Source organism: Kamptonema formosum PCC 10802 (assembly GCF_000332335.1).
Taxonomy (GTDB): domain Bacteria; phylum Cyanobacteriota; class Cyanobacteriia; order Cyanobacteriales; family Oscillatoriaceae; genus Oscillatoria.
On the sequence record NZ_KB235948.1, the window covers coordinates 4,149,997 to 4,205,987 of the forward strand.

Consider the following 55,991-nt stretch of genomic DNA (forward strand, 5'->3'; position numbering starts at 1 on the left):
TTATCTCGAAAGCTCCCCTCCCCGTTAACGGGGAGGGGTTGGGGGTGGGGTCAGACCCCCTATCAATTCGCCAACAGTCTCTTGAAATCGCGGCTATACAAACGAAGTTCGCCTCCCTTGGACTTAAGAGAAGAGCTAGAATCTTAAAACCCTTGCCTTGCGGGTTTTGTCTGTATAGCTGCGGTTTCAACCGCCCAGAGACTACGGGACACAGCTTAAGTTGACAGCGATGCCCCCGTGCCCGCCCCTACTGCGTCTCTCACATTCTCAACTATAAGTGTTTGGCAAATAGGGTGTAGCCCCGGATGGTGTGAGCGTAGCGCCGGCTGAGATGGCTTGAGGCGCTCTTGTCGCGCATCAGGGCGTGAATCGCTTGGGAATAGCCGAGTTTGCGGGCGATTTCGTGACAGCGATCCACCAGCATATTGCCCAAGCCCGCGTAGGTGCGCTGGGGCAAGACTGCAACAGTTTTTATAATAACACTATTGACAATTTCTCCTCGATGTGCTGCGAGAGAGTCGGGGATGGCGAACAAAAAGCCGGCGGGTTCGCCGCTGTGTTCGGCTATCAATATTAACTCCGGTTGCAGATAGGGGAGGAGGGGGCGATACTGGTTGAGAAATTCACCAAAGCTGACGGGAGTGTAGAGCAAATTGTGGCGAAAGCTGATGGTGGCTACGGTGTAAATCCGGTGCAGCTCTTCGTCAAGGCGCTGCAAATCTACGGGGCGGATTTGGATGCCGGCAGCCTGCAGGCGCTGGCTGACTCGCTCCAGGCGGGGATCGGTGTGGCTGAGGTCTGTATTGAGAGCGGAACTGTAGTGCGCTAGGGGTGTGAATCCCGCCTTGAGAAAGTGTTCTGTCCAATCGTCGGGATTGTCGGGTTCTAGGAAAAAAACGGGGTGTTTGCCGCGTTCGGTGAGCAGCCGGTAGCGCCGCCATGTGCTGCCATCTATTGGGGCAACTGCTAGAGTGCAGCCGCGACCGGCAAGTTCCTGGTTTGCGTGTTCGAGGAGACAGGCGGCGGCGTCGGCGTCTGCAACGGCGTAGTGTCCAATTAAACCGAGCTGGAAGTTCTGATAGGCTGGGGTTTGCCGCCACCACAAGGAGCAGCGCCCTGCGATATGGCTGCGATCTCGAACCAGCAGCCAGTGTGCGTCTGGGCTGTGGCTGGCGATGACTGCGGGGTCAAGGGGTGGGAGGTGGGAGAGGTATTTTTGCTGGAGATTGGGGAGTTCTGTTTTTAGGGGGTTGCTGATCAGAATGAGTTGCTGCACGGTGGCGGATTTTGGATTTTGGATTTTCTCTCGTTCCCAGGCTCTGCCTGGGAACGCGCCTGAAGGAGGCTCTGCCTCCTTTCTCAAATAAGCATATTAAAAGCGTAACAGCTTATTAGATGATTTCTTCTAGAATAAAGGCGCTGTAGAAGAAGGCTTTATCTTGCCGGTAGAGGTGGCTGGATAGCTCTGTGAGGGGTCGCAGCCGGTTTGCCATTGATTCGGGGCGGAGGCGCTCTGCTAGGAGGTTCCAGTAGGCGATCCGGCTTCCGGGGCGACCGGCTCTTATCAGTTGCTCTAGAACGCGGTGATAGTTTTGGGGGGACATGTACTCGAATACGTTGCTTAAATTATAGCGGTCTAGGGTGGGGATGGGGGAAGTTTCTAGGAAATCTTCTAGGGGGGTGCAGTGCCACTCTAAGCGGTCTAGGTTGGCGCGGATTGGCTGGAAATTTTCGGGGCGGAGCGCGCAGGGGAGGGCGGTTATGTGCTGGCCGGTGGCAATCCACTGCAAGTAGGGATTTTCGGCGGGATTTAGGTCGGTTAAGGCGTAGCGGGTGCGCTCTAAAAGATGTTCGGCTACGCCGGCTTTGACGTATTGGAAAAAACTGGGGTCGCGCCCGAAGCGCCCCAGGACGAAGCGGGAAAAGAAGAGGCGGAACAGGAGTTGCCACTGCCAGTTATTCCAGTGCTGGGTGTAGAAGGTTTGGCGATCTTCTGGGGTGAGGCTTTTTTTGAGGGTGTGGGCGATTTTATCGCTGCTGTGAGTGAGGGGCAAAATGTACCGGCGGAATAGGGTGAGATAGCGCTCGAATTTGCCGGCGCTGCCGGTGCCGGTGGCGATGGCGTTTGGGCGCTCGTCCCAAAATTGGCGGGAAGCTGCTGAGAGGTGGTTGCGACAGCGCCGGTACAAGTTAATTCTAGCAGCGGGTGCTGCCGGCACTGAACCGATCAGTTCCAGCAGTTCGGGGTGGCTGAGTTGGCGATAGGCGGCGACGCGCAGTTCTAAGCAGGCAATCTGGGCGGGGTTTAAGTCTACTGCTATCACTTTTTTTGGCGACCGGCTCAGCATTGCCAGGGTGTTGTCCCCAGCGGAGGCGACAGACAGGCAAATGTGCGCCGGCTGGATGTCGAGGGCGCTCAGCAGGATGTCTGCGTCTTCCCAGCACTGGGCGTAGCGGATTTGGGAAAAATCAGCCACCTGGGCGATTTCTGCGGGCATTATTCATCTCCGATTTTGCCCTAAATTCTATCGCGACTTACGCACAACTGTGAGAGAAACCGGGTTTCTTTTGCAGGAGCGAGGGCTGAAAGTCAAGACGGCTGGTTGAGAAACCCGGTTTCTGCGGAAGTTCTATTTATACTCCTGACTGGGAATTTTGCACACTCTGCCGGTGCTTCCATCCATTTCTACCCAGTCACCGTCTTTTAACCACTGGGTGACGCCGGGAAGTGATACAATTGCCGGCAGTCCCAGTTCGCGGGCGACTATCGCAGCGTGCGACAGCAAGCTGCCTCGCTCGACGAGCAAGCCGGCAGCGGCGGGAAACAGCAAAATCCAGCCGGGATCTGTGCGCTGAGCGACGAGAATTGTGCCCGGTTTCAGGGGTGCGCCACCGGCTCCTACAATTTGCTTGGGATCGGATATCGCTCGCACGCAACCGCGCACGACTCCCGGCGAGCAGCCAATTCCCTGGAAGGAGGAATTGGAAACGGCAGATTGTTGTTGGGTTGTTTTCTGAAAGGAATTTCCCTGACAGACGACTCCGAAGGTTTCAAAGCGATCTGCCGGCGGCGGCATTTGCCGGTAGCGGGCAAATTCGGCTTGGCGCACGGCTGCCAATCCTTTCAAATCGGTGGTGGTTGCTGTGCCTTCGATAAATCCCAGAATTTCCCCGACTTCTAAGTAGAAGATATCCCGGGGTTCGCCCAGCACGTCGAGGGCGTAGAAGCGGCGTCCTATCTCGACAAATACCCGCCGCGCCCGACCGAAAACGCGGGTGCGCTCAAATCGGAGATTTTCCCGGTCGCGCACTCGCTCCCGCGCGTTTTTCAGCACCCAGTTAAATACCAGCCGGCGCAGGGGGCGATTTTTTAGCGCTCTTTTCACTCGCTGTTCTGCGGCTTTCCTCAGGGAGATCGGGGGCAAACTTTGCCCTGTCTCGCTGATGGGATTGGGCGCTCTGCAAGCCAGGGCTAATTGCCCCACCGCCCGCAATAAGGGCAGGGGGTCATCGTAAAGTGTGGGGCTTTCTAATTTGAGTTCTTCCAGACAGCGATCGCCAAATTTATGGAGATACTCTCGGTATTGGGACTGGAATTGCGGTTCGCCTTCCATGCTTCGCACAATTTCATTTAAGGAACCGCCACAAAGGGTGCTGACAAAATCAGGATTTTGTGCTATGGAATTCGCCATGTCGCGCATGCGCTGAGCCGGCTCGGCGCTGATGATGCCGCCTTCGCCGCTAATCAGGTCATTTTGCAGGGTTTGCTCGCCATCGCCGCACCATTTTTCTGTGAGGCGTCGCAAGACGCCGTAGAAAATCATGGTGAAAAAATCGTTAATTAAAGGAGCGTCCCAGCGGGTGAGCAGCTGGCGCTCTATGTTGCGGTAGTGAGCCGCAAGTTCGTCGGGGCGGAGGTCTTCTAAATTGAGTTCTAAATTGAATTGTGGCGGGTTTAAGGCGGCGTCTAACCGCTGGTAAAACTGTCGGGTGCGGCGGGGGATCTGGAAGTAATTTGTGACTAAACCGGCAGCGGTTGCCAGCAGTCGCCAACTGTCTTGCAGCCGGTCTTGCCAAGTGGCGCTTTGCAGTTCGGCGACAGCGCTTTCTGGCAAGGATTCCCGCACTCCCATCATCTGCTCCATGAAGTGCCGGTTGACGGTGAAACCGGGGAGCAGTGCCAAAGTCCGATACCAGCTGAGCAGGTTATAGTAAATTCGTCCCTGAATTAGCCCGATCATGCGGCTGAATGTGTCGCTGTGGCGAGCGATTGCCGGTTGGGGAACGCCCATGAAGCGGCAAAATTGCCGGTAGACTTCTTCATAAGCTTTGCGGGCGAAGGAAAAGGTTAAAGGGGTGGTGACGCCGCTGTAACTTTCGGCAATATTGCTGTTATCCCACAGGTTGAAAACGCCATCTGGATCGGGGATGTGCGCCAGTGCGGTAATCGGGCGGGATTGCAGCAGGTAGAGCTGCCCGTTTTCTATAGCCCACTCAATATCTTGGGGGCGGTGAAAGTGCCGGCTCACCTGACGCGCTAGGGCGGCTATGTCTCTAATTTGCTGGTCGTTAAGAGCGGGTTTTTGGGCGATGTCTGGGGGAACTTCTACGGTGGCAATTCCTGATTCCTGATATGAGTCAAGCCGGTGCAGCCGGCGTTTGTCTGCAATGTGCCGGTGAATAATGCGCCCTTCTCGATCGATATGATAGGTGTCGGCACTCTCTTCACCTGATACGAGGGAGGTGCCCAAACCCCAAACAGCGCTGACTGCTGTTACGCTTCGTTTTCCTGTGACTGGATCGGCGGCGAAGGCAACACCGGCAGCTTCGGGATTGAGCGCGCGCTGGATGAGAACAGCGCTGGGATTTGGCAGTGGGGGCAATCCGCGATCGCGCCGGTAAGTCAAAACGCGATCGCTGAACGCTGACTGCCAAACGGCTGCAATTTTCTCAGCGACGGCATCAGGAAACACTCCCAAAAAGCTGTCGAGCTGTCCGGCAAAAGAGTGCTGCGCACCGTCTTCATCACTGGCAGAAGATCGCACCGCTACGGGTTCGCTATTGGGGCAAAGTTCTGCTAGGGCGGCGCGCAGTTCTCTCTTGACGGATTCGCTGAGCTGGAGGGTTGCCAGCCAGGTTTGAATTTCCGTCGGTTTGGGCTGTAAAATGCCGAGTCTCGTCTCTTCGAGAAGCTGGCGCTGTTCAGGTGTGAGGCTGCTTTCAAAGGCGGCTGGGGAGAGTGCGAATCCGTCTGGAATCAGGACACCGGCTCGTTTCAGCTGGGCGAGGGGTCTGGCTTTGCCGCCGAGGAGAGATTCTGCATGTCTGTCTTGCAATTGTAGGATGTAAGTCATATCCATTTTGTATTTTGGATTTGGGGAGTCTAGAAACCGGGTTTCTGGAAGAAACCCGGTTTCTGGATCAACGGGTGTGGGAAAAACGCAAGAGAAGGGGAAGTATCCCCAGCTGGAGATACAGCAGCAGTGTCCACAGCCCGGAAATTGTATCTATAAGGTTTGCCCATTTGGTCGTGGGGCGCTGCAGGAAAAACCAGGCGAGCGAGACGCCGGCGCTCAGCAGTATGGCGATCAGTCCGGTGACAGCCGGTGCGAAATTGATTTGACCGGCAGCAAAAAAGGCGGCGGTTGCTGTTAAGCCGAGTGCGAGCAGCCACGCTAAAACTGCATGGCGACGCCCCCAGAGAGCGCTGTAGGTTTCTACGCCAATTTCTTCATCTTGGGGGGCGCGGATTTTCCGCCCGATTTCTATGACTGAGCCGTTAAAGAAACTGACTGCCAAAAACCAGGTCAGACCTGCCGGCGGCTGCCCACCGGCACTCAGCCAGTCACAGGCTGTGGCGTAGAAATTAATCACCGGCACAATGACCATGTGGCTGCACATATACATTAAGGGATGGGCTTTCAACCACCCGCGCACAAAGAATTCCTGGGTCATCAAGGCTAAGTAGAACCAGGCTAAACCCAGCAGCAGCGCTAAGGCGGGAGTCAGCCACAGCGCAACAGCTAGCTGAATTGCGGCACCGGCTGCGCCAACCGCACCCAATTCTCGCAAACTGACTAAACCTCTGGGAACTGGACGGTAAGGCCGGTACTGGGCATCGTCCTCGAAATCTTTGAATTCATCGGCGATGCGCAGTTGCAGGAAGAAGAGAAAAAGGCTGAGAAAAGCAACCAGCAGGGAGCCGGAATTTGGCACTGCTGTTTGACCGCGCAACAGGGCGGAATAGCTCACTGCAGAGCTACTGAAAACTGCAATGATCGCGCCATTTTTGAGAACCGGGAAGCGCTCCCGCTGGTAAACCCACCACCGATTCAGCATGATTGCTCTTCTCTCAGTCCGCGCAGGCGGACTTCGTTTGTATAGCCGCGATTTATAATCGCCCGAAAACTAGCAAAACGTGTAAACATTTCCGCCTTCGCCAACCGCATCATGCTATTGCCTCTCACTCACAATTTGCTGGGCTACTTCAATTTCTTCATTAGTCCAACCTTGTGCTGTCAGCCGGCTGGCAATTTGCGTGTCGCTCAGCCCTTTTGCCCGGGCATCTCTTGTGTAGTTTGCCAGCGCTATCTGTTCGGAGGTAAATGATACCGTCATGTTGGCTACGGTGATGGGCACTTCTATTCTTTGCCAGCCGGCAAGCTGGGCAATCAGGGAATAGATTCCTGTGATTGCAAAACCCACAACCCACCAAAGCGGCAGCCAGAGAGCAAGGCTAATGCCGGCAGTACAGATGACTGACGCGAATAGGATTCCCGCCGCCGCACTCACGCCGCCAGAAACCGCAGCCATAGCGATAAATGTGATTGGGAACCCCACCAAAATGTTTGTATAATTTTTCACAGCCGGTTGTCCAGAATAATTTCCCAGTAACGGATGAAAGCAATAATCAAAGCCATGTAGCAGGGGATAGCAAAAGCCACTTCCACCGGCACACCGGTGAGCGGCGTTACAAAACCCGTGAAATTATTGACAGCACTGGGTCCGTAAACCCGGTAGCCACTGACAATTAGCCAGGATTCTACTGGCCAAGCTACAGCGCCGGCGATTGCTATGGCGATGAAAAATCTTTGAATCATCGGGTAGTGGATAAAAAACCGAGTCACCACAATGGCGGTCAGTCCGATCGCCAGAATCCACATGCCGGTGATCAGGATGCTGATGTCGTGGAAAATATACGACCACTGGGGCAGCTTTTCATTCCGCACCATTGGCTCAATCATCACTTCAAATAAAAAGACCCCCAGGAAGGTAATCAGCAAACTGCGCAGCCATTTTCTCCGCGCTAGCGGCTTGAGCGGCGCGATCAGCTCGCCGTCTATTAGGAAACTCCAATACTTATAAAAGGCGATGACCAATCCGCCAAACACCGGCACATAATACAGGATTTCTACCGGCACCCCCAAGATAAAAATCCCTGACACAGCTTGTCTCACTTCTGGCGCGTAGCTGCGGATGCCGGTGTTTACGGCAATCATTTCAAAAGGCACAACCGCCAGCGTCAGCACTCCCAGATAGACGCCAAATTTCTTCCACTCTTTCCACTTTTCCAGAAACTTGTCCACCAATAGCACGACGCTCAAGATTAACGCCGTCCAGCCGAGGGTCAAAATCCAGCTGACATCGTGGTAAACATAAGCCCACCAGCCCATTTTGTGATTATTCCACATGGGAGCGGTGAACAGTTCAAACAGCAGCACTCCCGCCGCCATCACCAGAAATCGCAGCCAGACCTTATCTTTTATTTTTGGCAGGATGAGGAAAGCCGCCGCCACCCCCGCCAAAATAAAAACCTCAAACAACACAATCGGCACGGTTGGCGTTTTATCGAAATTGCAGTGCGCAAGAACTGGACTTAAATAGAGGTGTGAGATCATATTCTCCCTTTCTGGAGCCTACAGGTCTGCGTTTCAGAGTGAGCTTTCTTTAGCCCGCGCAGGCGGGCTTCGTCTGTATAGCCGCGATTTCCAATCGCCAGGAACCTGGCCAACTAGCCAGAGGTCTAACCCCCCGTTAATTCGCCAACAGAGTCTTTCAATCGCCAGGATCTGCAAAAATTGAATGCTCCCATTTCAGACGCTATCACACTTCGCGGTTAATGTCAAGGTTAACGTGTCCCCCTGAAACAGTTTCCTTTTGGCGAAATTCCGAGTCCTTAATTTTGCACCCGCCCCACTTTGCCTGACAGAAGTCCGGCAGAGTCGTCAGCCTTTCCCAGATTTTCCAGAGGGGTTCTTCCAGGATATTGCCAAACTTGGCGTGATTGAAATCGCAGGACATAATATCCCCATAGGGGGATGTGTAGAAGTAGCTCGTGCCGCAAGAGCAGCCCACACTTCGATGGCTGGTGAAGTAAGAGAAGAAGATGACGCCTGGATAATTGGGCTTTTGATTGTACTTCCGGGCTGACTGGATCATGTCTTCCACCCAGTCGCTTCTGTCCACCAAGTCCTGCCTGTTTTTATACCTGCCGGTGGGTAGAGCGTCGAAAACGAGGACTTCGTGAATGCCGGCGTTTTTTGCGAGCTTGACGATTCTGCCCAGCTCTCCATTCTCATACGCTTCCGGAGTCATGGTTGTGGAGATTCCTACAGACATCCCCAGCAATTTCGCTTTCTGGATGCCCCGCATGGCTCTTTCAAACAGACCGGCTTTCTGCCGAAATTCGTCGTGCCTCTCCGGACTGGCTGCGTCTATGCTAATATAGATACTGTCTAACCCGGCTCTCTTTAATTCCGCTGCCCGCCCCTCCAAATCCCAGCCATTGGTAAACAGTACAGTCGTCGAAAAATCCTTGTCAACCGCTCGGATAATCTCTGGCAAGTCCTCCCGCATCAGCGGTTCGCCCCCCACAAAGTTTATCACAGACACTCCCAACTCCTGAGCGTCCCGGATTAATTTTTTGGACTCCTCCAAGGTCAGAGCTTTTCTGCCTCTCTCCTCTACCGCCGTAAAGAAACTGCAGTGCCCGCACGCGGCATTGCAAATATCGTTCACCGCAAAGCTCATCATGTTCGGCAGATTCTTGTTTTGAATCGTCCGGTACAGGGCGCGAGCGATGAAGTTGGCCGCCGGCTTGCTGAACAGCGCTGGAGTGGAGAGCGAATAGACCGGGTATCCATTGCGGAAATGGATAATTTTGCTGTGGTTTAGATAAATTTTATACAGAATATTTACGAAATCCGTGCTGTAGTCAAGCGCCCGGGTAGCCAGAAACCACTTGAGGCGCAGATTATTGATCGCAGAGCGCACGTCAACCATCTATTTGCCCTTCAGCCTAAACTTACTTTTTCCAAAGCTAGACTCACTTTATCACAGCCCCACTCCTGCCTGCCGGTGGCTTCAAAAAAATTAACACTTCTCGGTGTTTAGGCCAGGTTTGTAGTTGGGCTTTAGCCCAAAGGTTCGTAGTTGGGCTTTAGCCGAAAGGTTCGTAGTTGGGCTTTAGCCGAAAGGTTCGTAGTTGGGCTTTAGCCCAAAGGTTCGTAGTTGGGCTTTAGCCCAAAGGTTCGTAGTTGGGCTTTAGCCCAAAGGTTCGTAGTTGGGCTTTAGCCCAAAAGTTCGTAGTTGGGCTTTAGCCCAAAAGTTTGTAGTTGGGCTTTAGCCCAAAAGTTTGTAGTTGGGCTTTAGCCCAAAAGTTTGTAGTTGGGCTTTAGCCCTACAGGGAGCGCGTGAGGTGGGACACAAGGGGGAGCGAACTTATTCCGCGACAGGATGACTGCTATCGCAGTGCCGGTCAGGAGAGATGGACAGCTGCCGGTGCTGTGTGGGGACGCGACATATCGCGTCCCCACAAGGCGGGATTTGCGATTTCCTGGAAGTGCTGACAGAGAGCAATTCAAACCCCAATTTTCACAGGTACTTCTCCTGTAATGCTTCCCATCGGGCTTGGTCGGGGTCAAAGTCAGGGGAAACGGGTTTAGCGTTGGCGAGCCAATCCCTAAAAATATTAATCCTACAGGGGAAGTTTTGAGTTTCAGGCTGTTCGCCTGCCGGTGCCGGTCGGGGGTGACTCGCCTCACCGGCATTTTCAACTTCCTGCAAAACGATCACTTCTACATCTCCAGGAGGTAGCTGGAGCGGTCCTGCAAGAATCAAGTGGCCGTTACTGTCAATTGTTCCTTTCAGTTTGTAGGCTTGCATGATTCAATCCGTCCTTGGGTTATGTGGTGCAAAGATGGGCCGATTTGTAGTTGGGATTTAGCCCAAAAGTTCGGAGTTGGGCTTTAGCCCAAAAGTTCGGAGTTGGGCTTTAGCCCAAAAGTTTGTAGTTGGGCTTTAGCCCTACCGGATCTCTTGCCGGCTGTATCTATTATAGACTATTCCCTGCCAATATAGTCTTGAATTTGCTGCATGTATTCCTGGTAAAGTTCCAGAGCCAGACTCATGGCATGGTAAACGATGCGCATGACTCGCGCATCGCTGCGCCAGAGCGCAACGCATTCAGATATTTGGCAATCGCCTGCAATTTGCGATTTCCAACTGCGCGGTCAAGGGGAGTCATTTTTTAAGCGTTCCAGAGTTTTGCGGATATACACAGGCTGGGAGCGCCGCAGCTTTTCAGTATCGGCATAAATCTTCCAAACTTTGAGCTGAAATTTGACAGCGATTTGGGAGCGGGTTTCTGGGTTGAAGGGATCGGAATTTTGCATCATTCTTCAAGTTTAGGGCACCGGCACTCAGAGTATGGGAGTTCCCTTGCTAGGACGATGGACCTCTCTTGCTCGGACGATGGACCTCTGAGTTCGACTGATGGACCTCCCTTGCTAGGACGATGGACCTCCCTTGCTCGTGGACATCTGCCAGCACCTGCCAGATGTCGCGCAAAAGCGCTATTGCACCGGCTTCCCTAAAATGCCGGCCTTCAGGGAACTCTCCATTTAGGGGCTGGCCCTCTATAAACTCCTCAACCAGATATATAGCACTAGGCACTTAGGGCACGAACGTCCCAATCAGTGAGTGTCTTGCGCCAGAAAAGTCTGGCCAAATCCGCCGCCGCCGAGGTGTCTGACGACTTGACAGCGACCGGCTAGTGTGGATTCTGTCATAGGAGCGAGTATTTATTTTGCAGTGGAGTCCGCACCCTCCATCCATACTAACTCACTGCGCTCTGTGTGCTTGGCGGCAGCGGCGGAAGGCGATTGCCGGCGGGAGTCTTTGGGAGAAACAGGAATTTGTTAAAAAACAATTATGAGTTTTAAAAGTGGGGTGAGTAACAGCCGGCAACTCACCGACTGTAGCCATATTTACTAAAGTGAGAGGCTCCCCGACAGTCAGCGCTTGCCGGTTGAGCCGGCTGGGACTGCATATAGCGGAGAAACCCGGTTTCTTTAAGAAACCGGGTTTCTCACTATATCTGGGACGGGAGCATGTTAATTTCCGTAAATATACTGAATCGCAGGGGCGATCGATGCGGGTTTTTTCTCTCACCTCTCTGCCCCTCTCCCCTCAATCCTGAGTTGGGCAATATGTTTGCCTCCCTTCAGATGTCCCCTTGCGGGACTGCCGGCGGAAGTTCTATAATTTCAGTAATTGTTCTGGCTTACTGTCAACTGAATGCTTGTTTAAAACTCGCCCCAGTCCTTGTTTCCCGCAAAGAGAGCAATTCGTCACCCCCCAAGTCAGGCCGTGCTTGTAACTCCGCCCAGTTGTCGCCCCAGTCGCTTCAGTAAAAACTTGGATGCAAGCCGGTTAACCTAGAGATTATTAAGTGATAGCTCTGAGGTTCAGATCACATTTAATTCTGACGAGAATCACCGAAAGGCGTGACGAAAAACACTGTTAAGTACGAGAGAGTAGTGCAGAATGAAGACAGTTAAGGAAAGCCCTCGATCGAGAAAGACGAGGCATCTGGATAAATCAAAAGGAAATCAGGGAACTCTATAGGCAAGAGAGCTGTCTAATATCTGGGGTTACTTAGAAAGTTAAACCGAGAGACAGCGAAAAACATATACCGATTTTAGATAAAGGGCCGTCACCCATACCACTAAGGAGAATTATTATGTCCCGCCCTACTACCCTAGCGCTCGCGATTGCTTTAGCCCTGGCTGCAGCAGGCTGCACTTCTTCTGTTTCGACTAGATATGTCTCAGAAAAAAGCTTGGGTCAAGAGCGGCTACTTCCGCTTTTAGACGCTTCGGGAAAGAAAGATAAGAATGGCGGCCAATCAGAGGCGCGATCATTATTTTGTCTGCCTTATCCTTTCCCCCCTTGGTGTATATAAAATAAAAGACTGTAAATGACCCGTAAGGGTTGTATTCCTTAAAGCGAGATATTGGAAGTCTTCTCGCTTGATTTCAGTTCAAGGTTGAGGAAATTACTGATAGACAGAGAGCGGGGGGCGGTGTAGCATAGTGATGCGTCACCCCCCCTAATGGTATGAAGCTTCCTGTTTGCCGACTCCTGTGGCTAGCTGCGAATTTAACTCTGTGCTGTCTCATTCCGGTCAACTCGGCGCGAGCGCAAATAGCAGCGGATGGCACCTTACCCACCAGCGTCACCGCCTCGGATAGCGCCAACTTTACTGTCGGGGCAGGCAGTCGCGCCGGAAATAACCTGTTCCACAGCTTTCGGGAATTTTCCGTGCCGGCTGGTGGCTCGGTTTTTTTCAATAACGCCCCAGAGGTGCTCCATATCATCAGCCGCGTCACGGGTGGAAACATCTCCAAGATTGATGGCACCCTGAGAGCCAACGGCACCGCCAACCTGTTTCTGCTCAATCCCAATGGGGTGATATTTGGCCCCAATGCCAGCCTGGACATTGGCGGCTCCTTTTTTGCTTCCAGTGCCAACAGCCTCAAGTTTGCCGATGGCACTGAGTTCAGCGCCACAAACTCCTCTTCGGCTCCGCCCCTGCTGACGGTCAGCGTTCCCACCGGCCTGCAATTCGGTTCCAATCCCGGGCCGGTCGTCAATCGCTCCCAGACCACTGTAGTGAATTCACCCACAGGACAGCCGGTTGGTCTGCAGGTGCAGTCCGAGCGAACCTTAGCTCTGGTGGGGGGTGAAGTGCGTTTAGAGGAGGGCAATCTCACCGCTCCCGGAGGACGGATTGAGTTGGGGAGTGTGGAAAGCAACAGTTCAGTGAACCTGAACTCGAGCAATAGAGGTTTTGCTCTCAGCTATGAGGGGGTGCAAAATTTCCGAGACATTTACCTGTCTGGGGGATCTGCGATTGACGTGACCAATTTCAGCCCTGTCGGAGGCAGTGGAGATGTCCGAGTCCAGGGCAGGCGCGTCACACTCACGGGGGGGTCGCAAATCGCCTCTTTCACCATCGGAGCAGTATCATCTGGCTCTATAGCAATAACGGCTTCAGAGTCAGTAGAACTCATTGGTACTGGGATTAGAAGAAATCCAACATATCTGCCGGTTCGCACCAACTTGACTACCACAACAATTGGTGATGGCAATGCCGGAGACTTGACTGTCAGCACCCGACGACTGATTGTCCGAGATGGTGCCGGAATATTCACTAACTCTCTTTCATTCCCGATGAAGACTCCTCAAGGTCGGGCTGGGAATTTGAGAGTGATGGCCTCGGAATCGGTAGAAATCAGCGGTAGCGTGCCAATCTTGGGAGCGAGTGGATTAAGTGTTGAAACGAGAACTGGTGGAGATGCCGGAACTTTGGAAATTACCACCGGCAGGCTGATTCTCCGAGATGGAGCCGAGGTATCAGCAGCCACCTCCGGTGCCGGTCGGGGAGGAACTGTAACAGTAGTGGCTTCGGAGTCTGTGGAGGTCAGTGGCACCGGCACAGACAGTCCGGGTCAGGTTTTGCCCAGCCGGCTGAAAGCGACCAGTGCCAGCGCGGGCGATGCCGGCAACTTGACACTCACCACCGGCACCCTCACTGTCCGCAATGGCGCTGAAATCACCGTCAGCGGCACGGGAACGGGAGGGGCCGGCAACTTAGACATCCAAGCGAGCCGGCTTCAACTCGACACTGCCGGTCGCCTGAGAGCCGAAACCGCAGCCGGCAGCAGGGGCAGCATTCAGCTAGACACCGGCAGCACACTCCTGCGCCACAACAGTTCTATCACCACAGAAGCCACCGGCACTGCTTCCGGCGGCAACATCACCATCAGCACCGGCACCATAACCGCCCTGGAAAATAGCAAAATCATCGCTAGTGCCATCGGGGGTGCTGGGGGGAACATCCAGATCGACACCCGAGGCATCTTCCGGTCTGCCAACAGTGAAATCACGGCCAGTTCCCAGTTTGGAGTTTCCGGCACCGTCACGATCAGCAACCCAGAAGTAGACCCCAGTGCCGGATTAGTGGAATTGCCCTCTGCAGTGGAAGACCCCACCCAGCAAATCGCTGTTGGATGCGCCGCCGATCGGGGCAACTCACTGACTGTCACCGGACGGGGCGGCTTGCCAGAAGACCCAACGGCCACGATCAGAGGCCAGACCGTTTGGCGAGATTTGCAAGATTTTTCCCAACCGGCACAGAGCCGCCAAAATTCCTCACAGCCGAATCCCCAGTCGCCGGTGCCCCACGGCGTTGCAGCGAAACAGGACTCACTCTCCAAAACCCCCATCTCTCTCTCCCCCTCCCGAAGCGCGGGGAGGGGGTTGGGGGGTGGGGTTCAGAATCCCCGGACTGGGCAACCCCTGCCCAACCCCCAACCCCAACTTGTGGAAGCCACCGGCTGGGCCATCGACGCCCGGGGCAATGTCGAGCTAGTCGCTTCTGTGCCGGCTGCCGGCTCTGCCCCGCACCGGCCACCAGACTGCCACACCGCTCACCAACAGGGCAGGGCTCGCTAAGGGAGACGTTAAAATTTATTTAAAAATTTAAGCAAAACCCCCAGTTCCAGACGCGCCCGGTATTGAGTACAATTGGAAATTATCCCCAACGCCTACTTGCTGGGAGCGAGGCCGGCTCTATGGTCAAGTCCGATGCGAAAATCCACCTACCAACGAGCGACGAACTCCCTTGCTCGGATGACTCTCCTGTGGACAGAGAAGACCAAAATTGGATTCCCAATTTCCTGTTATTCCTGCTGGAATTTATTTGGGGGAATCGCGAGGACGGGTATTTTGAGGCGGATATGGCGATCGATCGCACCACCGTCGTCAGTCCGCTGGTGCCGGCGGTTCCCGACGGGTTCTTAAGTCTGGTCGATAATGTTCCCCCCATCTCTATCAGAGCATTGGTTTCCCACACTTGCGGGGGGGAATACGACACCAAAAAGGAAATTTATGCCAATTTAGAGGTGCTGGATTCCCTGGTGTATAACCCGCAAGATTGGCGGCAGGAGGGGCAGCAACCCTTTGAACTCTACCGGCCTCGGGAGGTGGCAGCTACCAGAAGCAAATTGGAGAGCATTTCTGGATGCCAGAAATCGGTTTGGGAATAGGGCGAGTGCAGTTGCTGGTAGGGGGAGCCGAGCGGGAAGTGCTGTGCTGGTACGACCGGCAGGGCGCTCGGGATAGGACCCCCTCTGAAGCCGCGCAACAAGCTAGGCAACGGCTGGAATTCGCCCAACAGCAACTGGAACGATACCGCATGTTATTTGGGGAGTTACCACAAGAGTAACCAAAAACCACAATGGCAATTATCCGCTGGCTACTGAGAAGCATTCACTCTGGCGTCAGGTTGGGGCGCGCCCAGCGTAAAACCGCGCCAAGGCAACGGGCCAGACTGTCTTTTGTCGGGCTGGCATTGCTGGCCCTGCTTCTCGTGACTGCGGTGCTGCCGGCAGTTGCCCGAGAGCCCGCTCCGCCGCCAGAGGTGGCAGGATCGCCGGTGTCAGCTGCGCCGCAACTGTTGCAGCAGGGAAAACAGCTCTACCAAGGGGGACGGTTTGTTGAAGCCGCCACCGTCTGGCAGCAAGCCGCCATTGAATATGAAGCTGCCGGTGAATGGCTAAACCTCGCCCAAATCCTAAACTATCTGTCACTGGCGTATCAAGACTTGGGCGAGTGGGAGCGAGCGCGCGCCGCCATCGAGAAAAGCCTGAACCTGCTGTCAAATCAGAACCAGCGAGAGGGAAAGAGCGAGGCAATCCGGGCTCAAGCGCTTAACGCTTTTGGCCGGCTGCAACTGGCAACTGGACAGACAGAAGCGGCTTTAGAAACTTGGAAAGCCGCCGAAGCCGCCTACCTGGCAGCGGGGAATCAGACCGGCAGGCTGGGAAGCCAGATTAACCAAGCCCAAGCCTTGCAATACCTGGGCCACTACCGGCAGGCAAAAACGCTCTTAGAGAAACTGCTCGATGAACTGCTCGCTCAGCCGGACACTGCCCTGAAAGCCGACGGATTGCGGAGTTTGGGCACAGTCCTGCAGCGAGTGGGAGATTTGCTGCGCTCGAAAGAAATCTTGGAGCAAAGTTGGGCGATTAGCCAGCGCCTCGGTGCCACTGCCGGCACTGGTGCGGCACTGCTGGGCATCGGCAATATTGCCAGAGACCTAGATCAATATGATGTCGCTCTGGCGTACTACCAGCAGGCGGCAAAAATGGCACAAGACCCCCTGGCTCGGGCGCAAGCGCAGCTCAACCAGCTCAGCCTGCTGGTGGACACCGAAAAGCGGTCATTAGCCAGCGCCCTCGTGCCGCAAATCGAGTCGGACCTGTCTGAACTGCCGCCCTCTCGCGCCTCTGTTGACGCCCGGGTGAATCTGGCAGAAAGCCTGATGAAGCTGTCTGCCGGTGGGGGCGAAGCATTCGGGCCGCGGACCTCTGGGGGCACGCCAGCAGGTGCCGGCCCTCTGGCGTCGCCCTTGCAGGGATTAGGGAACAAACAGCAAACGCCAACAGCCGGGCCCTTGAAAGTCGCCGGACTGCTGGCAACAGCCGTGCGAGAAGCCCGACAGCTGGGCGATCCGCGAGCTGAAGCGTCCGCTCTCAATCAGCTGGCAAAGCTCTACGAACAGACCCAGCAGTGGGAAGAGTCCCAAAACCTGGCGCAACTTTCGCTGCAAATTGCCCAGAAGATTGACGCCACCGATCAGGTGGCTCGCGCCGCGTGGCAGCTGGGCCGCACTCTCAAAGAAAAAGGGGATATCGCTGCGGCAACAGCGGCTTATACTGAAGCAGTGAATGCGCTCGCTAACCTGCGCAGTGACTTAGTAGCGATTAATCGCGAGGTTCAGTTTAACTTCAAAGAAAGTGTGGAGCCGGTGTACCGAGAACTGGTGAGCCTGCTGCTGGGAGCGGGTGCCGGTCAAGCCAACCTCAGGAAAGCTCGCGAGGTGATTGAAGCCCTGCAACTGGCAGAATTGGACAACTTCTTTAAAGACGCTTGCGTGGAAACTCATCCCGTGCGGGTGGAGGGGATTGACGCACAAGCTGCCGTCATCTATCCAATTATTTTGAGCGACCGGCTAGAAGTGATTGTGTCCCTGCCCAATTCACCCAGCCGCCACTACGCCACCCCACTCCCTGGCCCGGAAATCGAAAAAAATATAAAAAAATTATATTCTTCTCTTTATATAGGGTATTCTAGTAATGAGCGATTGCGGCTCTCCCAAAAAGTTTACGACTGGCTGATCCGACCGGCTGAGGCGGATCTCGCCAGTCACGGCATCAAAACCCTGGTGTTTGTCCTGGATGGGGTCTTTCGCTCTTTGCCAATGGCTGCCCTTTACGACGGAAAGCAGTATCTCGTCGAGAAATACAGCGTCGCGATCAGCCCAGGGTTGCAGCTATTCCCACAGGGACTGTCAAGAAATCAGCTAAAAATCTTAGCGGTTGGGCTTGCCGAGGCGCGTCAGGGGTTTTCCGCCTTGCCGGGAGTGGAGGCAGAAGTCAAACAAATTGCTGTCTTAGCAAATTCTAAGGTACTTCTGAACCGGCAGTTCACGCGCGCCAGTTTTAAAGACCAGATAAACGGAACAGAATTTCCAGTCGTTCACCTGGCCACTCACGGTCAATTCAGCTCCAATCCTGAAGAGACATTTTTGCTCACGTGGGATGGCCGGATCGCGGTAAAAGATTTAGACCGCTTGCTGCAAGCGAGAGGGCAAGAAAATCTTAACCCCATTGAACTGCTGGTTTTAAGTGCCTGCCAAACAGCAGCCGGCGACGGGCGAGCCGCACTGGGATTGGCGGGATTCGCACTGCGGTCAGGGGCCAGAAGTACCTTGGCAACCCTGTGGGCGGTCAGCGACAAATCCACGGCGAACTTGATGACTGAGTTTTACCAGAAGTTAACCCAGCCACAGCAGAATATTACCAAAGCCGAAGCGCTCCGTCAAGCTCAACTGGCCCTGCTGAAAAATCCGCAGTACAGCCACCCCTATTTTTGGGCCCCTTTTGTATTAGTGGGAAACTGGCTGTGAGCGCTAAATCATTAACATTTGAATTGCGAGGTTTAATTATGGTAAAATACAGAAGATCCGTTTCTCAAACAGTTTTTTACCTCTCCCTAGCCGGGACGCTGGCCACCGGCACCGGCCTGTGGGAGCCCGCACAGGCGCTCCAGCCGGTGTCAGGGGAGAAATGGCCGGGCGGTTCCCTCACCAGCTTGCAATTCAAGCCGCCGGGAGACGCCGCACCTGGCTCCACCGACGGGGGGGGGACCCGGGGTGATGTCAAATTCCAGCCGCCGGGGGACAGCACACCGGCATCCACCAACGGGGGGGGAACCCGGGGCGATGTCAAATTCCAGCCGCCGGGGGATAGCGCGCCGGCGTCCACCAACGGGGGGGGAACCCGGGGCGATGTCAAATTCCAGCCGCCGGGAGACGCCTCGCCCACGAACACCACCGGAGGAGGCACTCGCGGACCAGAATTCGAGCCGCCCTCCGATGCCGCACCGGTGTCCACCGTCGGGGCTGGAACTCGCAGCGAAGAGCTCTCGCAGCTGATCCCGCTGATTCCGGAGAATAAAATAGGGCGCACAGTGGCGGCGCGCCCGACATTTTTTGTTTACGTGCCTGCAACTTCCTCAAAAGAGGTATTTTTTAGCCTGCAAGACGAAAACAGAAACGTTCAGTACCAAACTACCCTCAAAATGTCCGGTCAGGGGGGAATTGTCAGAGTAACTCTTCCTGCGGACGCGCCGGAACTGGAGATAGGGAAAAATTATATGTGGTTCTTCGCCACTATCAATGAGGGAGACATTCTCCGCCCGGACAGTCGTGGGGTCAGCGGGTGGGTGAAGCGAGTGGAAGCCCCAACCAGCAGCGCCCAAAATTCATCCCTGACTCCTGTAGCGCTCGCCACCTTGTATGCCGAGTCTGGCATTTGGTACGATACAGTGGCAGTGCTCGGTGCGGCTAAACAGGCGCAGCCTGGAGACGCCACCCTAGCAGCTGAGTGGAAAGAGCTGTTGGAGCAGGTGGGACTGAAGGGGATCGCCACTCAGCCCCTAATCGACTGAGAGGGGTTATTCTGAGAGCATGTGGCAAAAGCTGAGACAGCGAATTGGGGAGTGGGGAGGGGTTTTGGCGATCGCTCCTAGCGTGGCAGCACTGGCCATTGCCGGGAGCGCCGCTGGAGTTTTCCAGATGCTCGAATGGGCAACCCTCGACCAATTTTTTCACCAGCGTCCAGCAGAGCCCATTGACCGGCGCATTGTGCTGGTGACAATTGGCGAGTCAGATATCAGTAAGGTCGGGCAATGGCCCATGCCCGACCGGGTGATGGCGCAGCTGCTGCGCAACGTGAGAGCCCAGCAGCCCAGAGCCATCGGTATGGATATCTATCGGGACTTGCCGGTGGAACCGGGGCACAAAGAATTAGTGCAGGTGTTTCAGTCCACACCGAACCTGATTGGCATCGAAAAAGTCGGCGGCAACAGGATCGCACCGCCGCCGGCGCTCAGCAAGTCCGACAGAGTGGCGGCGTCCGATCTGGTGTTAGATGCGGATGGCAAAGTGCGCCGAGCTCTGATATTAATTGGCGCTGAAGGCGGTCAATTTCGAGAGGGGCTGGGGGCGAAGCTGGCGCTTGCCTACCTGGAAAAGGAGGGCGTGTCTCTGCGCTCAATTGACGATAAGAAAAAAATCTATGGGTTGGGGCGTGCCGTGTTTGTGCCCCTGACGGGGAATGAGGGAGGCTATGTTGCCGGTGACACCGGCGGCTACCAGATTTTGTTAAACTATCGCGGAGGGCTTGACAAGTTTCCCAGTATATCCATGACTGATGTGCTGGAAAACCGCATCCCCCCTGATTTGATGCGCAACCGCGCGGTTTTAATTGGCTCAACTGCAGAGAGCCTCAAGGACGTTTTCCAAACGCCCTACAGCAGCACTCTCTTCCGAAGCCCTGCCCTAACTCCAGGCGCAGTCATTCACGCGAATATAACCAGCCAGATTTTGAGTGCCGCTCTGCAAGGGCGTCCGATGCTCCGAACTCCTACCAAAACCCTGAATTGGCTGTGGATTTTGGCTTGGTCTTTCATCGGAGCGAGCGGGTGCTTGAAATTGCTGCAGACGAAAGTGTTTAAAAAGAATGTCTTTTTTGGAGGAGCCCTGTGCGGTACTTTAGTAGCAGGTAGCGCCCTCACCGGCACCTGCTATCTGGCGTTTCTGGGCGGCTGGATCGTCCCCGTATTTTCCCCCCTCGTCGCGCTGACCGCATCGGCCATTTTAATGGCCAACTACCACAGCCACTGGGAATTAAAACTGGCTTGCGAGAAATTAGAAAAAGCCAATGAGCAATTAGAGGAATATTCTCGCACCCTTGAAATTAAAGTGACGGAGCGCACCGGAGAGCTGAAAAGCGCCCTCGACCATCTCAAAGCCACCCAAACCCAACTGATTCAAGCCGAAAAAATGGCTGCCTTGGGGCAGCTGGTTGCCGGCATCGCTCACGAAATTAACAACCCCACAAGCTTTATCTACGGGAATGTCGCCCATGCGGAAGAGTACGCCTCTCAATTAGTGAGCCTATTAGCCCTCTACCAGAAGCACTACCCGCCGGCACCAGATATTCGAGAATTTATTGAAGAGATAGATTTAGATTACATCCTAGAAGACTTACCGAAGTTGCTGGCTTCTATGAAAACGGGAGCCTCGCGAATTCGGGAAATTGTTAAGTCTCTGAGAACGTTTTCAAGGCTGGACGAATCGGAGCTCAAAAAAGTTGATATCCACGAGGGGATTGACAGCACGTTAATGATCCTGCAAAACCGCTTAAAACAGCGGAGCGGCAGGCCAGAAATTATGGTAGTAAAAGAGTACGGGGAATTGCCTATGGTGCCGTGCTACGCAGGGCAGCTGAATCAGGTGTTTATGAACCTGCTGACGAATGCGATTGACGCTCTGGACGAGCGAAATACCAAGCTGAAACCCGAGGAAATTGCGGCCAATCCCAGCGTGATTAAAATTGCCACTGCGGTGAGGGATAGCTCACAAATTGTGATCGCAATTTCTGACAATGGCCCTGGAATCCCCGAATCGATACAGCAGCGGTTATTTGACCCCTTCTTCACCACCAAACCTGTCGGGAAAGGCACGGGATTGGGGCTGTCTATCTCACACTCCATCGTCGTAGAACAGCACGGCGGGCACTTGCGCCTCCACTCAGCACCCGGTCAGGGAAGCGAATTTCGCATCGAGATTCCCATACAACCGTCCAAGCTGCGCAAGCCGGTGCAGCCTCAGAAGGTCTAAAAATATAGCGTTTCGCTCGTTCCCAGGCTCCGCCTGGGAACGCCGTCCTGGAGGCTCTGCCTCCTTTGGGCAGATAGGAAGATTAAAAGCCTAAAAGCTTAGTAAATTGTGGATGCGTGGATTTTGGATGCCTGGATTTATAGCAATGGACAGTTAGTGCAAGGACATTGGGACAGGCGAGACGCCTGTCCTACGCCTTATTTCCCTAGGGCAGGCGTTTCCTCCGACCCCCCAAGGTCTAATGTCCTAATCAATTTGGCTCGACCGGCAACTGTCCCAGCCCCCAGAGGCGATCGCAAGCAGAGAGGAGGTGCCGGCGGCACCGGCACTGTTAGTTTGCCGCCGGCAGCGCGCCTTGAGAACTCTAAAAATTCTCAACCTTCATCCCAGAGACAGATCCGACTGCTCGACAATTGTTTTATTATATTACTATTCAACTTACTGTCACCGTTTGATTATGCCTTTTCCAAGAGCGAGCGGGATTTTGCTTCACCCCACCTCCTTTCCCAGCCCATACGGGATTGGCGACTTGGGGAAAGACGCTTATGATTTCATTGACTTCTTGGCAGAAAGCAAGCAGCGGCTGTGGCAGATTTTGCCCCTCGGACCGGCGGGATATGGCAATTCGCCCTACATGTCTTATTCAGCCTTTGCCGGCAACCCCCTGCTGATCAGTCCGGAACGGCTCAAAGAAAAAGGGCTGCTGTCTGAGGCGGACCTCAGCAATTATCCGGTGTTTCCCGATGAAAGCGTAGATTTCGATCGGGTGATTCCCGCCAAGCTAGCCTTGCTCTGGCAAGCCTTCCAAAACTCCGACCCGAATGCTTCCCAGTATCACAGCTTTTGCGAGCGCCAATCTTACTGGCTAGATGACTTTGCCTTGTTTATGGCGCTCAAAGAAAAACACAATCAAGAACCCTGGTACGAGTGGGAAGACAAGCTGAAAAAGCGCAAACCAGAAGCCCTCAGCAAGGAACAGGAAGACCTCAGCGACCGGATTAACTTCCACAAATTCCTGCAGTTTGAGTTTTTCAGCCAGTGGTCAGCGCTGAGGCGGTACGCCAAAGCTCGCGACATCCTGATTATAGGCGATATCCCCATCTATGTGGGGGGAGACAGCGCCGACGTGTGGGCCAATCAGAGCGTGTTTTGCCTGGATGCCGAGACGGGTAAACCCAAACTGAAAGCCGGTGTGCCACCGGATAAATTCGAGCCAGAAAACGGCCAGATGTGGGGCAATCCAATTTATAATTGGAAGCAGCTGGAAATGGATGATTTCTCCTGGTGGGTGCAGCGCTTCCGGACGCTGCTGGATTATGTGGACGTGATTCGCATCGACCACTTCCGGGGGTTTGAAGCTTACTGGGAAATACCCGGGGAAGACAGCGTTGCCAAGAATGGACGGTGGGTGGAAGCGCCGGGAGAACTGCTGTTTCAAGTGGTCAGAGAAAAACTGGGAGTGCTGCCGATTATTGCCGAAGATTTGGGCGTGATTACCAGGAAAGTCAGGGCGCTGCGAGATCGGTTTGGATTTCCAGGGATGAAAATTTTGCAATTTGCTTTCGAGCCATTGCCTGACTTGCCTTTCTTACCTTTCAACTATACCACCCCAAACTGTGTGGTTTACACCGGCACCCACGACAACGACACCACCCAAGGCTGGTACAGCAAACTTCCCGACAAGAATAAAAACACAGTGTGGCTGTATTTGTTGGGTAAAAAGCGATCCGAGTGCGATGAAAGTGAAATTCACTGGGAATTCCTCAGGCTAGCTTTGAGTTCGATTGCCAATCAAGCAATCTTTCCCCTGCAAGATGTCTTGGGTTTGGGTGCGGAAGCGCGCATGAATTTGCCCGGTTCCTTGGGAAATTGGTGGAGCTGGCGATACCAGCGCGATGCCTTAACGCCGGCAATCAGCAATCGCCTCAGGAGTCTGACTGAAATCTACGCTCGCACCGGCATATAAAGGTTGCCTCGCCGGCAGTATATAGCGGTTTCCAGTTGGATAAAATACGCATGAGAAACCCGGTTTCTTAAAGAAACCGGCTTTCTCAGTCCCTCAGTCTCGCTGAAAATAGCCGGTTTAAACCTTATTTACTGATAGTTAAAAGCAGGTTTTCTCTGCCCCACCACTTCTGGCGCACCGGCGGCGAGACGCAGCTGGTCGCAGCAAACGGCAAGCCAAGGCTGACCTAAACCTAACATAGCAAAAGAACTCTCTGCGGGGATTTCTAACTGAGAGCCAATCAGACCCAGACGCGACTCAAACTCACCTTGAAAGAAGAGGAAATCAGAATTTAGGGCGCTCAAAACCGGCATTTTAAAAGGCAGCGGCAAGCTTAAGTTTTGCTGAGTGTGGGTGAGGCGGCACAGGAGCCGGTCGCCCTGACGGACAGTAACACGAGATCGCTCGCCCTTTTCCCATGTAAACTCAGCCAGTTCCTTAGGCAATCCCCAAATTTCTCTGCCGCCGGCAGCCGAATCCGCACTGTCAACATAGATGTGAGAAATCCAGCCCCCCCATTTGCCTGAATAGCTCACCAAACTAGCCACAACAATTAACTCGCTGTATTCGAGTGCGGAACCGGCACCGTAGGATGCCAGATAAACCTCCCTGCCTGCTGGCAGGCAAGCGACAGGATTTTTCTATTATAGCAGCTCTCAGTTAGATGAAGTACGCTTCAGAAACCCGGTTTCTTTAAGAAACCGGGTTTCTCAGGCTCTCACTAATATGAGAAATGCGATATAGCAGTATGCACTTAGGTTAGAACATTAGAGCTTTAGGGGGGCGTCCCGCCTGCCCTACGTCTATATAGCAGTAAGCATTTAAGAAACCTACATTCCGGCCTCCCTTCCTCCCCCGCTCCCGAAGTTTCTATTGTTCTAACCAATATGACTGCTGCTATAAAGCATCGGGGAGACGGTGAGAGCCAGGTGCCACCGGCACCCGCGCCGGCACCGGCATCCTTCCCAGACAAAACAAATTGGCATCTGCTGTGCGTGCCGGTGTTCCTTTCACCAACAAAAAAGGGCTGATAACCGGCGGGTTCGCCACAATTATCAGCCCTTTTGTCAGGTAAGCTTTTAGGCTTTTAATCTTCCTATCTGTCCAAAGGAGGCAGAGCCTCCAGGACCGCGTTCCCAGGCGGAGCCTGGGAACGAGGGAACGAGGAAAACCCCTAAAACCGCTGACTACTTAGTTTCAGAGAACTCAGCGTCAATCACATCGTCATCGCCGCCGGATTTGTCGGCCTTGCCGCCATCCGGAGCGGGCCCGCCGGCAGCTTCTGGGCCACCGCCGCCGGCTTGCTGGTAGATATTGCTGCCGATGGTGTAGAGCGCCTGTTGCAGTTCCGCCGTTAGAGTCTTGATGCGGTCGAAGTCTTCCTTGCTGCTGGCATCGCGCAAGTCTTTAACCAGCGCTTCCACCTTGCTCTTGTCAGCACCAGACACCTTGTCGCCGAGATCCTTGAGCTGCTTCTCAGCTTGATAAGCTAGGGAGTCAGCCTGGTTCTTCATATCGATCTTTTCGCGGCGCTCCTTGTCAGCAGCGGCGTTGCGTTCTGCTTCCTTCACCATCCGGTCAACTTCACCCTTGTCGAGGGTGCTCGCGCCGGTGATGCTGATGGATTGCTCCTTGCCGGTGCCCTTGTCCTTAGCGGTGACATTGAGGATACCGTTAGCGTCAATATCGAAAGTCACTTCGATTTGCGGGACGCCCCGAGGTGCCGGCGGGATGCCGTCAAGGCGGAACTGGCCCAGACTCTTGTTGTCGGTGGCTAATTCCCGCTCGCCTTGCAGGACGTGGATTTCCACATTAGTTTGCCCGTCCACCGCCGTGGAGAACACTTCCGACTTCTTGGTGGGGATAGTGGTGTTGCGGGGGATAATCTTGGTCATCACGCCGCCGAGGGTTTCCACACCCAGAGACAGGGGGGTAACGTCCAGCAGCAGGATGTCCTTCACCTCACCGGCCAGCACACCTGCTTGGATAGCCGCACCCACGGCAACCACTTCATCCGGGTTGACGGTTTGGTTGGGGTCCTTGCCCAGCACGCGCTTGACCAGCTCTTGCACCGCAGGAATCCGGGTGGAACCGCCCACGAGCACCACTTCATCAATGGCACTCTTGTCGATTTTGGCGTCGCGGACGGCGTTTTCCACCGGTATGCGGCACCGGTCAATCAAATCAGCGCAGATCTTTTCAAACTCGGCCCGCGTCAGGCTCATGTCCAGGTGCTTGGGCCCGTCTTGGGTTGCCGTAATAAACGGCAGGTTGATTTCCGTTTGGGTGACGCTGGAGAGCTCAATCTTGGCTTTTTCAGCGGCTTCCGTCAGGCGCTGCAGCGCTTGCCTGTCTTTGCGCAGGTCAATGCCTTCGGCTTTGCGGAAGGCTTCGGCGAGGTAGTCAACGATCTTCTTGTCGAAGTCGTCACCGCCGAGGTGGGTGTCCCCAGAAGTTGCCAGCACTTCAAATACGCCGTCGCCCACTTCCAGGATGGAAACGTCGAAGGTGCCGCCGCCGAGGTCAAACACCAGGATGGTTTCGTTGCTCTTCTTGTCCAAACCGTAAGCTAGAGAAGCGGCGGTGGGTTCGTTGATAATCCGCAGCACTTCCAAACCGGCAATCTTGCCTGCATCCTTAGTCGCTTGGCGCTGGGAGTCGTTGAAGTACGCCGGTACGGTGATCACTGCTTGAGTGACGGGTTCGCCCAGGTACTTGCTGGCGTCGTCTGCCAGTTTGCGCAGCACTTGAGCGGAAATTTCTTCCGGGGCGAACTGCTTGCCGGCGGCTGGGCAGTCCAGCTTAACGTTGGCGCTGCTATCCCGCAGCACTTTGTAGGACACTTCCGTCGATTCGTAGGTAACCTCGTCGAATTTGCGCCCGATGAAGCGTTTGACGGAGTAAAAGGTGTTTTCGGGGTTCATCACCGCTTGGCGCTTGGCGATTTGGCCCACCAAGCGGTCGCCGTTCTTTGTAAAGGCTACAACTGAAGGCGTCGTGCGGAAACCTTCTGCATTCGCGATCACGGTGGGTTTGCCACCCTCCATCACAGCGACGCAAGAGTTCGTCGTCCCTAAGTCAATTCCAACAACTTTTCCCATACGGGTGTTCCGGCTCCAATCGCTACAAAAATTTTGCTCTGTACCCGCCTGTTTATTTAGGCATACAAAATACTGGGAATCAAACACCGTCGCGTTCGATTAGCAGCCCATCCAGCCTCAGTATTATTTAGATAAGTCTATTAATATACTGAGCTTGGTTAGGCTCCTGATGAAGGCGTATTTACCGTACCTGAGAGGGGGCGGTTTGGCACCTGCCGGCGCTCGCGTTTCAGAGCCGGCAGGCTGTTCAGCCCGGAAAAACCCGCGCTCATCAGGCGGCTGGCTCTGACGCCCACCCATCTTCTGAGAGTTCAGCATCCATAGGGGCACCGGCTTGACGGTTTTCTGCCGCAGGGGGGTTGCTATCACCGGCGTTTTCCGCTATAATACCTGCCTCAGACTCAGCGACCCTGACCTTAACCACCTCGGGGCGGGTGGCGGACAGTTTCGGTAAAGTCAGGGTGAGGATGCCGTCTTTGAATTCCGCTTGCAGCCGGTCGTTTTGCACCGGCTCGGGGAGCGCAATCAGGCGGCGGAACGTGCCGTACTGGAATTCTGAGCGCCACTTTCGCGCTGTGTGGCTAATGGGCAGCCGGCACTCCCCAGCGAGCGAGACGGCTTGCCGGCTGACGCGCACATCTAAATCTTTTGCTTCCACCCCTGGAACTAAAGCCCGCAAAATGAGCGCCATGCCGGTGTCTTGCAATTCAACTGCCGGTGCCGGGGCGACAGGGGGTTCCTGAGCGCTGACGAAAGGGCGAGCGCCAGTTTGAGAGAGCTCGTCAAACAGCCGGTTCAATTGACTCCGCACGCTATCGATCTCGCGCAAGGGCTGCCAGTAAATTAGTTTCGCCATAGGTTTACCGAGGTTGAGAAGATATCGCCATTCTGGGGCTGGGGTGAGTGAAGTTTGAAGCGAAAAGGTTGAGCCTCAAAACCTTATAACACCGCCGGTGAAGTTAAGAAATAGCCGCTGCGGGAGCGAGGTTTCAACCGCACGCGCTTATTCCTAACTGAATTCCATAGTAGGTGTGGCGGCGGTTGCAGGAATTGGGGCAAACCGTAAACCGCCAGTTGTATTTGCCGCTCGCACCGGCACGAGGGGGAAAACCGCCCCCCCCAGCTCGCTGCCCCATGAGCAAGGGCGAGCTGCCGGTGGGCCGGCTTGTAGTTGGGCTTTAGCCCAAAAGTTGCGCAGTTGGGCTTTAGCCCAAAAGTTGCGCAGTTGGGCTTTAGCCCAAAGAAAGTAGTTAGGCTTTAGCCCAAAAGTTGCGCAGTTGGGCTTTAGCCCAAAAGTTGCGCAGTTGGGCTTTAGCCCAAAGAAAGTAGTTAGGCTTTAGCCCAATGGGAGCATTCCGATTTTGTACATCTATTCATTTTTTGTAGCACAGGCGTCTCGCCTGTGCCTGAAACTCTGGGACAGGCTTTTTGGCCTGTCCTACAAGAGATGGGTAAAAAAAAATGGGATGCTCCCAAGCCCAATCGCAGGCTATCGCCTCACTACAAACAGGAGCTAGAGTCTCAGTTGCGATAAAATAAGATAGCATAAAGAAGTCAGACTCCCATCCCGACTCTAACCATGCCCGTCCTCTCCCCTGAATTAAAGCAAAGACTGTCCACCCCCCTGAAAATCGGCAAGTTTGAGGTCAGGAGCCGCGTGCTGCAATCGCCGCTCTCCGGCGTCACGGACTTGGTATTCCGCCGGCTGGTGCGCCGGTACGCGCCAGAGTCGATGATGTACACCGAGATGGTGAACGCCACCGGCTTGCACTACGTCAAGGAACTCCCGAAAATCATGGAGGTAGACCCGAACGAGCGCCCGATCAGCATCCAGCTATTTGACTGCCGGCCCAATTTTTTGGCAGAGGCGGCTGTGATGGCGGTGAGAGAAGGCGCGGATACTATTGATATTAACATGGGCTGCCCGGTCAACAAAATTACCAAAAATGGCGGCGGTTCTTCCTTGCTGCGGGAACCGGAAACAGCTGAGGCAATTGTGCGGGCGGTGGTGAGAGCGGTAGAGGTGCCGGTGACGGTAAAAACTCGCATCGGCTGGTCAGAGAAGGAAATTACTATCCTGGAATTTGCCAAGCGCATGGAAGAGGCCGGCGCTCAGATGATTACGGTACACGGTCGCACTCGCGCCCAAGGGTATAATGGGCCGGCTAAGTGGGAGTGGATTCGCAAAGTTAAGGAAATCCTCTCAATTCCGGTGATTGGCAATGGGGATATTTTTTCTGTTGACGCTGCTGTGCGCTGCTTGGAAGAAACCGGCGCAGATGGCGTGATGTGTTCGCGAGGGACCCTCGGCTATCCTTTCTTGGTGGGAGAAGTTGACCACTTCCTGAAAACCGGCTGCGAGTTGCCACCGCCAACGCCGGTTGAGCGCCTGCAGTGCGCCAGGGATCACCTGCAAATGCTCTGGGAATATAAGGGAGAGCGCGGCGTGCGCCAAGCTCGCAAGCACATGACTTGGTACGCCAAAGGATTTGCCAATGCCGGGGAGTTGCGCGACAAGCTTTCGCGGATGGAAACTGTCGAGGAAGGGTACAGGTTGATTGATGGTGCGATTGAGCAGCTGGCGTCGGGTGATTCACCCGGTGCCGGTGGCGACGCAGACACGCCTAGCTGGGAGTTAGTCGAAGTAGGTTAATTGCGGGAGAACAAGTACAAGTAGTCGGGTGCGCTACCCTTTCGGTAAGGCACCTCACTTGCCGGTTATCGGAAAGTAAGTACCAGTGGTGGGTGCGTTACGCTGTCGCGCTCCGCACCCTACAAGTTTTCCATTTGCTTGCGCAGACTCAGCGGTCGCATGTCTGCCCAGACTTCGTTGATGTAGGCGAGGCATTCTTCCTTTGTGCCGGTTTTCCCGGCATCCTTCCAGCCAAGAGCGTTCTCCCGGTCAGCCGGCCAAATAGAATACGGCTCCTCCTCGTTCACCACAACCTTATAAATCGTAGTGTCTTGGTTATCGTCACCGCTCATGTTGCCTCCTTTTAACAGGAACTCTCAATACCATTTTGGTTTCATTAGCGAGTGTAGCAATAAACATTGGGACAGGCAAGATGCCTGTCCCTGCGAGCTGTATCCGCAGGTGCTGCGTCGCGCCGAGCCTCAATGTCTAATGTCCTAAGCAATGTGGCAAGTGGTATAAAGTACCTTCCCCACTCATGCAATCTGTAATTTTCACAGGTTTTCAGGGGAAACGCTTTCTATAATATCTCTATCCATGCCGGCGCACAAAGCACAAGGTAAGCCTCAGTCAGTTGCGCACCGGCTGATGGGAAAGCCGTTTCCAGGGCTCTGCCCCCTTGAGGTTCCTCCCGCAGGGAGCCACCCCCTTCGGGGGAAACCTCTCCCTGCCAATGGGGACTTTCGCCCGCCCTGTTAAGATTGGCGTGGCGCAGGGATGGCGCAGCCCGAGTCATGGCACCGGCACGCCCAGCTGGCATTTAACTAGAACGCGGTCAGAGCCAGATTACATTAATGTTGTTTAACATTTGCGCCTAGAGGTAGGTTGGTGCTAATTTAGCATAAAGCGCAAAACAATTCGCTTGTGAGTTCCACTCTGGCGGCGAGGCTCAAGGCAGGTATAGCGGAACCTGTCGCGCATGGCCCATATAATTTTTTCGCCAGGTGCGGAACGCGCCCTCGAATAGGGAAACCTATCTTTTAAGTAGCGCTCCCGCACCGGCACCTCAGCCTGCCGGTGTAATCCGCTCTCCCCCGTTCTTGTCCATTTTAGTTGATTCTTGTCCATCTCTTACATGGGTTATATCCTCCGGTGCCAGTCTTTCCCCCTCTCCCAGTCACCACCAGCTAGCCCTGGCGCTCCCTCAGGACATTGTTCAAATCAGCCTGGTGCAATTCTACAGGAAATGCCCGCCTGCTTTTCCCGGCAATTTTTATAGCAAACGCGGTCAGCGCTGGAGAAGTAGTGAGTTTCAGAACCCGCACAACCGCGTTCGGGCGCACAGGGACGAAAAGAGGAGGGTGGTTAGGATTAGAGATCGCTACTTGTGTGGCGACTGTCATATTGATGGCCGTCTAAAATGCCTCGCCCTAGGGTCCCTATAGGCCAGAATTATTGAGCTTGAGGAGGGAGCGTAACGAGTGGGGACATCTCCTAAACTAACTCTCAGAAGTGCCAGTGAGTTCTCTGCTGCTGTCCGCGAGATTCAGAAGCATTTCGCCAAAGGCCGGCGCTCAGCATGTGGGGCGTGCTAATGCCCGGAGGCGGGAGCGAGCGCGAGACTCGCGCAGCTAGATTCACTCTCAACCTTCCTGTGGGAACTTGATAGCGACTTGCGTGCGTTAGCTGACAAATCTACCCCGAGGCCGATCTGTCCCGAATATGAAGTGAGTAGAATAAATGACTGGAGAAAGTAAAAGTCAGAATGCAGGCGATATCCTAACCGAGGGAATGCTGTTGAATCGGATGACCAATCGCATCCGCCAGTCCCTGGAGCTGCACGAGATTCTCTCCGCGACTGTGGCGGAAGTGCGCTCGTTTTTGAGCACAGACCGGGTGAAAGTTTACCGGTTTGAGCGGGATGGCAGCGGCCAAGTGATTGCCGAGTCTGTTTATCAAAACCGGCTGCCGTCGCTGCAGGGGCTGCACTTCCCCGCCACCGACATTCCCCCCCAGATCCGCGAGATGTTTGTCAAAGCGCGAGTCCGCTCAATTGTGGATGTTCCAGCACAGCGAATTACCCTCAGCCCCTCCGACACTCCGGAGACGACCGGCAGCCTGACGCTGGAAGACATCCGCCAGCGCCCGATTGAAGAAATCCTCCAGCGACCGGTTGACCCCTGCCATATAGAGTACCTGACGGCAATGGGGGTGAACTCCTCGCTGGTGGTGCCGATTTTGCACGGAAAGGAACTCTGGGGCTTGCTGGTATCCCATCACGTCCAGCCAAAAACCTTCTCAGCTTCCGATTTGCAGATTGTCCAGATGGTGGCAGATCAGGTGTCCGTGGCCATCGCCCACTCGGCACTGTTGAGCTCCACCCGCTCACAGGCTCGCCGGGAAGCGTTAATCAACCAGATTTCCACCCTGCTGCACGCACCGCTGAACATTCAAGAAATCCTCCAGGGAGTCCTGGAAAAAATCGTCGCTGCAGTCGGGGGCGCAGGCGGCAGACTTTACCTCAATCCGATGGAAACAAGCTCGCGCCCTGAACTTTACACCACCGGCAAACTGCTCAAACTCTCAGGGGAAACCGGGGAATCGGAGTGGCTGGAATACCACCCGTTCTGGCAGCAGCTGATGGCCATCGCCACCCTGCCGGTTCAGGGGACTGGCAGCTGGGGTGAAAAGTCCCTGGATCGCAGCCCAAAACAAGCAGCAGCGCCGGTGCGGGCGATCGACGACCTCTACCAGGAACCCAGACTGGCGCAGGTGGCTTTTGCGTTCCAGCAAACCCCGATCCGGGGAATGCTGCTGATGCCCCTGCGGTACAGCCAGCAGTCGTTGGGCTGCCTCACCCTGTTCCGCAGCGAGATTGATACGGACATCTTCTGGGCCGGTCGCTTCGATCGAGATGAGCGCAACGCAAAGGTGCGCCACTCCTTTGAAGCTTGGCGAGAGCTCAAGTACGGCTGCGCCCACCCCTGGACTGAGGAAGAAATTGAGCTGGTTGAGGGAGCGGGCACCCACCTGTCAATGGCGGTGATGCAGAACCGGCTATACCAGTGGGAGCGAGAGCACCGGCTGCTGGTGGAAATGCGCAACCAAGAACTGCAAGCCGCCCGCGCCGCCGCCGACGAAGCGAGCCGGCTGAAATCGGACTTCCTCTCCTCCACCAGCCACGAATTGCGCACCCCCCTCGCCTCAACGCTCAACTACCTGAAACTTCTCAAAGAAGGCTTCTACGACAGCGAAGAGGAATTCAAAGAATATGTCCACATCGCCCACCAGTCAGCAGAAAACCTCGTAGCCATCATCAACGATGTCCTGGACATTGCTAAGATTGAAGCCGGTCGCATGAGTGTCAGCCAGGAGCGAGTCTCGCTCGCTCCCCTGCTCGAGGAGCAGCGCCGCCTCTTCAATCTCGACAGCCGCCGCAAGGGAATACTCCTGGCTGTTGAGTGTGAGGTGGAGAGCGTTTGGGCTGATCAAGTCAAACTCCGACAGATTCTCACAAACCTCCTCTCCAATGCCTTCAAATTTACTAGCGCCGGTGCTGTGCGCGTGCGGGCGGTCCTGCGCCCTGGAGGCGAGCCGGCGGCTCCGCCCCCACCGCTGGTTGAGATTTCCGTCACTGACACCGGCATTGGCATCGATCCGAGCAAAACAGAACTCCTCTTCGAGCCTTTCGTGCAAGCCGATGGCTCCATCAAGCGGCGCTATGGCGGCACCGGTTTGGGTTTAACAGTGTGCAAGCGGTTGGTACAGCTGATGGGGGGTAAAATCTGGCTGGAAAGTGCCGGGAAGGGTGAGGGAACGACCGTCACTTTCACCCTCCCTTACCGGGCATCACCCAGCGACTCTGACACCTTGAAAGCACAGGGAGAAATAAGCGCGTGAATATTCTACTCGTAGATGACGATTACCTCTTGGCCAAGGGAACTGCCAAATTAATCCAGCGCATAGGAGGGCACCAAGTCACCATCACAGACACTCCTGCTGAAATTTTCCAAAAATGTCAAGCTGGAGAAGTGGACGTGGTGCTGATGGATGTCAACCTGCCCGGGGCGTTCTGGGAGGGGCAACAAGTCAGCGGGGCGGACTTGGCTCGCCTGCTCAAAACTCAACCGGCAACCGCCCACATTCCTATTATTATGGTAACAGCCTACGCCATGCTGACCGAAAGGAAAACCCTCCTGGCGACTTCCCAAGCAGATGAGTTATTCACAAAACCCATCACTGACTATCAGGGACTTTTACAATTAATTGAGCAGCTCTGCGAGAACAAATCGGGAATTAGCTGAGAGTTCAGGCTTCATCCCAGGAGGGTGAGGGGGGCCGGTGAGCGGGAGCATCTCTGTGCCTGAAAACAGACCGAAACCCCCAGCCCCCTTCCCTAAACGGGAAGGGGGAGAGGTTAGCGAGCCGGTTTGAAGGAGGTAAATCTCTGTTTCCTCCTTGATTTTCACTCTTTCATATTTTCTCTGTGAGCCCCATTAAAATGCACAAAATAGCTGTAGTTGACGATGACGAATACTGGGGTCTGGCAGTCCAGCGCTTCTTCAGGATAGATTTTGAAGTTTCTGTTTTTAAAGGGGTGGACAGGTTTTTGAATAAAGCCGGCCAGTATGACTTAGCGATTGTAGACTTCTCAATTCCCCCAGCTCGCTACGAAACAAGTATGACCGGCAGCGAATTAATCCGCCACCTCAAAGAAACGATGCCAGACCCTCCCTTGCTGGTTCTATCCAGCGGATTTATTAGCAAAACTGACAGAGAAATTGGCTATCAAATTTGCCCAGAAGCGGACGACTTTATCGCCAAAGATGCTGGTATCGACGAGATTTTGCAGCGCGTTAAGACATTGCTAGACTCGAAAAAATCTCAGCCGGTGGATTCCGAATAGGGGGCTGCCGCTTGCCGCTGGGCTTTAGCCCCACCGTTTGTAGTTGGGCTTTAGCCCTTTCTCCCTCCAAGGGGAAATGGGAAAATTATTGATTGATTTTTCCTCCCTCTCCCTTACAGGCGTTGGGTGCGGGGGGTGAGGGTGACAGTCTTGGCACAAGTGGGATGCTCCCCGGCTGGCGATACTGCCAGTTTCCGAAGAGGGGGAACACAAACATCCGCTGATTTCGGTATAGTTGTACGCACTAGCACCCTGCCAAATCTGCTAAGTTCGTAGTGAGAGCTTTAGCCCTCACTAGAAACGAGGAATAGCGAGCTTGGCGGGCGGGACGCCCGCCCGAATCTGCTGCGAATATCAATTAGAGTAACACTACAGGATGTGATGTGAGGAGGATGTGTGGAAGCACTGAAAGGACGGGATTTCTTGAGTCTGGCAGACCTGAGTGTGGGGGAATTAGACTTTCTCCTGCAGCTGGCTAAGCAGATGAAAGCCGGCAGGGCGAACCCGCACTGTAACAAGGTGCTGGGTTTGCTGTTCTACAAAGCGTCCACCCGGACGCGGGTCAGTTTCACTGTGGCCATGTACCAGTTGGGGGGGCAGGTGATCGACCTCAATCCCAGCGTCACTCAAGTCAGCCGGGGGGAACCTCTGGTGGATACGGCGCGCGTGCTAGACCGCTATCTCGATGTTATAGCGATTCGCACTTTTGCCCAAGAGGACTTGCAAACGTTTGCCGGCTGCGCCAAGATTCCGGTGATTAATGCCCTCAGCGATCGAGCCCACCCCTGTCAAACTTTGGCGGATTTGCTGACGGTTCAGGAGTGTTTTGGGCGGCTGGAGGGCGTCACCCTCACCTACTTGGGCGACGGCAACAATGTGGCCAACTCCTTGCTGCTGGGCTGCGCGATGGCGGGGATGAATGTCAGAGTGGCCACACCTGAGGGCTACGAACCGGATGCCTATTTCGTGGAAAAGGCGCGGGAAATTGCCAAAGGGAAGAGCGAAGTTACTGTCACTGGCGATCCCGTGGCTGCGGTTAAAGGCGCTCAAGTCCTCTATACCGATGTCTGGGCTAGTATGGGTCAAGAGGAGGAAGCCCGAAATCGCATTCCCCTGTTTCAACCTTACCAGCTCAACGAACAGCTGCTTAGCTGTGCGGATGCAGACGCTATTGTGCTGCACTGTTTGCCGGCACACCGGGGGGAAGAAATCACCGATGAGGTGATGGAAGGCTCTCACTCTCGGGTTTGGGACCAGGCAGAAAACCGCATGCACGTTCAAAAGGCTTTGCTGGCAAGTTTGCTCGGTGCGGTTTGAACCAGGCACCCCAAGTCGAACATCAAGAAACTATAAATAAACCGGGTTTCTTAAAGAAACCCGGTTTCTTATAAACGCTTTCGCTCCCAGCTCAAATCGGGAAATACAAGGAACACAAGATGCAAGAAGAACAGCGCGACAGGACACTCGCAGCTTGGCAGGGGTTTCTGAACACGCCGGTGGAAACTTTCCTGCAAGAACACAGCCAAGCTAACGCACCGGCTGCTGCTATAGAATTGTTTCGCTCCGTGGCTGCCACCGTGCCGGCCTATCAGGCTTTTCTCAAGGAATATGGCATAAAACCCTCCTACATCCAGACCTTTGAAGATTTCCAAAAATTGCCGCTGCTCACAAAAGAGAATTACCTGCTGCGCTACCCTTTGCCGAGTCTGTGCCGGCGCGGAAAGTTAGAAACTTGCGATCTAATAGCAGTCTCCTCTGGCTCCACCGGCTCCCCGACATTTTGGCCTCGCTTTATCGCGGATGAGTTCCCGGTTGCGGCGCGTTTCGAGCAAATTTTTCGCGACAGTTTCCAGGCTGACTCCCGCCGCACTCTGGCAGTGGTTTGCTTCGCTTTGGGAACTTGGGTGGGCGGCATGTACACGGCGAATTGCTGCCGGCACTTGGCGGCGAAGGGCTACCCCATCACCGCTATCACCCCTGGAAATAACAGGGCGGAGATTCTCCGCACCGTGCGGGAATTGGCACCGGCTTTCGAGCAGGTGGTGCTGCTGGGATACCCGCCGTTTCTTAAGGATGTGATTGACGCCGGCATTGCCGAAGGGATAGAATGGGAAAAATACTCCATTAAGCTTGTAATGGCGGGGGAAGTGTTCAGCGAGGAGTGGCGGACTTTGGTGGGGGACCGCACCGGCTCTCAAGATGTTTGCTACGATTCGGCTTCCCTTTACGGAACTGCAGATGCGGGGGTTTTGGGAAATGAAACGCCGGTGAGTGTCTGCATCCGCCGGTTTCTGGCGTCTCGCCCGGATGTCGCCCGCTCCCTGTTTGGGGAATCCCGCCTCCCGACGCTGGTGCAGTACGATCCGCTGTCGCGGTTTTTTGAGGTTCACGAGGGCACTTTGCTGTTTTCTGGGGATAATGGCATTCCGCTGGTGCGCTATCACATTTCCGATACCGGCGGCATTATTCCTTTTGAGGAGATGATCCGCTTTCTGGTGGACTGGGGGTTCGATCCGCTAGTGGAATTAGAGCCTCAGAGCACCCGGGGAATCTATTCTTTGCCTTTTCTGTATGTTTTTGGGCGCTCTCACTTTACGGTGTCGTATTTCGGTGCCAATATTTACCCGGAAAATGTTACAGTAGGGCTGGAGCAGCCGCCGGTTCACGACTGGGTGACGGGCAAGTTTGTGCTGGAAGTGAGGGAAGGCGGTGACAGGAACCGGTTTCTTTCGGTTGCGGTGGAGCTCGCGCCTGGGGTGGGTGCGACTGAGGAGATGCGGGAGACGATTGCCCATTCTATTGTAACTCAGTTGTGCCGGTTGAATAGCGAGTTTGCGAATTATGTTCCGAAAGAGTATCAAATGCCTCAGGTGAGCTTGCTGCCTTTGGGCGATCCGGAATATTTTCCGGTTGGGGTGAAGCACCGCTACACGCGCCGGTGAGTTTTAGGGATTGGGAACTCTAGATCCCAGCCCCTTCCTCGCGTGCGGGGAGGGGGAGAAGCAGAGACAAGGGCACCCCCTTGTCTCTACTTCCTGAGAGTGAGTGTCGCCGTTTTCTTCGTTCCCACACGAGCCTGTGGGAACAAGAACAAAGCTTACAAACTTTCCCACTCCTCCTTGCTGATTTCTGCCTGACGCAATATCCGCGCTAAAAGCTCTCTGCCGATTTCTCCCTGATGAGGATTTGGCAATATCAAGGTGATATTTCCTTTTTTCATGTGCTGGTGTTTGCCGCCAGAAGCTGGGCCACTGAATCCCAACTGTTTCAGGTAAGCAATTAAGTCTTTTCGTTTAACTGGGCCAAAGCTAGGCATTAAACCGCCTCCTTGACAGTTAGCTCAATTCCATCCACAATTGGCAAAGGCAAATGGTCTGCAACTCTTATCAAAATCCAATCTTCTAAAGCGGACAGCAATTCTTCCCTACAGGCTTCCAGATTGGGAGCATTCGCCCAAACGCCTTGAAAGCCTGGGATTTCCCCATAGAAGCTGCCATCGTCACTGAGGATTTCGTATGTGGCTTTGCGCATCGCTGCTTGAATGTAATTTGTCAGCATCTGGCACTCTCCAAAAAGAACTCGGTGATTCTGTTCCTGCTGCGCGTTCGCTATGCACGCCCCCTTCTCTCTGGATTATAACCAGTGGGAGATGCTATTTTTGTCAGCGGAAAGGGGAACCCCACCCCCCAACCCCAGCCCCTTATCCCCAGAGGGGGCCCCACCTTCCCCGGTTGCGGGGAGGGGGAGAAAGACAGGAGAGGAGTTGCTCTTACTGTTTCAGGACTTACGCAGCACACTGTGGTATGGTGCCGGTTACGATAATTAATGTGGTTGCCGGTTACGCTATCGCGTTCCCCACCCTACAGATAGAGGCTGTGACTGCTGCGCGTTCGCTATGAACGCCCCCAACTCCTCTGCATTATAATCAGTGGGAGATGCTATTTTTGTCAGCGGAAAGGGGAACCCCACCCCCCAACCCCAGCCCCGTGCACGGGGAAGGGGAGAAAGAGATGTGTTTATCCTATTAATGTGCAACGCTCCCGCACCGGCATGTCTCGCACCGGCATGTCTGGCACCGGCATTTCTCGCACCGGCATTGTTTCCCGCGCCGGCACTTTCCTTGCGCCAGGGGGTGCCGGTCCTCCCCGCCCGCCTCTTGACATCTGGCAGTTGCCGCGCACAGTCAAAGAAACCAGCAACCTCCCCGCAGGCGGCTGCCGCTCAACACCGGCAGCCACCGGCAGTAATATAAGGAAAGAAACCTTTACAAAACTTGACCACCACCCCGGACAGGGGCTAGCCCACCCCCACCCCCCAACCCCTATGGCAATATTTCGTCAGTACATTGCACCGCTGTTGATAGTATTGGTCTTCTTGGTAGCCCTTGTAGCAGTGGGCGCTCGCAGCTTTTTGCCCAGCGACATGGCTTCCCCCGCACCCGTGGAAGAAACCGCACCGGCAACATCGCTGCTGCCCGGTGCCGGTGGGGCGCTGCAGGAGCCGGTGTGCTGATACCGGGATACACTCTGCGCACCGGCTCGCGGCTGGATCGGGCGCGGCTGCTGAAATTCATGCAGCTCACCTACCAAGAGATCTGCCCGGATGGGGATTTCTCCCATCTCGCCCAAACCGTCGAGCAATATTTTGGCAGCAACACACCCCTGTGGTGGGTGGAGGCAACTTCCCCATCCCAAAAGGTGCCGGTGGGCTGTCTGTGGTTGGGGAGCGCTATCGATCAGGTGAGCGGCGATCGCCACGCCCACATTTTTCTCGTCTACGTCGCCCCAGAACACCGGCGTCGGGGAATTGGCTCCGCCCTCATGCAGCACGCCGAAACTTGGGCCAAAGACAGGGGCGACCGGCAAATTGGCTTGCAAGTCTTTCTCACAAACCAGCCGGCGCTCAATCTTTACCGCAAACTGGGCTACGACACCCAGTCTCTGTGGATGCTCAAACCCCTGAAACCGCGATCGGACAGGTAAAGTGGGGGCGTTGAATATTCCACCGGATGAAGAACCCCACCCCCCTACCCCCTCGCCGCTTGCAGGGAGGGGGAGAAAGAGATGGCGTTTGGGTGAAATCATCTTGTCTTGCTGCAACGCCGAAGTGGGGCGGTGCTGCAGTAGATTGAAAATATGAACAGTCAAGATCGCACAGGCGCACTCAATATCGAGGATGAGCTGGAAAGCCCTTTGGATCTCTTAGCGGAGTCAGAACCCCCCAAACCAGATCCAGAGGAAATGCTCCCACTCCTGCACTCCCCAGAACCGCAGCAGCGCATGCTGGCGGCGCGGGCGTTTTGCGACCTGCAGGAGGAGCGGGCTATACCCCAGCTGATTCACCTGCTCACCGATGCTTGTCCCCTCGTGCGGGTGAGCGCCGCTTACGCTTTGGGACGCAATCCCAGCCCAAATGCCGTCGAGCCCCTGATTCACCAGCTGAACCGCGACTGGAATGGCTATGTGCGCAAAGGCGTGGTGTGGGCGCTGGGCAATTGCCGCGATCGCCGGTCGCTCGCCCCCCTGCTGGACGCGCTGAAAACCGATATTTCCGCAGTGCGCCTGTGGGCGGCGAGCTCCCTCGGTCAAATGGCGCAAGTGGGTTACGATGCCGTTATCGCTGCAGTGCCCCCCTTAATTGAAGGCTTGCGCAGAGATCCCGTGCCGGCTGTGCGCAGCAACTGCGCCTGGACTTTGGGACAGCTGTGCCGCGAACTGCCCTCAAATGTTGTGTACGCCACAGCCATTGATGCCCTGATTGAAGCTTTTGCGGAAGACGAAGATATGGGCGTCCGCGAAGATGCCAAATCTTCCATGCTGCGAGTCGGCGATCCGCGCGGTTTGCAGCTCATTGAAGAATTGGAGCAAGAAGGATTCCTGTAACAGATATAGCGGTTCTCAGTTGGATGAACTATGGCTCAGAAACCCGGTTTCTTTAAGAAACCGGGTTTCTTATGCCTAGGACAGTAGGACAGGCGAGACGCCTGTCCTACGCCTTTTTCCCTAGGCCACTGATGTCCGTGCCCATGCCCCATGCCCAATACCCCATGCCCAATCTAAAATAGGATTATTCCAGCAAATCAGGCTCTTTGCGCACAATCATATCGTAAAGCGGCTGAAAGCTAAACCAGCCCATATGGTGCGAGCCCACTTGCCGGTATGTGCGGCGGGCGCATTCCGGTTCGATGAGCACCGGCTTGCCCGCCGCCTCCGCCATCAGTTGCGCTTGACAGGAGCGCTCCATTGTGATGAACCACCAAGCCGCTTCATCGACGCTGCGCCCGACAGTTAGCAAACCGTGATTGCGAAGAATAATCGCTTTTTTCTCACCGACGGTTTTGGCAATCCTCTGGGCTTCCTCAATTTCCAGCACCACGCCGGTGTAGTCATCAAACAGGGCGTGATCCTCATAAAACGAACAGGCATCTTGTGTCAGCGGATCGAGCAAGCGACCGAGACTTGACCAACTTTTGCCGTAAGGGGAGTGGGCGTGTGCGGCGGCGACGACTTCTGGGCGGGCGGCGTGAATCTGGGAGTGAATAGCAAAAGCCGCCTCGTTCACCGGCTTGTTTCCTTCCACCACTTCCCCCCGGTGGCTGACTAAAATCAAATCGCTAGCTCGAATCAGACTGAAGTGCATTCCGAAGGGGTTCACCCAAAAATGATCTGAGCGTTCGGGATCGCGGGCGGTAATGTGACCGGCAATCCCCTCATTAAACCCGAAGCAGGAAAACAGGCGGAATGCGGCGGCGAGGCGCTGCTTGCGGTGGTGGCGCTCCTCTTCCACAGAAGTAAATACCGGCGGCTGAGGAATGTTTTGAGGGACCCTTACTGTCTGCATAGATTTAACTTTTATGAAGTTGTAGCTGGATTGTAGCGTTCCCCTAGGGGGAAAGGACAGGCAAGATGCCTGTCCTACAAGATTGTAGATTGTAGCGTTCCCCTGGGGGAAACGCTACTTTTACTCATTTCCTTAACTCAGAGAGGCGCAATCCCGCGATGTTCCGGCAGTCAAACGTTGCGTTATTGCCGGGTTGGCGCTCGATCAGCTCTATAATTTGCCCCGCCGAGTTCCGGAGGAACCACTGGGTTAGAGAGCCATAATCCAGAGGCTTTTCCGACATGGGAGCGAAGCCTTTTTCTTTCCACAGTTTAGCCGCTGCGCGCACGTCATCAGCGCGAATCGCAACGTGGTGAACACCAGCCAATCCCCTCTCCCGCAAAAAGCGGTCAGTGCAATCCCCGGCTGCGTGAGGTGCCTGCAGCACCACCAGTCCGCCCGATGGCAGTAACAGCGTCTGCAGGTGCACCCACAAATCTGCCGGGACAGAAGTGTTTTCGCGACAAAATTCTTGGGGGAATAAGGCGGGGCCTTCTACGACTTTAGCATCAAAAGGGCGAAAAGATTCGGCGTATTTTTCGAGGCTGTGCTGGTTGGGGAATGTCAGGAGACAGTGGTCTATCCAAACCAGAGCGCCATACAGGTGCGTCAGAAAAGACCAGCCGGCAAAAAATTCTGGAGAGGTGAATCCCTCTTTGAACTCCAGCAAGCCATTCCTCTCGCGAAAAGGCGACTCTAAGGCGAAAACAAAATTTTTCTCTGATTCTCCTGCTGGCCGAGGAAAATTTTTCATGAATCTCCTCTCACGAGTTATATTATAAGGTGCAAGTTCCGTATTCACCGCTTTTTGAGCTTCCCAAAGGGAGCCCGGGTGAGATTTTCCCGAGCTCCTGAAGGTCAGACTGGCGCTACTTGTAATAAAACTTAACACAGGGGGGGAGAAAATGCCAACCGCAGCAGTGGGGCGGGTTATTAAGACAGCGCACCCATTGCCTGACCGGCAATCCAGCCGGTTGTCCAGGCATTCTGGAAATTAAAGCCTCCCGTCACGGCGTCAATATCGAGAATTTCGCCGGCAAAGTAAAGTCCGGGGCAGAGGCGGCTCTCCAGCGTCTTGAAGTCCACCTCTTTGAGGGTGACGCCGCCACAGGTGACAAATTCTTCCTTAAAAACGCCCTTACCGGCAATCTGGTATTTGCCCTGAATCAGTTCTTCGAGCAGCAGGTTTAGGGATTTATTGGACACTTCCGCCCAGCGCGTCTCCTCGGCAATACCCGCAGCCCCAATCAAACGCTCCCAAAGGCGGCGGGGGATGGGAACGGGACAGCTAGAGGATATCTCCCGTCGCGGCAGCTGGTTCTTCACCGCCAGCAGCATTTGGCGCAGATCGTCGGGTTTGTACTGCGGCAGCCAGTTAACCTGCAGGGGAGTGTCATACCAGCAGTCGTGCAGGAATCTCGCACCCCAAGCGGATAGTTTCAGCACTGCCGGACCGCTCAACCCCCAGTGAGTGACGAGCACCGGCCCAGTCTGTTCTAATTTGGCCTCTGGCAATCGCACGCGGGCGTTTGTCACGGAGATGCCGGCTAAATCCCTCAACCGTTCGTCGCGAATATTAAAGGTAAATAGAGAGGGAACCGGCGGCTCAATCGTGTGTCCGAGGGATTTAGCAATCTGGTATCCCGCTGGACTGCTGCCGGTGGCGAGCAGCAGCCGGTCAGCGGTCAAAACCCCGCCGGTTTTTAACTGAATTTCAAAGAAAGGGGAGTTCTTTAATACGGCATCTTTTGCCGGTACGCCACTCATCCCGTCTTGATAAGAAACCCCAACCGCCGGCGTGCCGGTGCGAAGTTCCACCCCAGCGTCTTCAGCTGCCCGGATGAGACAATTAACAATGGTGGCGGAATCGTCAGTGGTGGGAAACATCCGCCCGTCTGACTCAGTTTTCAGTTTCACCCCTTGACTTTGAAACCACTTTACAGTATCAAGAGGCTGAAAGCGAGTGAAGGGTCCCCGGAGGGCTTTGCCGCCTCTGGGGTAGTTTTGCGCCAGGACAGCCGCGTCAAAACAGGCGTGGGTGACATTGCAGCGCCCCCCGCCAGAAATGCGAACTTTTTCCAGCGGTTTGCGACCGGCTTCTAGCAAGGTGACGCGCGTGTGGGGGTGAGTTTTCGCGCAGGTAATTGCGCAAAAAAAACCCGCCGCACCGCCACCAATCACGACAATTTTCATGGAATTAATCTAACTTTCTCCTGCTGGTTGCGCCTGGTTGGGACAGGCGGGACGCCGGTCCTGCGGGTCAGGGGACAGGCGGGACGCCGGTCTTGCGCCTGAAGGGTGGGGTAAAATGCCACAACATCAGACCTTTCCCCGCAAAGCCTCAAATTCTTCCCGCAAGGACAGGGGCTGGTAGCCCAGCGCGAACGCCTTTGAACTGTCCAAAGACACGTCTGGCGGTCTGGGCGCGGCCATTTTAACATCAGCTTGCCGGCACTTCTTTATTTTAGCATCGCTCAGTCCGAGAACTTCTATTAAGAGCCGCATAAAATCATAGCGCGACACCCGTTCCTTCCCGCCCAAGTGAATGCGCCCCTGAACATTTTCCAGAGCCAAGAGAAGTCCGCGCGCGGCGGCTGTTCCGCTCACCGGCGTGCGGAACTCATCGACAAATAAAGCCAGTTCTTGCCCCTCTCTCAGGGATCGCAGCATGGGCTGAATGAAACTTTTAGCCGCCGGTGCGCCACAGCCAAACATCAGGGGAAGCCGGCAAATCGCTGTTCGGGAATAGCGTTCCAGCATTCCTTCTTCAGCCATAATTTTTTGCTCGCCGTAAAGGCTGAGAGGTGAGACGGGATCTGTTTCGCGGTAGGGAGCGTTTAAACCGTCAAAAACCAGGTCAGTGGAAGTAAAAGCGCAAGGAATGGAATAATCCGCGCAAAGCCCCGCAAGATTCCAAGAAGCTGTCACATTGATGGTGCGAGATTCCTGCGGGTGAGTTTGGCAGTAGTTTGGCTGAGATTGGGCCGCTGTGTGGATAACTGCATCGGGCTTTATTTCCTGAAACAGGCGCTGGAGTTCTTGAAAATCCGTCAAGTCAACCGGCAGCTGTTTGACGCCCGGAATCTCGATCCGATGGGAGAAGTGCGTGCCATATACCTGCCACTCTCGCTTAGCGAGCTGGCAGAGGTTCCATCCCAAGAAACCGCTGCTGCCGGTGACTAATAGTTTTTTCATTTACCTTTAGCAATTTTGGATTTTAGATTTTAGATTTTGGATTTTGTACTGAGAAACCCGGTTTCTTAAAGAAACCGGGTTTCTCGTCGGCCATAGTTCATCCAACGGAGAGCCGCCATATCGCTTTTCTCCAAGATTTTCCCCCTTCCCCTAACAGTGATACGCCTCGCGAAATTATGCCGGTTCAAAAGCCTCTTTAGCCGCGCCGCAGACGGGACACACCCAGTCATCGGAGATATCTTCAAAAGGGGTTCCTGGTGGTATTCCCCCTTCTGGGTCGCCTTCTTCTGGGTTGTAGGTAAAGCCGCAGACGGTGCATATATATTCTTTCATTGCTTCTCTCTCCTGACGGACTGTCCGCATGGCGCAAACCTTCCGAAACGAAGTTCCGGAGGCGAACTTTAAAATTATACCAGCCGGTCGCCGCGATTGGGGTGCCGGTGCCTGTGTGGGGGATTAAATTAAAGTTAAAATTCGCCAGATTTCACCGGCTAGCCGGCGCGTGCCGGACCCCACCCGACTTGGGGGTGGGGTTTCTGTCCGATCACACCCTGGCCAGAGGTTTAGACCAAACGCCACTTTCATTTTCTTCGTACTGCCGGCGAATGGCATCCCAGGCGGCTTGTTCAGCCTTCATTTCATCGCTGGTTTCATCAAATGCAGCATTGTAACGCTCGATAAATGTCTTTTGAGCGTCTTCAGATAAATGGGAGCTGATTTCGGGAGCCAAATCTGCTAGACTGTCGCACCGGCCTGGACAGGGATGGGGCAGCGTCATGTCGCTGGCAGAGATTTCCTCACCGCCGGCACTTTGCAGCAGCAGCTGAATTTCCCCCGATTTATCGGCGGTAATTTCTGCCATGACCAGAATTTCTCCCGCTTCCAAACGAGTTTGATAGAGAGTGGCTTTCTCTTCTGGCATTCCCAGCGCCACCAGTGCGGAAACCAAACCGGCACCGGCACTTCCCGCCAGTGCGCCGCCGGCAGCACCGAGGAGTACCGCACCCAGCGGTCCCGCTGCCACAACCGGCCCAACAAAAGGAATAAACAGCACGCCAACGCCCGTCAGCAGGCTCAAAACTGAACCGAACAGGGAACCAAAAATTGCGCCGGTGCGCAGCCCGCCCAAAATCACGTCTTTCCTGCTTATAAAGCCGGCAATCCGCGTTTTGGATTGGAAATTTTTCCCCATCACCGAGATGCGATCCTGAGGCACGCCCCGATCCAGCAGCCGCCGAATTACGCTATCCACTTGCTCTTCTTCCTTGAAGGTGGCGGAAACGGTTCGCTCTGCTTTGTATTGTTCAGGCATGTTGCTTTCTCCTCGAATTTTATGAGTTATCTCTTCTGGAAGAATAGCAAGGCACCCCCCCTCTCCGAATCTGCCCAGGGATTGATTTCCGTTGAGCGGGGGAGTAGAAAAGCCGGCAGCCGGTGCAGCCGGCAGGGCTCACCCCATACATTACTCCCTTGATTCGGCGGATTGTTCTTCGTGCAGTTTGGCTGCCAGCTGAGTTAAAATTGATATCAAACCGGCATCTTGCCCGCCAGAAGGAACCCCCCGATCTTCCGGACTGGTTTCTGCGTTCGCTTCCAGCCAGGACTGATAGGCGTCACAGAAAGCCTGGTGGATTTTCGCCTTATTGATGCCGGCAGCCGCCCGCAGCTGAACGGCGAACAGGCTATCTGCTTTTTGCTCAACACTCTGGAGCGACAGTTCGGCGTCCGTATTTTCTGAGCGCACCTGATTGAAAGCGTGGAGAAAAGCTTGCCAGTTCATGCCGGTGCGGAAAACTAGATCGACGGAATTGAACGCCGGCTGAAACAGCTGCGCGAACTCTCCGGGGGCGAACTCTCCGCTCAGAGGGCGGCGCTCTACTTGAAAGTTGAGCAAATAAACATACTCGCAAATGACTCCATCGAGCCGGGTGTTGCTGTCAATCTTCCAATTCCCTATCAAAGCGCCGGTGAGTTCGGCTGAGGAGAGATCAGCGCCGGAAGCGAGAGAGGCAGACAGATTTGCAGACTTTAAACAGGCACCTTGCAGAGAGGCTTCAGTGAGATTTGTTTCCCGCAAATCGGCGTGGCTGAGGTCAGCACCGGCAAGGTTGGCACCCCGGAGATTAATGCCGGCATAAGATTTATTCCGCCCAGAGCCGCTAACAAGCAAATCTCGAATAGCAGGGTTAGCCAGTATCGAATTGCCAAGTCGGGCTCGGTCAAGTTCGCGGGCTTGCAGCCAGCAAGTGCGGGTGAGATTTGCCTTTCGGAAATCGGTTTTTTTTAGCACCGCCTGGCTGAAATTGACGTCGGTTAAATCAGCCCGGCGGAAGCTTGTCCCGCCGGCAGTGGCAAAAGCAACGGCTATCTTGCCAATCGCGGCGAAACGCTCGTCTCCAGACAGAGCTCGCCGGCTCGCCCAACCGCACCCCACACCCACCGCCACACACACCGCAAAAGCCCAAACCGCAGTCGAAGCCCAAGCATCCTGAAACAGCCCGCCCAGAAACCCAGCCCCCGTGCCGAGGGCAGCCCCAATCAAACCCCAAAACCACGCCAAAGCGCCGGTGATAGCCCACGCCCTGCCCCCACCCGCCGCCAGAGAGGCAGCCCCCGCCAAAGCGAGCGCCCAAGCCCAAGCCGCCATTCCCGCCACCTCCCAAATGCCGGTCAGAGCCCAGTCCCAAGCTAAAAACCAGGGCTTTAGCCCAGCCGAAGCCCCAGCCACCGCCGCCACCACCGCCACCGCCCACAAACCCGCCTCCATCCCCCGGCGCAGGGTGACGAGAAAAAAGAGCGCCAGCAGCAACAAGACGGCGACGCCGGGAAAAATGGTGTTGCCTTTGATGAATTGCGGGTTGAGCAAAGCGCCGGCAAACGCGCCCGCCAGTGTGGCCAGCAAGCCGGACAGTGAGGCCAGGAGTGGCGGGAGGATCGCGAGTGCGGCGGTTTGCCGGCGCGGCACCCCAGCGAGGGCACCTGTGAGGTTTGCGCCGGTGAGGTTTGCGCCGGTGAAGTTGGCACCCCGGATGTCTGAATGCGCGAAGTTAGCGCCGGTGAGGTCTTGATTTTTAAAGTTGCGTCCTTGGAGATTTTGTCCAGAGAAGTCTACAGGCATGGCCGATCTTGGGGGGTGGGAGCCGGTGTTGCTATAGGGCAGGCAGCAGCAAGCGATTTGCCACCATATACTGATCTATGCTATACTTTGCTCAAGACATCCACCACGACCCGAAAACCAAAGGCGGGTGGTTGCTCTGAAAAGTCCAAAACAGCTATCTAAACCCGATTTCCACTCGGTAGGTGGCTGTGTCTAAATCGCCTTAAAGCCCGAACCCCAAAGGCAAATGGCCTTTAGACTTGATTGAGACAGCTTCTTTCTCAAAGGAAGTCACTTTGTCAGGAGTTTGGACGTTGTGCTCGCGGGTTCCCTGCGGGCATTGGTTGATACGCCTTGGTTCTGGAGCTAGCCTCCTGTGCTTATGTATTTGCTATCAATTGACAGCAATTGATAGCAAAAATGTATCGGATAGCATACAAGCCCCTGGAATGTTTAGGTGCCGGTGTCCCAGAAAGCCGCGCTCCCACACGGCTGTGCCGGTGAGGGCAAAACTCTTGCCCGAGACTTGGGTTTATCGCGTTCCCGACAAGTCGCTAGCGGAGATGATAGAGCGCGTCTAAATCATTCGTGTAAATTTCAGAACCCCGGTTTCTTAAAGAAACCGGGGTTCTGCGCCAAGAGCGGTTGCGCCAATTATTGAGAACTGCTATACGAGGCAATTCCACCTCACCCTATGCACTCTTTTTCTTTTTTATCAATCAGTATAGAGAGGAAAATTTTTAAGGCACAAAGTAGTGTTTGAGGATGTAGGTTATCGCCCCACAAAACGGCGCGTGCTGTCCATTTGCGTCGGGGTTTTCACAGCCTTGAGCTAGCAGCTGAATTTCTTCGCCGGTGAGTCCGTCAATTGCCTCCAAAATCCCGTCAATCGCCTCGCGGCGCATAGCTCTCAGCTTATCAATGTCGAGTCCGAGCTTGTCAATCGTTTTGACTGCAGCATCTTTTTTATCTGCCTCATCTGTTGGCAGAATCTCTCCAGAACCCAGGTAGCGAAAGAAATCCGCACAGTTAGCCTCCAGAGGCGAAACCATAAGCCGCTCATCGTACCAGTCGTCTTTCTTCTTGCCACAATGGACTGGCTCAGACTTCTTACTCTCTCTCTGGCATGAAGCCAGCAGATTCCTGTACTCCAGTGCTAGATCCTGATAGTACCTCTGGGGCTTGAAATGTTCGAGATGACTGCTGTCCACCGCAATCCGCATGCCGCAGTAACAGCAGATATAGCCCTGCTCGCGCAGCAACGAATGATGCAGATCAGTTTTTACTTCTCCCCGAAGGTCATCATAGGTTGGCGTCCAATTTTCGTTAGCCAGTTTCTTCCAGTCTGCCAACTTTTCTGGCTCCTCACCCTTTTGAATGTGTTTCACTTGTTGAGAATCTCCTTGCGGCGAATCAGGATATCTGCTCGGACAAACTCCGGCTCATCAGCGCCAATTTCGTTAGCCAGCTGCTGGCGCAATTGCCGAGCGCCATCGAGATTTCCCCGGTCAATAAGTCGAAACAGCTCAAGTAAATCCTCCTTAATGTCCTGCGGACGATCTGGAACACCCATGAGGTCTTCAAGGATACGATTGCTGTCTCTCCCAAAAGAGCTTTCTGGACGCTTAGCGACGATACCTTCAGGTGTTTTCTCCAACAGGTAGACCCCTTCAGGGCGCACATGGCTGACCACTTGCGGCGAATGCGTTGTGACAATAAATTGGCAGTTTGGGAAAGTTCTTGTCAGCGCCGGTATAATCTCGCGCTGCCATTTGGGGTGAAGGTGCAGCTCAATTTCGTCAATCAGCACAACGGCGCTTCCTGCGAGTGAGTCTGACAGTCCCGGGTTGGCAATTGCCAGCCTTCTTGCTAAATCCCCCACCATTGCCAGCAAGCATTTCTCACCATCAGACAGCTGATTGATAATCAGCTCCTCACCTTGTTTGCTCACCGTCATTCGCAGGGGCGAGCGCCGGACGCGCAGGTTCGAGAACCCCGGTAGCAGGGAGGAGATAGCATTTCTTACAGCTTCTAGTTTGCCATCTCGAAACGCAGGATTGTCTCGCCGCTGTTCATTTTCCAAATCTTCCCAGTCTCTAAACCATTGGAAAAACATTTCAAAATTGATTGCTTTACCTTGCAGGGCACCGTCATAGGCGTCCGCTACTTTAGTAATAAGCTTATTAGGTCTTTGCAGGGAGATATCGCCAACCTCCCGACTGACAGGGTAGTAAACTGCCAGAGGTATGTTGGCTGGTTCATTAGTTTTCCCTTTTTGGCGGATACCACCAGTAACTCGCTCTAACTCTGCCAGGTTGCTGTTTGGTTTTTTGCTCCCTTTTTCCAGAGTCTGGGTGAGAGCCCAGCTCACTTCCTGCGAGTCCAGTGAAAGTGTAATTTCGCTGCGGGTCTGGCTGGCCCCATTTTTGATGTCCTGTTCGCTAAAGGAACGATCATCTGCCAGGTCTTCTTGCTGAAATCCGCTCCGGAAGTTTTTGCTAAACACTTTCACAGATTGCTGCAAATGTTCTCGGGTTTCTGGATCGAATACAATCCGCACCATAAACCAGGACAGGAGAATGGCGAGACAGTCAAGAATACTCGACTTTCCCACACCGTTGACGCCGATGAGTACAGTAGGCTCACCGGCATCAAACTCCAGAGTCAGCTCGCCGATCCCACGGAAGCCGGTCATTTGTAGGCGTTTGACTTTCATCTTTTGACGCTAACTGCACGTATAATTTTAATTTTACTCTGTATTAGACCATAACGATCTCACCCAAGCTCGCTGCGCGTTCCGCGCCGAAGGGCGCTAACGCCACCCTTTATATCGCTCCAGCATAGGAAAAAATTCACATGACCCAACCTCTCCCCAACCCTTCCCCCATAAGTGCCGGCAAAAACTCCGACGCCGCCACCGTGGAGCGCCTGCGCAAACTTAGCAATCTCCTCGACAACGCCATTGGCATCCCGGGGACGCCTTTCAGCATAGGACTGGATGGCATCTTGGGGCTAATCCCAGGCGGCGGCGATATCCTCGGAGGACTTCTCTCCGCCTATATCGTGTTCACATCAGCTAAGCTGGGCTTGTCCAAAGAAACCTTGGTGCGCATGGTTCTCAACATCGTCTTGGATACCTTGATTGGCACAGTGCCGGTGCTGGGAGACTTGATGGATTTCGCCTGGAAAGCCAATACCAAAAACATGGAGCTGCTGGAAACCAACTTAAAATATCCCCAGGCGACCACAAAAAAGGCCGACCGGTCGTTTATCCTCCTGCTGCTGGCCGGTGTGATACTCTTTGTCATACTTGTGGCTGTTTTGAGCGCCATCGTGATTGGCGCGATCGTCGGACTGATCGCCCGCAGGTAGTAGGGTGCGCCGAAAACCCCACTCCCCACCAGTAGCGTTCCCCCCTGGGGAACGCACCCTACTCGACCGATGGACCTCAGAGCTCGACCGATGGACCTCAGAGCTCAGAGCTTGGACGATGGACCTCCGAACTCCACCGATGGACCTCAGAGCTCGACTTTTAGAGATGGGACATTCATGCGTTCGCACCCTCCGGCGTAGCTCCCTTGCTCGACCTCCCTGATAGCCCAGTCCTTCCCCAAACCCCAAACCCCAAACCCCTATACAAAAGAATCCAGACGTGGGATAATAATCTAACTGTTGTCTGCCAATCCCTGATGGTTCCGCTTCCCCAGTCTCCCGACGAGCTTGCTGCTGCCCTCGCCGGCATCACCGACCTAACTTTCGAGCTGCCCGATCCAGAAGACGAAGAAATTCCCGAGCCCCAATTTCAGCTCCAGCTTGACAGCGCCTGGAAAGTGTGCGATCGCTTTGACCTGCAAACCCAAATCTGGCGGGGGCGGATCTTGCGCTCAGTGCGCGATCGAGAGAAAAAAGGCGGCGAAGGGCGGGGGAAAGGCTTCCTCAACTGGCTCAAAGAGCGAGAAATCAGCAAAAGCCAAGCCTACGCCCTCATAGAACTGGCCAAGAGCGCCGACACCCTGCTCGAAGAGGGACAGCTAGACCCCGCTAGCATTAACAACTTCAGCATGCGCGCTTTTGTGGAAACCGCCAAAGCCAGCCCTGAAATCCAGCAGCTGGTTACAGAAGCCGCCCGCACCGGCAACCGCATCACTCGACGCGAAGTCCGCCAGCTGGCTGACGAGTGGACAGCCATGAGCTCAGATCTCCTCCCCGAGGAAATCAAGGAAAAAGCCTCTGCCGGTTCCCTCCCCACCAACTACCTCGCCCCCCTGGTGCGAGAGATGGAAAAATTGCCAGAATCCCACATCAGCGCCATTCAGGAGGAAGCCGCAGAGAATCCCGACGTCGATACCGTGAAAAAGCTGACCTCAGAAGCCCGCAGCCTGTCCCGCTATCTCGACGCCGCCGCCCAAGTGCAAGCCATCAGCCAGACATCCGTGGACGTGGAAATGGCCCTCGAAGAAGCCCTGCGAACCGGCTGTTTGAACACCACAGCCGATCTGGTCAAGCAGGCGGCTCAGCTCGAGCAAATGATCGCCAAGCTTTACACCACCTGGAAGCGCGTTGGCAATCTCGCCGACCGGCTCTATGTAGAGACCGGCGCGAGCACCCCCAACCTGCGAGCCCTCCTGACCTGTCTCGACCGGCTCGCCCGCGACGTGATGGAAGTCCAGCTTGGCGATGGCAGCGACCGCTCCATTCGCCTGCGAGTCCTCTCCGAACCCGATTCCTAAACACAGCAGCCGCCCCTCTCCGGGGCGCTGCGCCCTTTGCCCCGGCAAACCCGAAAAAAACTTTCTGTTGCTGCCCCGCGCCCGAAACAGCACAGTTAGCGCCCCTTCCCCGTATCCCGTGTCTGCTATTTCCCTATCAACCCACTCAAACGCTTCCAAACATAGCGCGGGCGAAAATAGCGCCGGTACTTGGCAGCCGCTTCTTTCCCCACCAGCAGCAACCCCAGCCAGAAAGCGACTTCTGCCAAAACCGCCAGCACTGGCACCAGCAGAGCTTTTTGCCCCACTGTCAAAGGCAAAACAGGCAAAAGCGCCACTCCCCCCAAGGGAAAAACGAGAAAACGATTAAAACCGGCCCCTATTTCCGTATATTTCCTAACTCTCACAGACCTCAAACCGGGGGAATCGGAATTTTCCCCAATATCCAATCCCCCAATCCCCAAATCCCGGCACTCAACCGCTCTCAGGGGTTAAATATTCCAACCGCCCGCGATTTCCACAACTTGACCAGTGATGTAATCCGAATCTGGCGCGATAAAGAAATCCACAGCACGCACCAGCTCATCGAGAGTGGCGAGGCGACCGGAAGGGATTTGCTCCAGAGGCTGACTCACAGAGGTTTCCGCAACCCCAGGCGAAACTACATTAGCGGTAATGTTATATTTTATTAGCTGTTTTGCTAAGGCTTTTGTGTACAGAATAATGCCTGTTTTAGCAATCGCATAGGGAGCGATTGAGGGGCGCGCAATTAAGTTCTGCGCTCCCGCAAACCCCAGGTTAACTATGCGCCCCCAACCGGCTGCTTTCAGGTGAGGCAGAGCCGCTTGAGTGACGTAAAAGGTGGCATTCAAGTTGGAATTTAAGATTTCATGCCACTCTTCGACATTAACATCTTCTATTGGTTTCTTAAGGTAGTTGCCCACATTATTGACCACCACCGAGAGTCCCCCCAACTGCTCCGCCGCACTTCCCACCAAATAGCGCACTTCCTCGGGATCTGTCACATCAGCTTGCAGGGTCAGAGCTTTAACTCCAAAGGATGCAGCAAAATCGGCTACTTCTCTAGCCGCTGACACACTGCGGTTATAATGCACTGCGACGTCAAAACCTTTGTTTGCTAAATCAAGCGCAATAGCTCGACCAATCCCTTTGGCCGCTCCGGTAACCAAAGCTTTCTTAAGCCTTGCCATTTGTTTGCTCTAAATAAGTTTCAATCAGTACGCGGGTGTAAGTGTTTAGAGGATAGCGCAATGCGTCTTGTGGGAAAACCCACTCCCACTCCACAATTTCTTCATTGGGTGTTACCTTTTCCGACGACGCTGCGGCGTAGTAGTTGACCAGTACAAAATGCGCTTCTTTGTAAAACTGGGGGTCGATGACCGCTTCCTGCAATAGGGCAAAACGAATCTCAGTAAGTTCCAGCCCCACTTCCTCGCGAAATTCGCGCACAAGCGCAGCTTCTAGGGATTCCCCCCACTCTACTTTGCCCCCTGGGACGCCCCACAAACCTGTCCATTTAGTAGTTTTTGCGATTAAAACTCGACTGTCAGAGCCGGTCACTAGAGCTCCTACGGTAACAACTGGCAGAAGGTTTCGATCAGTTGGTTTCACGACTGGATCTTGAATTTAGACGCTAGCAATCATTCTACTCTATTTGTAAACTTTTCGACCGGCGGACTATTCCCAACAGAGGATCGCTTTATCTATTTGGGGAAACTCCACCCATTAATCTCTATCGTTTTCATTGGAAAAATCCTCTGGAACTCGGCTGCGGGTTCCTACTGGGCGCGCAGACCTAATGCCGCGCAAAGATAAGCGCGATTCGCGCCTTGACAGGCGGGTTGCAGCCTGGTGAGCGCTCTCGAATTTTCGGTGCGAGCGCAATACCCAGTTCCCTTGGCTCCCGCTTGTGGCGTCCATCCCCCCGCCCTCGAAGAGGCTAACTGTATTGGGGCATCCGCTGCAAAGCGGACGATCTTATCTTACTGCACGCCGGCGTCAGCCTTTAACAATTTTTTAATCCTTCTTGTCCCCTCTCACCCAAACCGCTCCACCGGCGCGCCATCAGGGGTTTTGCGGGGGCTCGTCACAGGGCCACCATGTCTGGAAACAGGGCGGCGGAGCCGGCTGCGGCCAGCCCCGATAGATTGGCAGCCGCTTAATTAGAGCCTTTATATTTTAAGCTCTAGCGAACTTTAGCGAAGTGCGGCGGATGATTCTACGCTCACAGTCTGGGCAGGTAAAGGCTGGACCGGCCAGGAAACGGCACGCCGGCAGCCCTCTGTCAGGGGGCAAAGCTGGGCTGACCGGCGGTTTTTTCCCACTCGGTGCCGGTGCGGGAAAATCCCTGACGCCGCGCCGGCGGCGGGCCTCAGGGGCCATTAGGTGGGGAGCCGGTGTCCCCACATGAGTGCCAGGAACAGGGGGAGCGCCTGAAGTGGGAGCGCAATCACCCCTCAGGCGAGAGCCGCCAGCGCAATCGCTGGCTGGGCCCAAAAATTCAACAAAAACAGGACTTACGCTTGCGTCTCTATCTGTAGGGTGGGTTAGCGCTAGCGTAACCCACCCCACACCACATGAAGTGTCGTTGCGTAAGTCTTGAAAAATTAAACCGGGCCAAGGGATCGCCCGGCAGCGCCCGGGCACAACCCTGAAAGCCGGTCACAGCCGGCCCCAGTCTCGGTGGAATGGGGGCTCAACCGGCAGCAAGCTGGCCCGCTGCCCCGTGCTGGCCGGTCTTGCAGGGGTTCTGTGGCTTTCGGCGGAGGCCGCCTGCCGGCGAGCCATTGTAGAACTTGCTGTCAGGCCGCCAATTCATCAGATTTCCTTATGGGTTGGCAAAGGAATCAAAATCAGTTCAGCCCCCGCGATTTGGTAATATGCAGTCAGCGCTACTTTTTTTTACGCTCGCGGCTGATATGGCGGCTGCCGGTGGAACTCTTCAGAATGGCGGATTCCGGCAAGAGGAGTAAATCCTGCGTTGAAAGTAGGTAAATTACACTATAAGCTTAAAAGTACGCGCTCAATTTCGCAAAAACCCCTAGAGTGTAAGCTTCGCTCTACCATCTACCACCCTTGCGCAGGAGAAAAGACAGCTATGCCGCAGCTTGAGCTCAGCCCAGAAATAAACTTCCACAGCGAAACCTACAAGGACGCCTACAGCCGCATCAACGCCATTGTGATTGAAGGCGAACAAGAGGCCAATGACAACTACATCAAACTGGCTGAACTGCTGCCGGATCACAAGGATGAGCTGATTGCCTTGTCCAAAATGGAGTCGCGCCACATGAAAGGGTTCCAAGCCTGTGGCCGGAATCTCCAGGTGACGCCAGATATGGAGTTTGCCCGCAACTTCTTTGCCGACCTGCACCGGAATTTCCAAGAAGCCGCAGCCGAAGGCCGCACTGTAACATGCTTGTTGATTCAGGCGCTGATTATTGAGTGCTTTGCGATCGCGGCGTACAACATCTACATCCCCGTAGCAGATGCGTTTGCCCGCAAAATCACCGAAGGCGTCGTCAAGGACGAATACTCCCACCTCAACTTCGGCGAAAAGTGGCTCAAAGCACACTTTGAAGAGTCCAAAGCCGAACTGGAGCAAGCCAACCGGCAAAACCTGCCCCTGGTCTGGCGGATGCTCAACGAAGTGGAAGCCGACGCCAAAATCCTGGGCATGGAAAAAGACGCCCTGGTGGAGGACTTCATGATTGCCTACGGTGAAGCCCTCAGCAACATTGGCTTCAGCCCCCGCGAACTGATGCGCCTGTCCGCCTACGGTCTGGCCTCTGTCTGAGGGCCCATCAGGGAGGCCACCGGCCTGTTGAGCCAAAATTCGCTCAATTTCCGGCAAG

The 55,991-nt window shown here is 54.7% G+C and carries 54 protein-coding genes; 23 read left to right on the forward strand and 31 right to left on the reverse strand.

The features are described from left to right. Positions 1–271: 271 nt before the first annotated feature. The 7 genes from OSC10802_RS0117915 to OSC10802_RS0117945 form a co-directional block, all read right to left on the reverse strand. On the reverse strand, positions 272–1,276 hold the full coding sequence (locus OSC10802_RS0117915; RefSeq protein WP_017718147.1) for a GNAT family N-acetyltransferase: 1,005 nt from the start codon (positions 1,274–1,276) through the stop codon (positions 272–274). Positions 1,277–1,391: 115 nt separating this feature from the next. Then, positions 1,392–2,498: a BtaA family protein gene (locus tag OSC10802_RS0117920; protein WP_017718148.1), complete on the reverse strand. Its 1,107-nt coding sequence runs from the start codon at positions 2,496–2,498 to the stop codon at positions 1,392–1,394. A gap of 132 nt (positions 2,499–2,630) precedes the next feature. Further along, on the reverse strand, positions 2,631–5,354 hold the full coding sequence (locus tag OSC10802_RS0117925) for a PEP/pyruvate-binding domain-containing protein (protein WP_026098589.1): 2,724 nt from the start codon (positions 5,352–5,354) through the stop codon (positions 2,631–2,633). Between the two features lie 67 nt (positions 5,355–5,421). Continuing rightward, positions 5,422–6,339, reverse strand: a complete 918-nt coding sequence (locus OSC10802_RS0117930; RefSeq protein ID WP_017718150.1) for a UbiA family prenyltransferase — start codon at positions 6,337–6,339, stop codon at positions 5,422–5,424. Between the two features lie 114 nt (positions 6,340–6,453). Then, on the reverse strand, positions 6,454–6,864 hold the full coding sequence (locus OSC10802_RS0117935) for a hypothetical protein (RefSeq protein ID WP_017718151.1): 411 nt from the start codon (positions 6,862–6,864) through the stop codon (positions 6,454–6,456). Further along, a complete protein-coding gene (locus OSC10802_RS0117940) occupies positions 6,861–7,835 on the reverse strand; it encodes a hypothetical protein (protein ID WP_198525144.1) in 975 nt (324 codons plus the stop codon). The genes OSC10802_RS0117935 and OSC10802_RS0117940 overlap by 4 nt, the downstream gene beginning before the upstream one ends. 268 nt (positions 7,836–8,103) lie before the next feature. Continuing rightward, positions 8,104–9,282, reverse strand: coding sequence for a radical SAM/SPASM domain-containing protein (locus OSC10802_RS0117945; RefSeq protein ID WP_017718153.1), 1,179 nt, complete (start codon positions 9,280–9,282; stop codon positions 8,104–8,106). A 453-nt stretch (positions 9,283–9,735) separates the two neighbouring features. Between OSC10802_RS0117945 and OSC10802_RS50235 the strand changes: the two genes are divergently transcribed. Beyond that, the gene (locus OSC10802_RS50235; protein WP_155968024.1) at positions 9,736–9,894 is read left to right on the forward strand and encodes a hypothetical protein; all 159 of its coding nucleotides are present in this window, start codon (positions 9,736–9,738) and stop codon (positions 9,892–9,894) included. Here the strand turns inward: OSC10802_RS50235 and OSC10802_RS0117950 are convergent. Both OSC10802_RS0117950 and OSC10802_RS50240 read right to left on the reverse strand, forming a co-directional pair. Next, positions 9,874–10,164 carry a hypothetical protein gene (locus OSC10802_RS0117950; protein WP_017718154.1) on the reverse strand — a complete coding sequence of 97 codons (291 nt, stop codon included), beginning with the start codon at positions 10,162–10,164 and terminating at the stop codon, positions 9,874–9,876. The genes OSC10802_RS50235 and OSC10802_RS0117950 overlap by 21 nt on opposite strands. 347 nt (positions 10,165–10,511) lie before the next feature. After that, on the reverse strand, positions 10,512–10,676 hold the full coding sequence (locus OSC10802_RS50240) for a hypothetical protein (protein WP_017718156.1): 165 nt from the start codon (positions 10,674–10,676) through the stop codon (positions 10,512–10,514). A 1,723-nt stretch (positions 10,677–12,399) separates the two neighbouring features. Between OSC10802_RS50240 and OSC10802_RS40725 the strand changes: the two genes are divergently transcribed. The 6 genes from OSC10802_RS40725 (at position 12,400) to OSC10802_RS54605 (ending at position 21,595) form a co-directional block, all read left to right on the forward strand. Then, positions 12,400–14,799: a two-partner secretion domain-containing protein gene (locus OSC10802_RS40725; protein ID WP_017718157.1), complete on the forward strand. Its 2,400-nt coding sequence runs from the start codon at positions 12,400–12,402 to the stop codon at positions 14,797–14,799. Positions 14,800–14,918: 119 nt separating this feature from the next. Further along, a complete protein-coding gene (locus OSC10802_RS40730) occupies positions 14,919–15,392 on the forward strand; it encodes a hypothetical protein (protein WP_232731706.1) in 474 nt (157 codons plus the stop codon). Further along, entirely contained in the window at positions 15,368–15,571 is a 204-nt protein-coding gene (locus OSC10802_RS54600; RefSeq protein WP_232731707.1) for a hypothetical protein, read from the forward strand. Before OSC10802_RS40730 ends, OSC10802_RS54600 begins: the two co-directional genes overlap by 25 nt. Before the next feature lie 12 nt (positions 15,572–15,583). Continuing rightward, positions 15,584–18,316, forward strand: a complete 2,733-nt coding sequence (locus tag OSC10802_RS0117980; protein ID WP_017718158.1) for a CHAT domain-containing protein — start codon at positions 15,584–15,586, stop codon at positions 18,314–18,316. Between the two features lie 38 nt (positions 18,317–18,354). Then, entirely contained in the window at positions 18,355–19,359 is a 1,005-nt protein-coding gene (locus OSC10802_RS0117985) for a DUF928 domain-containing protein (RefSeq protein WP_017718159.1), read from the forward strand. Positions 19,360–19,378: 19 nt separating this feature from the next. Continuing rightward, on the forward strand, positions 19,379–21,595 hold the full coding sequence (locus tag OSC10802_RS54605) for a CHASE2 domain-containing protein (protein WP_017718160.1): 2,217 nt from the start codon (positions 19,379–19,381) through the stop codon (positions 21,593–21,595). A 246-nt stretch (positions 21,596–21,841) separates the two neighbouring features. Here the strand turns inward: OSC10802_RS54605 and OSC10802_RS55710 are convergent, their stop codons facing one another. Continuing rightward, entirely contained in the window at positions 21,842–21,973 is a 132-nt protein-coding gene (locus OSC10802_RS55710; protein ID WP_255349208.1) for a hypothetical protein, read from the reverse strand. Here OSC10802_RS55710 and malQ point away from each other — a divergent pair. Further along, positions 21,951–23,561 carry a 4-alpha-glucanotransferase gene (malQ, locus tag OSC10802_RS0117995; RefSeq protein ID WP_445727644.1) on the forward strand — a complete coding sequence of 537 codons (1,611 nt, stop codon included), beginning with the start codon at positions 21,951–21,953 and terminating at the stop codon, positions 23,559–23,561. The genes OSC10802_RS55710 and malQ overlap by 23 nt on opposite strands. Positions 23,562–23,689: 128 nt before the next feature. Here the strand turns inward: malQ and OSC10802_RS40740 are convergent, their stop codons facing one another. Beyond that, positions 23,690–24,223 (reverse strand): acetoacetate decarboxylase family protein, encoded by a 534-nt coding sequence (locus tag OSC10802_RS40740; RefSeq protein WP_082218310.1) that lies wholly within the window; start codon positions 24,221–24,223, stop codon positions 23,690–23,692. A gap of 264 nt (positions 24,224–24,487) precedes the next feature. On the opposite strand from OSC10802_RS40740, the gene OSC10802_RS50245 reads away from it, so the two are divergent. Next, on the forward strand, positions 24,488–24,631 hold the full coding sequence (locus OSC10802_RS50245) for a hypothetical protein (RefSeq protein ID WP_155968026.1): 144 nt from the start codon (positions 24,488–24,490) through the stop codon (positions 24,629–24,631). Between the two features lie 156 nt (positions 24,632–24,787). On the opposite strand, the gene dnaK is transcribed toward OSC10802_RS50245, so the two are convergent. Together dnaK and OSC10802_RS40745 are read right to left on the reverse strand one after the other, a co-directional pair. Further along, on the reverse strand, positions 24,788–26,701 hold the full coding sequence (dnaK, locus tag OSC10802_RS0118005) for a molecular chaperone DnaK (RefSeq protein ID WP_017718163.1): 1,914 nt from the start codon (positions 26,699–26,701) through the stop codon (positions 24,788–24,790). A gap of 271 nt (positions 26,702–26,972) precedes the next feature. Beyond that, on the reverse strand, positions 26,973–27,557 hold the full coding sequence (locus OSC10802_RS40745) for an Hsp20/alpha crystallin family protein (RefSeq protein WP_017718164.1): 585 nt from the start codon (positions 27,555–27,557) through the stop codon (positions 26,973–26,975). Between the two features lie 723 nt (positions 27,558–28,280). Here OSC10802_RS40745 and dusB point away from each other — a divergent pair. Continuing rightward, on the forward strand, positions 28,281–29,354 hold the full coding sequence (gene dusB, locus OSC10802_RS0118020) for a tRNA dihydrouridine synthase DusB (protein WP_017718166.1): 1,074 nt from the start codon (positions 28,281–28,283) through the stop codon (positions 29,352–29,354). A 119-nt stretch (positions 29,355–29,473) separates the two neighbouring features. On the opposite strand, the gene OSC10802_RS0118025 is transcribed toward dusB, so the two are convergent. The 4 genes from OSC10802_RS0118025 to OSC10802_RS55715 all read right to left on the reverse strand — a co-directional run bounded on the left by OSC10802_RS0118025 (position 29,474) and on the right by OSC10802_RS55715 (position 30,974). Continuing rightward, positions 29,474–29,686 (reverse strand): MbtH family protein, encoded by a 213-nt coding sequence (locus OSC10802_RS0118025; protein ID WP_017718167.1) that lies wholly within the window; start codon positions 29,684–29,686, stop codon positions 29,474–29,476. Between the two features lie 227 nt (positions 29,687–29,913). Beyond that, entirely contained in the window at positions 29,914–30,153 is a 240-nt protein-coding gene (locus OSC10802_RS50250; RefSeq protein ID WP_155968028.1) for a hypothetical protein, read from the reverse strand. Positions 30,154–30,224: 71 nt separating this feature from the next. After that, positions 30,225–30,461, reverse strand: coding sequence for a hypothetical protein (locus OSC10802_RS50255; RefSeq protein ID WP_155968030.1), 237 nt, complete (start codon positions 30,459–30,461; stop codon positions 30,225–30,227). 378 nt (positions 30,462–30,839) lie between these two features. Beyond that, entirely contained in the window at positions 30,840–30,974 is a 135-nt protein-coding gene (locus tag OSC10802_RS55715) for a hypothetical protein (protein WP_255349151.1), read from the reverse strand. Positions 30,975–31,073: 99 nt separating this feature from the next. Here OSC10802_RS55715 and OSC10802_RS0118035 point away from each other — a divergent pair, with 99 nt between their 5' ends. From OSC10802_RS0118035 to OSC10802_RS0118055, 5 genes are all read left to right on the forward strand, one after another. After that, positions 31,074–33,233: a sensor histidine kinase gene (locus OSC10802_RS0118035; protein WP_017718168.1), complete on the forward strand. Its 2,160-nt coding sequence runs from the start codon at positions 31,074–31,076 to the stop codon at positions 33,231–33,233. Then, positions 33,230–33,637, forward strand: a complete 408-nt coding sequence (locus tag OSC10802_RS0118040; protein ID WP_017718169.1) for a response regulator — start codon at positions 33,230–33,232, stop codon at positions 33,635–33,637. The genes OSC10802_RS0118035 and OSC10802_RS0118040 overlap by 4 nt, the downstream gene beginning before the upstream one ends. 197 nt (positions 33,638–33,834) lie before the next feature. Continuing rightward, positions 33,835–34,239 (forward strand): response regulator transcription factor, encoded by a 405-nt coding sequence (locus tag OSC10802_RS0118045; RefSeq protein WP_017718170.1) that lies wholly within the window; start codon positions 33,835–33,837, stop codon positions 34,237–34,239. A gap of 396 nt (positions 34,240–34,635) precedes the next feature. Continuing rightward, complete coding sequence (gene argF, locus OSC10802_RS0118050; RefSeq protein ID WP_017718171.1) at positions 34,636–35,556, forward strand: ornithine carbamoyltransferase; 921 nt, start codon at positions 34,636–34,638, stop codon at positions 35,554–35,556. A 119-nt stretch (positions 35,557–35,675) separates the two neighbouring features. After that, positions 35,676–37,181 (forward strand): phenylacetate--CoA ligase family protein, encoded by a 1,506-nt coding sequence (locus OSC10802_RS0118055; protein ID WP_017718172.1) that lies wholly within the window; start codon positions 35,676–35,678, stop codon positions 37,179–37,181. 155 nt (positions 37,182–37,336) lie between these two features. Here the strand turns inward: OSC10802_RS0118055 and OSC10802_RS0118060 are convergent, their stop codons facing one another. Both OSC10802_RS0118060 and OSC10802_RS0118065 read right to left on the reverse strand, forming a co-directional pair. After that, entirely contained in the window at positions 37,337–37,555 is a 219-nt protein-coding gene (locus OSC10802_RS0118060) for a type II toxin-antitoxin system HicA family toxin (protein ID WP_017718173.1), read from the reverse strand. After that, positions 37,555–37,797, reverse strand: a complete 243-nt coding sequence (locus OSC10802_RS0118065) for a type II toxin-antitoxin system HicB family antitoxin (protein ID WP_017718174.1) — start codon at positions 37,795–37,797, stop codon at positions 37,555–37,557. Before OSC10802_RS0118065 ends, OSC10802_RS0118060 begins: the two co-directional genes overlap by 1 nt. Before the next feature lie 471 nt (positions 37,798–38,268). Between OSC10802_RS0118065 and OSC10802_RS56990 the strand changes: the two genes are divergently transcribed. The 3 genes from OSC10802_RS56990 to OSC10802_RS0118080 all read left to right on the forward strand — a co-directional run bounded on the left by OSC10802_RS56990 (position 38,269) and on the right by OSC10802_RS0118080 (position 40,121). Continuing rightward, positions 38,269–38,751: a DUF8624 family small hydrophobic protein gene (locus tag OSC10802_RS56990; protein WP_017718175.1), complete on the forward strand. Its 483-nt coding sequence runs from the start codon at positions 38,269–38,271 to the stop codon at positions 38,749–38,751. After that, entirely contained in the window at positions 38,745–39,221 is a 477-nt protein-coding gene (locus OSC10802_RS0118075; RefSeq protein ID WP_017718176.1) for a GNAT family N-acetyltransferase, read from the forward strand. Before OSC10802_RS56990 ends, OSC10802_RS0118075 begins: the two co-directional genes overlap by 7 nt. Before the next feature lie 153 nt (positions 39,222–39,374). Further along, a complete protein-coding gene (locus tag OSC10802_RS0118080) occupies positions 39,375–40,121 on the forward strand; it encodes a HEAT repeat domain-containing protein (protein WP_017718177.1) in 747 nt (248 codons plus the stop codon). Between the two features lie 184 nt (positions 40,122–40,305). On the opposite strand, the gene OSC10802_RS0118085 is transcribed toward OSC10802_RS0118080, so the two are convergent. The 7 genes from OSC10802_RS0118085 to OSC10802_RS40750 form a co-directional block, all read right to left on the reverse strand. Continuing rightward, positions 40,306–41,079 (reverse strand): class II aldolase/adducin family protein, encoded by a 774-nt coding sequence (locus OSC10802_RS0118085; protein ID WP_017718178.1) that lies wholly within the window; start codon positions 41,077–41,079, stop codon positions 40,306–40,308. Positions 41,080–41,203: 124 nt separating this feature from the next. Then, positions 41,204–41,872 carry a VOC family protein gene (locus OSC10802_RS0118090; protein ID WP_017718179.1) on the reverse strand — a complete coding sequence of 223 codons (669 nt, stop codon included), beginning with the start codon at positions 41,870–41,872 and terminating at the stop codon, positions 41,204–41,206. A gap of 179 nt (positions 41,873–42,051) precedes the next feature. Next, positions 42,052–43,311, reverse strand: a complete 1,260-nt coding sequence (locus tag OSC10802_RS0118095; RefSeq protein ID WP_017718180.1) for a BaiN/RdsA family NAD(P)/FAD-dependent oxidoreductase — start codon at positions 43,309–43,311, stop codon at positions 42,052–42,054. A gap of 126 nt (positions 43,312–43,437) precedes the next feature. Beyond that, positions 43,438–44,313 carry an SDR family oxidoreductase gene (locus tag OSC10802_RS0118100; RefSeq protein ID WP_017718181.1) on the reverse strand — a complete coding sequence of 292 codons (876 nt, stop codon included), beginning with the start codon at positions 44,311–44,313 and terminating at the stop codon, positions 43,438–43,440. Positions 44,314–44,487: 174 nt separating this feature from the next. Next, complete coding sequence (gene rd / locus OSC10802_RS0118105) at positions 44,488–44,646, reverse strand: rubredoxin (RefSeq protein ID WP_017718182.1); 159 nt, start codon at positions 44,644–44,646, stop codon at positions 44,488–44,490. A 211-nt stretch (positions 44,647–44,857) separates the two neighbouring features. Beyond that, a complete protein-coding gene (locus tag OSC10802_RS0118110; protein WP_017718183.1) occupies positions 44,858–45,625 on the reverse strand; it encodes a ChaB family protein in 768 nt (255 codons plus the stop codon). Positions 45,626–45,775: 150 nt separating this feature from the next. Beyond that, entirely contained in the window at positions 45,776–47,431 is a 1,656-nt protein-coding gene (locus tag OSC10802_RS40750) for a pentapeptide repeat-containing protein (protein WP_017718184.1), read from the reverse strand. A 377-nt stretch (positions 47,432–47,808) separates the two neighbouring features. Between OSC10802_RS40750 and OSC10802_RS50260 the strand changes: the two genes are divergently transcribed. Continuing rightward, positions 47,809–47,991, forward strand: coding sequence for a hypothetical protein (locus OSC10802_RS50260; protein WP_155968032.1), 183 nt, complete (start codon positions 47,809–47,811; stop codon positions 47,989–47,991). 159 nt (positions 47,992–48,150) lie between these two features. On the opposite strand, the gene OSC10802_RS0118120 is transcribed toward OSC10802_RS50260, so the two are convergent. Both OSC10802_RS0118120 and OSC10802_RS0118125 read right to left on the reverse strand, forming a co-directional pair. Then, positions 48,151–48,798: a retron system putative HNH endonuclease gene (locus OSC10802_RS0118120; RefSeq protein ID WP_017718185.1), complete on the reverse strand. Its 648-nt coding sequence runs from the start codon at positions 48,796–48,798 to the stop codon at positions 48,151–48,153. Then, entirely contained in the window at positions 48,795–50,126 is a 1,332-nt protein-coding gene (locus tag OSC10802_RS0118125) for an AAA family ATPase (RefSeq protein WP_017718186.1), read from the reverse strand. The genes OSC10802_RS0118120 and OSC10802_RS0118125 overlap by 4 nt, the downstream gene beginning before the upstream one ends. Before the next feature lie 140 nt (positions 50,127–50,266). On the opposite strand from OSC10802_RS0118125, the gene OSC10802_RS0118130 reads away from it, so the two are divergent. Next, positions 50,267–50,782, forward strand: a complete 516-nt coding sequence (locus OSC10802_RS0118130) for a DUF4112 domain-containing protein (protein ID WP_017718187.1) — start codon at positions 50,267–50,269, stop codon at positions 50,780–50,782. Between the two features lie 317 nt (positions 50,783–51,099). Then, positions 51,100–52,140: a hypothetical protein gene (locus OSC10802_RS0118135; protein WP_017718188.1), complete on the forward strand. Its 1,041-nt coding sequence runs from the start codon at positions 51,100–51,102 to the stop codon at positions 52,138–52,140. Between the two features lie 125 nt (positions 52,141–52,265). Here OSC10802_RS0118135 and OSC10802_RS40755 read toward each other — a convergent pair whose 3' ends face one another. The 3 genes from OSC10802_RS40755 to OSC10802_RS0118150 all read right to left on the reverse strand — a co-directional run bounded on the left by OSC10802_RS40755 (position 52,266) and on the right by OSC10802_RS0118150 (position 53,751). Continuing rightward, positions 52,266–52,526, reverse strand: a complete 261-nt coding sequence (locus OSC10802_RS40755; RefSeq protein ID WP_369797084.1) for a transporter suffix domain-containing protein — start codon at positions 52,524–52,526, stop codon at positions 52,266–52,268. 84 nt (positions 52,527–52,610) lie between these two features. Beyond that, entirely contained in the window at positions 52,611–53,330 is a 720-nt protein-coding gene (gene tmpR, locus OSC10802_RS0118145) for a bifunctional dihydropteridine reductase/dihydrofolate reductase TmpR (protein WP_017718190.1), read from the reverse strand. Continuing rightward, positions 53,317–53,751 (reverse strand): NUDIX domain-containing protein, encoded by a 435-nt coding sequence (locus tag OSC10802_RS0118150; RefSeq protein WP_026098593.1) that lies wholly within the window; start codon positions 53,749–53,751, stop codon positions 53,317–53,319. Before OSC10802_RS0118150 ends, tmpR begins: the two co-directional genes overlap by 14 nt. A 601-nt stretch (positions 53,752–54,352) precedes the next feature. Here OSC10802_RS0118150 and OSC10802_RS50265 point away from each other — a divergent pair. Both OSC10802_RS50265 and OSC10802_RS0118165 read left to right on the forward strand, forming a co-directional pair. Continuing rightward, the gene (locus OSC10802_RS50265) at positions 54,353–54,550 is read left to right on the forward strand and encodes a hypothetical protein (RefSeq protein ID WP_155968034.1); all 198 of its coding nucleotides are present in this window, start codon (positions 54,353–54,355) and stop codon (positions 54,548–54,550) included. A 687-nt stretch (positions 54,551–55,237) separates the two neighbouring features. Then, the gene (locus OSC10802_RS0118165; protein ID WP_017718194.1) at positions 55,238–55,933 is read left to right on the forward strand and encodes an aldehyde oxygenase (deformylating); all 696 of its coding nucleotides are present in this window, start codon (positions 55,238–55,240) and stop codon (positions 55,931–55,933) included. Positions 55,934–55,991 lie beyond the last annotated feature (58 nt).

What these genes read in the sequence shown, in the direction of transcription:
- OSC10802_RS0118055 (WP_017718172.1), top strand. Translation starts at nt 35,676, where the DNA reads ATGCAAGAAGAACAGCGCGACAGGACACTCGCAGCTTGGCAGGGGTTT.
- OSC10802_RS50235 (WP_155968024.1), top strand. Translation starts at nt 9,736, where the DNA reads ATGACTGCTATCGCAGTGCCGGTCAGGAGAGATGGACAGCTGCCGGTG.
- OSC10802_RS54600 (WP_232731707.1), top strand. Translation starts at nt 15,368, where the DNA reads ATGCCAGAAATCGGTTTGGGAATAGGGCGAGTGCAGTTGCTGGTAGGG.
- rd (WP_017718182.1), bottom strand. Translation starts at nt 44,646, where the DNA reads ATGAAAGAATATATATGCACCGTCTGCGGCTTTACCTACAACCCAGAA.
- OSC10802_RS0118135 (WP_017718188.1), top strand. Translation starts at nt 51,100, where the DNA reads ATGGTTCCGCTTCCCCAGTCTCCCGACGAGCTTGCTGCTGCCCTCGCC.
- OSC10802_RS0118095 (WP_017718180.1), bottom strand. Translation starts at nt 43,311, where the DNA reads ATGAAAATTGTCGTGATTGGTGGCGGTGCGGCGGGTTTTTTTTGCGCA.
- OSC10802_RS0117985 (WP_017718159.1), top strand. Translation starts at nt 18,355, where the DNA reads ATGGTAAAATACAGAAGATCCGTTTCTCAAACAGTTTTTTACCTCTCC.
- OSC10802_RS0118060 (WP_017718173.1), bottom strand. Translation starts at nt 37,555, where the DNA reads ATGCCTAGCTTTGGCCCAGTTAAACGAAAAGACTTAATTGCTTACCTG.
- OSC10802_RS40745 (WP_017718164.1), bottom strand. Translation starts at nt 27,557, where the DNA reads ATGGCGAAACTAATTTACTGGCAGCCCTTGCGCGAGATCGATAGCGTG.
- OSC10802_RS40725 (WP_017718157.1), top strand. Translation starts at nt 12,400, where the DNA reads ATGAAGCTTCCTGTTTGCCGACTCCTGTGGCTAGCTGCGAATTTAACT.
- OSC10802_RS0118165 (WP_017718194.1), top strand. Translation starts at nt 55,238, where the DNA reads ATGCCGCAGCTTGAGCTCAGCCCAGAAATAAACTTCCACAGCGAAACC.
- OSC10802_RS0118080 (WP_017718177.1), top strand. Translation starts at nt 39,375, where the DNA reads ATGAACAGTCAAGATCGCACAGGCGCACTCAATATCGAGGATGAGCTG.
- OSC10802_RS0118125 (WP_017718186.1), bottom strand. Translation starts at nt 50,126, where the DNA reads ATGAAAGTCAAACGCCTACAAATGACCGGCTTCCGTGGGATCGGCGAG.
- OSC10802_RS0118065 (WP_017718174.1), bottom strand. Translation starts at nt 37,797, where the DNA reads ATGCTGACAAATTACATTCAAGCAGCGATGCGCAAAGCCACATACGAA.
- OSC10802_RS0118090 (WP_017718179.1), bottom strand. Translation starts at nt 41,872, where the DNA reads ATGAAAAATTTTCCTCGGCCAGCAGGAGAATCAGAGAAAAATTTTGTT.
- OSC10802_RS0117945 (WP_017718153.1), bottom strand. Translation starts at nt 9,282, where the DNA reads ATGGTTGACGTGCGCTCTGCGATCAATAATCTGCGCCTCAAGTGGTTT.
- OSC10802_RS0117920 (WP_017718148.1), bottom strand. Translation starts at nt 2,498, where the DNA reads ATGCCCGCAGAAATCGCCCAGGTGGCTGATTTTTCCCAAATCCGCTAC.
- OSC10802_RS0117950 (WP_017718154.1), bottom strand. Translation starts at nt 10,164, where the DNA reads ATGCAAGCCTACAAACTGAAAGGAACAATTGACAGTAACGGCCACTTG.
- dnaK (WP_017718163.1), bottom strand. Translation starts at nt 26,701, where the DNA reads ATGGGAAAAGTTGTTGGAATTGACTTAGGGACGACGAACTCTTGCGTC.
- OSC10802_RS54605 (WP_017718160.1), top strand. Translation starts at nt 19,379, where the DNA reads ATGTGGCAAAAGCTGAGACAGCGAATTGGGGAGTGGGGAGGGGTTTTG.
- OSC10802_RS50245 (WP_155968026.1), top strand. Translation starts at nt 24,488, where the DNA reads ATGACTGCTGCTATAAAGCATCGGGGAGACGGTGAGAGCCAGGTGCCA.
- dusB (WP_017718166.1), top strand. Translation starts at nt 28,281, where the DNA reads ATGCCCGTCCTCTCCCCTGAATTAAAGCAAAGACTGTCCACCCCCCTG.
- OSC10802_RS50255 (WP_155968030.1), bottom strand. Translation starts at nt 30,461, where the DNA reads ATGGACAAGAATCAACTAAAATGGACAAGAACGGGGGAGAGCGGATTA.
- OSC10802_RS0117980 (WP_017718158.1), top strand. Translation starts at nt 15,584, where the DNA reads ATGGCAATTATCCGCTGGCTACTGAGAAGCATTCACTCTGGCGTCAGG.
- OSC10802_RS0117930 (WP_017718150.1), bottom strand. Translation starts at nt 6,339, where the DNA reads ATGCTGAATCGGTGGTGGGTTTACCAGCGGGAGCGCTTCCCGGTTCTC.
- OSC10802_RS0118110 (WP_017718183.1), bottom strand. Translation starts at nt 45,625, where the DNA reads ATGCCTGAACAATACAAAGCAGAGCGAACCGTTTCCGCCACCTTCAAG.
- OSC10802_RS0118100 (WP_017718181.1), bottom strand. Translation starts at nt 44,313, where the DNA reads ATGAAAAAACTATTAGTCACCGGCAGCAGCGGTTTCTTGGGATGGAAC.
- OSC10802_RS40730 (WP_232731706.1), top strand. Translation starts at nt 14,919, where the DNA reads ATGGTCAAGTCCGATGCGAAAATCCACCTACCAACGAGCGACGAACTC.
- OSC10802_RS0118130 (WP_017718187.1), top strand. Translation starts at nt 50,267, where the DNA reads ATGACCCAACCTCTCCCCAACCCTTCCCCCATAAGTGCCGGCAAAAAC.
- OSC10802_RS0117925 (WP_026098589.1), bottom strand. Translation starts at nt 5,354, where the DNA reads ATGACTTACATCCTACAATTGCAAGACAGACATGCAGAATCTCTCCTC.
- OSC10802_RS0118045 (WP_017718170.1), top strand. Translation starts at nt 33,835, where the DNA reads ATGCACAAAATAGCTGTAGTTGACGATGACGAATACTGGGGTCTGGCA.
- OSC10802_RS50265 (WP_155968034.1), top strand. Translation starts at nt 54,353, where the DNA reads ATGATTCTACGCTCACAGTCTGGGCAGGTAAAGGCTGGACCGGCCAGG.
- OSC10802_RS50240 (WP_017718156.1), bottom strand. Translation starts at nt 10,676, where the DNA reads ATGATGCAAAATTCCGATCCCTTCAACCCAGAAACCCGCTCCCAAATC.
- OSC10802_RS0118085 (WP_017718178.1), bottom strand. Translation starts at nt 41,079, where the DNA reads ATGCAGACAGTAAGGGTCCCTCAAAACATTCCTCAGCCGCCGGTATTT.
- OSC10802_RS0118035 (WP_017718168.1), top strand. Translation starts at nt 31,074, where the DNA reads ATGACTGGAGAAAGTAAAAGTCAGAATGCAGGCGATATCCTAACCGAG.
- tmpR (WP_017718190.1), bottom strand. Translation starts at nt 53,330, where the DNA reads ATGGCAAGGCTTAAGAAAGCTTTGGTTACCGGAGCGGCCAAAGGGATT.
- OSC10802_RS0118025 (WP_017718167.1), bottom strand. Translation starts at nt 29,686, where the DNA reads ATGAGCGGTGACGATAACCAAGACACTACGATTTATAAGGTTGTGGTG.
- OSC10802_RS40750 (WP_017718184.1), bottom strand. Translation starts at nt 47,431, where the DNA reads ATGCCTGTAGACTTCTCTGGACAAAATCTCCAAGGACGCAACTTTAAA.
- OSC10802_RS50250 (WP_155968028.1), bottom strand. Translation starts at nt 30,153, where the DNA reads ATGCCAGCTGGGCGTGCCGGTGCCATGACTCGGGCTGCGCCATCCCTG.